Consider the following 56308-nt stretch of genomic DNA (forward strand, 5'->3'; position numbering starts at 1 on the left):
TTCCTGCTGCTCGGGGTGCGGGTCCCCTGGGCACGCCTGCGCAGCGAGCCCCGCCAGCTTGGCCTCATCCTGCTGGCGGGCCCCGTCATGTCCATCAGCTGGTGCATGTTCACCTGGTGCCTGACCACGGGCCAGGTGCTGGCCACCAGCCTCGCCTTCTTCATGACGCCGCTGTTCAACATCGCCTTCGCCGTGCTCTTCCTCAAGGAGCGACTCACCCCCCAGAAACATCTGGCGGTCGCCCTGGCCCTGGCGGGGCTGGCCTACATGCTGTTCTCCTACGGCGAACTGCCCTGGTTCTCCCTCATCATGGGGGCCAACTTCGCCTTCTACGGCCTCATCAAGAAGAAGGTGCGCCACGATGCCGGTGTCAGCCTCTATCTCGAGTCCCTGGCCCAGCTTCCCGTCGCCCTGCTGATCCTCGCCTGGCTGGGCCTGCACGGCATAAGCCAGTTCATGGCCGGTGACTGGGCCGACAAGCTGCTGCTGATGGGCACAGCCCCCGCGACCCTGCTGCCGGTGGGGCTGTTCTGCTACGCAGTGGCACGCACCCGCATGAGCACAGTGGGGCTGCTGCAATACATAGAGCCGAGCCTCGCCTTCCTGCTCGCCATCTTCTGGTTTGGCGAGATCCCGGATCCGGTGAAGTCGGTGGGCTTCGCCTTCGTCTGGGCCGGCCTGCTGGTGAGCCTGTTGCCCCTGCACCTGCTCAAGCGCGGCGGGCTACAGTGGCGCAAGACATGAGCATGACCATCGCGGCCGATACGCCGTCCCCCCGCTGGTTTATCTATCTGGTGCGCACCGGCGCGGGCTCGCTCTATGCGGGGATCAGCACGGATCCCGAGCGGCGCCTGCGCCAGCATCAGAGCGGCAAGGGCGCCCGTGCCCTGCGTGGCAAGGGGCCGCTGACCCTGGTGTGGCGCCAGGAGGTAGCAGACAAGGGCGAGGCACTGCGCCTCGAGTATCGCCTCAAGCAGCAGAGCAAGGCATTCAAGGAGCGCCTGGTACTCGACCCCGAACTCTGGCACGACTGGAGCCAGCCCTGGCTGAGCGCCGCCGCGACCCCCATCAATCCGTCCCCCTGAACCAGCCGCCATAAAAAAGGCCACCCAAAAGGGTGGCCGTAAAGGGTCAGGGAGGTTTAACGGTAGGTGTTCGACTGCTTGCGCCTGTTGCTGAGCAACCAGCACACCGCCAGCACCAGCAGCAACCAGGGCGCCAGCTTGATGATGAGGGCAAACATGCCGGCCAGGGCGCCAAACAGCACGAAGACCCCGCTCACCAGCAGCATGGCCAGCACGGTAAAACCGGTCAGCGCCATGGTCACCAGCACCAGCATCAAGACGATAAATTCCAGCATGTTGTGCTCCTCACAGGCTTGCAATGGCCGGCTGGTCTGATCCGGGGATCAGTCCAGCCAGCGTTTCAATTCACGACGGGGCGGCATCACCAGCACCGCCAGCAGATAGAGGGCCAGGGCCAGGGGCGGCATCAGGATAAGCGCCAGCAAGGCCAGCACCCGCACCGTCACCCTCGAGATCCCAAGCCCGTTGGCCAGACCGGCACAGACTCCGGTCAGCTTGCGATGGGCCAGATCTTTGGGCCAGGGGCTCATGGTTATGCCTCCGCCTTCCGGCTTTTCAGGCGAGCCAGCTCGCGCTCAATCTCGTCGTTCAACTCCAGCTCGCGGAACTGGGCCTCCAGCGAGGGATTCTGCCCCAGAGTAGCCGCCTCCAGCTGGGCTTCCAGCTGATCGACCCGGCCCTGAAAGCCGTCGAAGCGGGCCATCAGCTCATGCATGCGCTGGTTGTCCACCTGGGCGCGGGCACGGATCCGGCTGTGGGCAGTCTGTTCGCGCAGGGTCAGCATCTTCTGCTTCTCGCGGGCCTCGGTCAGCTTGGTCGTCAGCCGCTCGCTGTCGGCGGTGAGCTGGGCCAGCACCTCGGCTACCCGGGCCTTGTCCTGCTCCAGTTGCTCGCACTTCTTGACCTCGGCCAGCTTCTCCGTGAGGGCGGCACGGGCCAGATCCTCACGTCCCTTCTGGATGGCGAGCTCGGCCTTGGCAGACCACTCCTGGATCTGGTGGCGCAGCGCCTGCTGATGGCGCTCCAGCTGTTTCTGTTCGGCGATGACGCGGGCGGCCTGGGTTCTCATCTCGATCTGCACCTGCTCCATCTCTTCGATCATCAGACGCAGCATCTTCTCCGGCTCTTCACTCTTGTCGAGCAGGCTGTGCAGGTTGGCATTGATCACGTCAGTCAGGCGGCTGAATACGCTCATGGTCTGGCTCCTTGTTCATGGGGATGGCTATCTCTTCCCATGGCATTACAAGAGCCGTGCCAAGATAATTTATTGTTGTTTTACAGATAGATGGAGATTCGACGTTGCCATCTCAAGGCAATGAGTTGGTAAAAATGGCCAACATGGTGGTGATTTTAACCAATAAAAAAGGGAGCCGGCGGCTCCCTTCATGCAGTTGGGCTCAGACATCAGGCGGCCGGGCGATGACCCAGCTTGCCATCCAGCTCCGCCAGCTTGGCTTCCATCTTGGCCCGGCAGGTATCCGACAGATCGCGGATGCCGGCGGCGCCGTGCTCCTTGCTGCACAGGGGGGGCAGCATCTCCAGCAGCACCTCGCCGTTGTCCCAGCGGTTCAGGTCAACCTGACCGAAGTAGCTGGAGCAGACGATGGGCACCACGGGCACTTCAGCCTGGACGGCGGTGTGGAAGGCGCCGGCCTTGAACGGCAGCAGACCGCGGCCCTGGGAGCGGGTCCCTTCCGGGAACATCCAGATGGAGGTGCCGTGGTGCTTGATGCGATCCACCACCTGGCCTATGGTGCCGATGGCGCGGGAGCGGTTGGATCTGTCGATCAGCACGTTGCCGGAGAGCCAGAAGATGAGGCCGAAGAAGGGCAGCCACAGCAGGCTCTTCTTGCCCACCGCCACCACGCCGGGGCGCACGGCACCGGTCACGGTGAAGATGTCGAAGTTGCTCTGGTGATTGCAGACATAGACGGCAGGCCCCGCCGACTTGACCTCGTCCGGTATGGTGACCCGGACCTTGAGCCCGATGAGCGGGCAGACGGCATGGTACATGCGGGCGAAAACATAGACGTTGTTGGGGTGGCGCGGACGCACCAGACAGAGCAACAGACCAAACACGAACCAGAAGATGAGCAGCAGGGTAAGCAGCAGCACACGGGCAAGTTTGAGCATCGAACACCTCGGAATTTGACTCGGCGCAGTATACTGGTCCCCCTTTTAGCGAACAAGCGTTCGCCAGACAGAACCGACCACGCCAGATGGAGCATGTGGTCGCATCGAATCCCGCTGGCTTGCTCACGCCACCATTGATCGATAGGATATGCCCCATTCAACAGGGTAGGACGAGCATGATTTTGCGACAACGCGTGGCGACAAGACTCCTGCTGCTGGTCTGCATCCTGGTGCTCAACTGTGCGGCCCAGCCGCTGGCCAGACTGGCACAGCTCGACCAGGCCCTGAGCTGCCAGATGCTCCCCCTCTCCTCGTCCAGCGCCGATGCAAACGAGGGGCAAGCCGCGACGCCCCAGCCCAGCAGTTGCCAGCTCAACGGCAAGTGGCTCAGTGCCGCCAATCTGCTCTGCGCTGAGCAGATCTTCTTTGCCATCGCCTTCGTGATTGCCCTGCTGGCGCCCCTGTCGCGCCGCGCCCCTGCGCTTCCTCCTCCCATCAACATCTCGCCTCCCGAACGGCGACTGCACCTCACCCTCTGCGTCTGGCGGGAATGAGTCTGCGGCGGTTTTCTCCACCCTGACTTTCATTTTCAAGAGACAAACACATGTCAAACATCATCAAGACCGCCCTGTTGCTGAGCGGTCTGCTGTGGCAATCCATGGGATTGGCCAGCGACACCGGCTGGCTCACCAGCCCCCAGAACGATCACGCCAAGGTGCGGCTGCAAGCCGACACCCGGGATCCCGCCGCCCCCCGGGTGCTGCTCAGCCTGCAGCTTGAATCCGGCTGGAAAACCTATTGGCAGAACCCGGGGGAAGGCGGCATAGCCCCCGAGATCCTCTGGGATAAGCCCGAACCGGCGGCGCAGTGGCACTGGCCAGTGCCCAGACGGTTCGACGTCAGCGGCATCTCGACCCAGGGCTACCAGGGGGACGTCAGCCTGCCCATCAGCCTCACCCGCAGCGGCGGCGAGGCACTGACGGGCACCCTGCGCCTCTCGACCTGCAGCAACGTCTGCATCCTGACCGACTACCCCTTCACCCTGGCGCTGGATGGCGCTGCCCCTGAGGGGTTCGACCTTGCCTATGCGAAGGCGATGAGCACCCAGCCACAGGCCATGCCGGACACTGTGACCCTCAAGGCGGGCTACCGGCAGAACCAGTTGCAACTGACCGCAGACAACCCCCAGGGCTGGCAGGATCCCCAGGTGTTCCTCCAGCGCCTGGAGGGGGCCGAATTTGGCGAGCCCAGCCTGGAGGTGCAGGGCAACACCCTGATCGCCCGCATTCCGGTCAGCGATGGCTGGCAGGGGGATGCCCCCGATATCCGTCATCAGCCACTCGGGTTGGTACTGGCGAGCGGCGAGCAGGCCTGGCAGAGCGAGGTCCGCATAGGTGAGCCCCTGACCCTGCCGAGCGGCGGCCGTTCGCTGCTCTGGCTGCTGGGAGCCGCGCTGCTGGGGGGGCTCATCCTCAACCTGATGCCCTGCGTGCTGCCGGTGCTGGCCCTCAAGCTGGGATCCGTGCTGCAACTCGAGAGCCGGGAGCGCCGCCCGGTGCGCCTGCAATTCCTGGCGGCCAGTGCCGGCATCCTGGTCTCCTTCTGGGCGCTGGCGCTGATGAGCACCCTGCTGCGCGCCACCCAGGGGGCCGTCGGCTGGGGCATACAGTTCCAGAGCGTCTGGTTTATCGGCTTCATGGTGGTGGTGACGGCGCTGTTCTGCGCCAACCTGCTGGGGCTGTTCGAGCTGCGGCTGCCGAGCAACCTCAATACCCGCCTGGCCACCAGCGGCGGTCAGGGCCTGGGGGGTCACTTCCTGCAGGGCTGCTTTGCCACCCTGCTGGCCACCCCCTGCTCCGCGCCCTTCCTCGGCACTGCGGTCGCCTTTGCCCTCGGGGCGCCGCTGGGTCAGCTCTGGCTCATCTTTACCGCGCTGGGTGTGGGCATGAGCCTGCCCTGGCTGCTCATCGCCGCCGTCCCTCGTCTCGCGCTCTGGCTGCCGAAACCGGGTCGCTGGATGGGGCGCCTGCGCACCCTGCTCGGCCTGATGATGCTGGGCTCCAGCCTCTGGCTGCTCAGCCTGCTCGGCAACCACATAGGCCCCTTCTGGGTGCTGATCCTGATGGCGCTGATGCTGACGGCCCTGCTGCTGGCCGTGGTGTGGCGCCACGGCATACGGGCACTGACCCTGGGGCTGGCACTGGGCTGCCTGCTGGGCGGGGCCCTGCTGCTCGGCGGCGCCTTCACCCTGGACGGCAAGCCTCAGCAGGACAGGGTCGACTGGCAGCCGCTCTCCGAGCAGGCCATCACGATGGCACTGGCCCAGAACAAGCGAGTCTTCATCGATGTGACCGCCGACTGGTGCATCACCTGCAAAGCCAACAAATTCAACGTACTGCTGCGAGATGACGTGCAGCAGGCCCTGAGCGCCCCCGATGTGGTGGCCCTGCGCGGGGACTGGAGCCACCCCTCCGACAGCATCGCCAGCTTCCTGCGCCAGCGCGGCAGCGTGGCCATTCCCTTCAACCAGATCTACGGGCCCGGCCTGACGGATGGCGAGATCCTCTCCCCCCTGCTGGACCGATCGACCCTGCTTGCCACCCTGGCGCAAGCCGGTATTGCCCCCTCTCAAGGAGAAACCAAATGAAACCGACCCTGCTCGTCCTGACCCTGCTGGGCACACTCTTGACCCCGGCCCTGCACGCCGCCCCCTTCACCCCGGAACAGGAGGCCCGCATCAAGGAGCTCATCCGCGAGACCCTGGTCCAGAATCCGAAGATCCTGGATGAGGCGGCCGAATCCTGGGAGAAACAGAACGCCGCCGATCAGGCGGCCCAGCTCGGCGACTTCATCAAGGGCAACAAAGACGTGCTGTTCAACAGCGCCACCAGCCCGCGCCTGGGGGCCAAGAACCCCAAGCTGACCCTGGTGCTCTTCACCGACTACAACTGCCCCTACTGCAAGCAGTTCGACCCAGCGGTAGCCAAGCTGCTCAAGGCCTATCCGAACGATCTGGGGCTGGTGATCAAGCTGCTGCCGTTCAAGGGACAGACCTCCGCCAAGGCGGCCCAGTACAGCCTCACCCTGTGGCAGCAGGATCCGGCCCGCTTCCTCGCCCTGCACGACAAGCTGATGAGCAAGCAGGGCATGCTGACCGAGGCGGACATCAACAAGGCGCTGGCGGCCACCGGCAATGTGGCGCTCAAGCCTGAGGGCAAGGCCACAGAGGAGCTGCGCAATAGCCTGCGCATCGGCACCTTGCTTGGGGTGCAGGGCACACCGGCGACGCTTATCGGCAACCAGCTGGTGCCGGGCGCGCTTCCCTATGAGCAGCTCGAGCAGCTCGTGAAAACTGAACTGGCGAAACTGGGGTAACCAATGACCGAGACAGTCACCCCCAGACCCCGCTGGCGACGCTGGGGCAAGGAGGCGCTCTGGCTGCTGCTGTTTGCCCTGATCATCTCGACCCTGCTGGATCTGTGGCGCAGCCCGGCGCTGCCGGAGGGGAGCCCGCTGCCTGTGCTGACCCTGCAAGATGGCACCCAGGCCGACCTGCAGGCCATGAGCAGGGACAGGCCCTTGCTGGTCTACTACTGGGCCAGCTGGTGCGCCGTCTGCCGCTTCACTACCCCGACGGTAGAGCAGCTCTGGCAAGACGGCGGTAACCTGCTGACGGTGGCGCTGCGCTCCGGCGACGACGCCAGGTTGCAACAGGGCATGGCCAGGAAGGGGCTGACCTTCCCCACCCACAACGATGAGCAGGGGGCGCTCGCCGCCCGCTGGCAGGTGAGCGTCACCCCCAGCTTCCTCATCATCAAGGAGGGCAAGGTAGTGAGCAGCACCACGGGCTGGAGCAGTCGCTGGGGCTTGCAGCTGCGGCTGCTGTGGGCCAGCTGGCTGGCTTGAGCCCCCTCACAATGAGCAGAGCCCGGTATGACTACCGGGCTCTTTTTTTATCTGAAGGCCGAACTTGCTGATGCGCCCCCTATTGCGCCGGTGACATGGCCCCCTGCCCGATCCGGGCCTTGACGCTGGCCCGTTCGGCCTCGTCGATCACGCCGTCAGCGTTCTTGTCCAGACGGGTGAAGAGGCTCTCATGGCGCTGGATGAACTGCGCCTTGGTCGTATCCTGCATCGGCCTCATGTTGCCCATCTTGCCCGGCATGGCCTTGCCCGATTGCTTCATCGCCTCTTGCATCTTGGCCATGGCGGCCTCTTTCTCGGCGACCGACAGGGTGCCATCACCGTTGCTGTCTTGCCGGGCGAAGCGCTGCTCGGCTCTCTCCATAAACTGGGCCTTGGTGACATCCCCCTTGAGCAGCACCAGCGGCTCATCGAGGCTCTCATCGGCGGCGATGGCGAGGCCGCCCAGCAGTACCAGAGGCAGAAGATAAAGTTTGAACATGGCGGTTAATTCCTTTTGGTGGCCGCGATCTTGTCGAGGCCTGATGAGGATCGCCAGGGCAGGTCCCTTGTCACATGCACGTCCGGCGATTTGGTACCGGCATGGGCGCACTGTCGCCCGTCACGGATACCCTCTGTCAGTGTAGTCCCCATGCAGGGGCCCCATGCCAGACGGGCTGGCAAGCCGCTTAATGACGACCGGGCTCCCCGTTCGCCCCGGGTCGCTGCCATATCGCGTCCTATTCATGGCGGTGGCCGGTGGTTTCCGTTAAAATGACGGGTTTTTACCGTGCCTGGTTCCCCAAGCCCCATCAGGCGCCAGCATTGTGACTCTGATGATGCCAGTGATGCAGGATCTGCCATGAACAACTACTTTCGGGTGCTGGGCGTCAAGTCCAACGCCAGCGAAAACGACATCAAGAAAGCCTATCGACGGCTCTCGAACCAGTACCACCCCGACAAGTTGCACGGGGCGAGCGAAGAAGAGAAAGAGCAGGCAGCCATCAAGCTGCATCAGGTGAAGAAGGCCTACGAGGTGCTTTCCGATCCCAAGGCGAGAGCCGCTTTTATCAAAGATTTCAACAACGTCATCGTGACCGATCCCGCTGCTGCCATGCAGGAGATGTGGGACCAATTCTACCCCTGAGGGCGCTATGCAAAAAAAATGGGACCAGGCTCGACTCAAGGCGCTGCAAAGTGATGCCAGCGAGAACATCGAATCCTACCGGGATCAGGATCAGCCCAAGGCACTCGAGCAGTTCACCGGCAAGATGAAGGCCCTGCTGCTGGCCGACATCAGCATGCTGGAGTTCATGCCCGAATACCTGCCGCTGGCCCTCTATGGCCGGGTGCAGTTCCCGCCCAAGGCGAAGCCGCAGTGGGCCAGGTGGCTCGCCGACGGCGTACAACCCTCATGGGACGAGTTCAAGGTGTCGGTGGCCTTCAACAACGCCGATCTGCCGCTGGTCAAGGTGGTGCGGGCCCAGAGCGAAGATCAGCTGATCGAAGCCTGCGCCGTGCTCTACCTGCTGGACAACCCCCTGCCCCGCGGTGGCCGTCGTGCCGATGACGACTTTGATCTACGCGACGACGAAGATGACGACGGGGAAGATGCCGACGCCGACTATCATGGCGGTGATGGCGAAGAAGACGATCAGGACATGTACGACGAAGTGCGTTTCTAATTTGAGGCAAAGCATGAACAGTCTGATAGAAATTACCGCCATCGAGATCAAAGAGCTGGCCGTGGTCGAGCCCAAGCAGGCCAGCGAAAAGTTCGAGCTGATCGCCAAGACGATGTCCGACGAGCAACTGGCCGAAGTCATTGAAAATATTGATATCGTTACCCTGACCCAGATCAACGGCCAGCACGACATCTCCTTCCCGTCCATCATCTCCGAGCTGATGACTCCGGAGCGGATCCGCGACATCGTCTGCCAGCAACCTCTCTACTGGGAGGAGGCCATCAAGAACAATGCCGAGGAGCTGCAACAGCACACCTTCGACTTCCTCAACTACCTGATCCGCACCCAGGACAGCGAGGCCAAGCAGCGCGAGATCCTGGAGTGCATCGCCGAGGATCCCGCCGGGCTCTTCTACCTCGCCATCCCCTTCATCGAGTTCTACCGTGGCGATCGCTACGAGGATGAAGAGGGCTATAGCGATGGCCTGCACGCCGAAGAGGAAGATCTCGAGGAGTCCCTCGCCTACAGCGAGCGCCAGCAGAGCGAGGATGCCCACGACTACCCGCTGGATGATCCGAGAAGCCTCTTGATGCTGATCCGCGAGCAGGCTCCCGAGGTGGAGAAAGCCATCAAGTCGCTGCTGCGCAGCGAGAACGCCACCTGGGAGGGGATCATCAACAAGTTCGCCAACGAGCTGGTGATGCAGGCCAAGGAGAAGAACCAGGTCAGCGACGAGTACGACGAAGTGGACGACATGTTCAGCTTCCTGGATTGAGGAGAGCCCTATGCAACTAGTCATCCGCGAGGCCAACGAAGGTCCCTTCCTCACCCAGGTGCTGCGCTTTGGCGCCGAGCGTGAACTCCTGAGCGCCCAGCAACTTGCCGCCATCAAGGGCAAGGCGGTGCTGATGAGCCTGAAATTCGCCGACAAGTACTACAACAAGTACAAGATGCACCTGCTGGAGCAGGCCGCCCACGACGTCATCGGCGTGGTGAGCTTGGGATTGCAGGAGCTCTCCGGGCGCGACACGGCCCGGGCGCTGGCCCTGCTGCAGGCGCCGGAAGGCCCCATCAAGCCGTTCCAGAAGGGCTGGTCCATGCTGATCTCCGTCAGCCCCAGGCAGACCGGCAACAGCCTCTATGGGGACGTGGATGCCCGTCTGCTGGACAAGATCTCGAGCCCTCCCGATGTGGAGGAGTGGCAAGGGTGGCAGGAGTACGAGAAGGCGCTGGCCGAGCACAACAAGGTCCGCCTGATGGGGCTCATCGATCAGCACTTCTTCGCCTGCGAGAGCGATCACCCCACCATGGAAGACAAGCTGGCCGAGGCCCTGCTCTACCGCATCCTCTGTGGCAAGGGCAGCGGCGCCGCCCCCCTCAAGGTGAAACAGGATCTCAAGCGCAGGCTGGCGCGGGAGATTGAGCTCGACGAGGCCTGGTACGACACCGCGCATCTAACCACCCAGCTTGCCCTCATGCTCGCCGAGCTGCCCGCCGACATGGCCGATGCCCTCCGCCAGGAGCTGAGCCCGGGCTTCGTGCCCAACCTGCTGCACACCCTGGGGTTTGTCCGCCAGTACCAGCAGCAGCAAAGGGAGAACGCCTCGCCGGAGAAGCTAGACAACTTCGAGATGCGCGCCGGCCTCAGGCACCCCCTGCTCGGCTGGCCCCTCTACCACGACTTCTAGGGCGCTTGTCTGCCTTGAGAACTTGTCCCCCAACGCCCGGCTCGCCGGGCGTTGTCATCTCTGCGCCCCCGCACAAGCGCCGCCAATAAAAAGTGCCCCTATAAGCGCTAGCGTACAGACGCCCCAGCCGGGGTGAGGGAAGATGGCCCCATCACGAACAGGCGCAGGTCGCGCCGACCGATATACGGCCCCCTGGCGCGTCATCCCCTGCGCCCTGGCGTCCCCTGAACCAACCACTATCCGGGCTGATGCGTCGGGGTCCGGGTCGGGATCGGCAACCCCACCGGGATGGTTTGCCGCATACCCCAGGCGCATTGCACAACATCAAGAGGTAACCCCATGAACAAGCTCCATGGTTTGGCACGAGGGACGGTGGCAATGGCCCTGCTGATTGGCCTGGCAGCCTGCTCCGGCATGTCGCAACAGGGCAAGAGTACCGCCGTGGGTGCCGGCATAGGTGCCGTCGGCGGCGCAGTCCTGACCGGAGGCAGCGCGGCCGGCACCATAGGTGGTGCCGTCGTCGGTGGCGTCATCGGCCACGAGATCAAGAAATAGGTCTCCCCCTCCCTTCTCATCCAGCGCCCGATCCGTCGGGCGCTGTTCTGCCTGGACTCATGACCCCCAATGCCGGCCGGGTGGCGCCAACTACCTCCTCAGCGTCATTGGCCCACATTTTGTCGGGGATATAATGGCCCCCTCATACCGACCGCAGGGGAGCGCAGTGAGCAGAAAACCCGACCGCATTACCGCCATGCAGCAGATCATCGACGCCGTGAAGCAAGAATTCCCGCTCTATCAGCCAGATACCTTCAAATGCGGGCCCGACAACAGCTGCATCGGCTGCCCCAAGAAGCTGATGGAGCTGGTGGATACGGATCTCTGCTACTGGCAATATCAGATCCAGCGCGGCATTGCGCCCAGCTTCGACGAGCTAAACCGCTTCGGCAAGATGTGCAAGAACATCCGCCGGGCGCTGGTGCGCAGCGGCCGCATCCCCGCCTGATGCTCTGCATCCATATCTGATAAGGTGTGACCGACAGGCCCGGATCGGGCACAAGCGAGAAGGAGACCAAGATGACCCAGGAGCGGATCCAGACCCGATATCAGCTGGCGGGCCCCTTTGCCACTCAGGCCGAGTTGGAGCAGGCCATAGCCCGGGCAATAGAGCACCACAAGCAGGACTTCTTCCCCCTGCTGGAGCGGCTAGTGGATGTGGGGGACACCAGAGTCAACCTGAGCCAGCAGAACCCGCTGCGGGTGCTGAGCATCGAACTCGATGAAGATGGCAGCAAGGGGCTGGCCCACCTCAACTACGAGTCCAACTTCGCCGAGAGCTGCCTCATCATCAACGAATATGACCAGCACCAGACTAGCGTGCCTTTTCGCCTGGAAGGGGATGAGCTTGTCTTCGACCTTGAGCTACCCATCGCCTGGAATTTCAATAATTAATACTTCGGCGGTGCGATTCACCTTGTTTATTGCGCCCTGCCGGCTCTTGAGCACTGATAAGGACATTAGATGCATATTCACCAGGCAACCTCCGTTGATATCGACGATCTCACCCTCTTGTTTGATGCCTATCGCCAATTTTATGGACAGGCTCCGGCGCCCATGGCCGCAGCCGCCTTCATTGCCGAACGTCTTGCCAAAAGTGAGTCTGTTATCTTTCTGGCTCGCGGTGAGACGGGTGAAGCCATTGGCTTTGCCCAGCTTTATCCCGCCTTCTCATCCGTTGCGATGAAGCGGATGTGGTATCTCAACGATCTGTTTGTCGCAGCATCGGCCCGCCAGCAAGGAGTCGCGAGAGCCTTGCTAAAACAGGTGGCGACCTTTGCCAGGGAGACGGACGCACTGACGGTCAAACTGGCCACAGCCGTATCCAATCTGCCCGCGAAAGCACTCTACGAATCGGAGGGATATCAAAAGGTTGTCGCCTTTGATCACTATACCCAGCGGGTTTAGCGAGCAGGGTTGAGCGACGCAGTCTCCTCGGCCATGGTGCAGCTCTCTTGGCAATAGGGAAAAGATGGGTTGTCCGCAGCATAGTGGCTGCCAGGAAGGCAGGTGCTCCGCAATAACAGCTTGATGGTCGGCCGTTAAATAAAGAGGCTGGCGTGACTACTCAGGTGCCCCACTTGGTGTAGGGTTGTCTCCATGCCAACTGAATGAACTATCGGGGGTCAGCATGGGTGAGCACCAATCAGCAGCAATACCGGAATTGAATGACGGTGATTGCTATGGCTTCGAGCGCAAGAGTGCCGGAGACTTCCCCTTTTATCGCCAATCCCCAAATACCTTGTCTGGCCGCAGCTGGGTGCTGATCTTGCTGGGGGTGGTGCTGGGTTTTGCCGTGCTGACGGCGCACATAGGGTTTTATAAAACCACGGCGGGCGGCTTTGTCCCCGCCATCCTGTTTCCTCTCATCCCCCTGGCCGTGCTCGCCATGGTGGCGGGGAAGGCATGGCGATCGCTGTTTAGAACGCCGACGGGGCGGGATGTCCTCTTGATGCTGGCGATTGCCGGCGCCAACATCCTGGTTTCGGTCGTCGTTGCCTTGGTACTGCAGCACCTGTTCAAGATGAGTGAAAACCCGGTCAGCGCCATGCTGGCAGAGGCCTCCAATACGGCGCGCATCCTCTTTTATGTAAAAACGGCGCCCCAGCTCTTTGGCGAGGAGGTGGTCTCCATACTGCCTTTTCTGGCCATCCTCTGGTTTTGTCACACCAAGCTCAGCCTGAGCCGCAAGCGAGCGCTGCTCACCGCCTGGCTCTGCACCGCCCTTATCTTCGGGGCCATGCACCTGCCCACTTATGACTGGAATTTTCTGCAATGCTTTCTGGTGATCGGCACGGCCCGCATAGTGCTGCTCAGTGGCTACATCATCACCAAAAATATCTGGGTATCGACAGGCGCACACATCATCAATGACTGGCTGCTGTTTACCGTCATGGTGCTGCTGCGTGGTGGCCAGGCTGGCATATAAGAGCAGCGGGGCATGATCACAGGAAAGGAGCCTTGCCGGCTCCTTTTTCCATTAACCAGCCCATAGAAAAGGCGAAGCCCTTGCCTCGCCTTTGCCTGCGTCGGATGGGCATCAGGTGAGATAGTAACGCCACGACCTGCTCGGCTCTGCATAGCCGACCCGGATGCAGAAGGGGGCAAGCTCGTGATTGGCCTGCTCCAGGCTGAGGGTCTGGTGGGCATCCTGCTGACACCACTGCACAAACTCGTCGCTGTTGAAGCTGTAGTGATCCCCGTGAAAGGCCCCGTGGGCCTCGATAAGCCCTATGGCTTTCTCCGTTTCCATGTCTGGCCTCCTGGCACAGTGCTGCTTCCTTCAAGGTTAGCGAGCAGAGGCAACTTGCGGGGCCTAATCGGCCAAATCCTTGACCTGAGGCAATTGGCAAAGGGGAGATAAGAAGGGTTACCAGCAGGACAGCGGCTGCCGATTTTCGCGAACGTCTGATTACGCTTCGCTAATCAAACCTACGGCCCTAATCCGCCACTTCCTTGACCTGTGGCAATTGGCAAAGGGGAGATAAGAAGGGTTACCAGCAGGACAGCGACAGCCGATTCTCGCGAACGTCTGATTACGCTGCGCGAATCAAACCTACAGCTCTCATCAAGCCAAGTGCGACTTTACATCGGTGTAGGAAAGGTTGGTGTCTCGGTTTTTATTTAATTCAGGTAAGATATCAATTAAATGTGTGGGATTTCAGTTTTCTCTTACTGTATTCGACCGCAATATAAAATTCACCATGCCTATTCTGGCTAAATAAAACTGGAGCTTTTTATGAAAGACTCACAAATGACTAAGGATGTGGACACACAACTTAAAAGCATTCATGACGCCTTTGAAAAAGGAAGTTGTGGTTATGATTCGTGGTCTTTGCTTTATAAAGAGTCATTCCTATGGAATAAACTAAGAATTCATTCAACGTATTGGGTACATTATATATATGATAGGTCTGTTAATTTCCCAGAGATACATGCCATCCTAAGAATAATACGCCCTACTTTAGAGCAACCTCTGACAATCTCTGCACCGCCATTAATTCAAGAAAGTTTGTATAATTTATCTAAGCTGGCCTTGCAAATAAAGCTATATGAAAGAAATGAAGATCGTGATAATTACATCAGAATGGCCGCATCGTTAAAATGCTTTCCACCAACTCTCAGATATTATATCGAAGCAATTGATGCCCATGCAAAGTTTGCTGACTACTTGTTATATTCAGGCCAGCCATTAAAAAAACTAAACAAAGTACTTCAGGTGATTACTAACATATCTAACTGTCCTATCGGTGGCGTTAGACATTTAGAGAAATTCCAAAAAATTGATCTTCATTACACCCAGCCAGCGAACAAAATAGCTTTAGAACTTATAAGAAGTGATGAGGGACAAAATGTAGAATTTAAATCTTGCTTTTTGTTATCAAAAGGTGAACGTCATTACGATAAGAAAAAATTAGATGAACAACGACTTATTTCAATTGTCGCATTTTTAAATTCACATGGTGGCAATCTATTTATTGGTGTTGATAACAACATGTCCATACATGGAATTAAAGATGAGATAGAAGAATACAATGATGGTTCAGAAGACAAATTTGTCAGGCAACTTACTTCTCTTATCAGGGATAGAATAAGCATGAGAACTGTCGATGACAACAGTTCACAAGCAATATCAAAACCTCAAGAATTAATATCTATCGCTCTCGTTTCTATTGATGGACACACAGTAGTATGGGTTAAGGCAAAAAGCTCCAGTGATTATCATTTCTTTTATAAAAATAATAGTCGCAATGAAGATTATTACGTTCGGACAGGAAAGAATAAACAAAAAATAAATCAGGATGACATGAAGGGTTATTATTTATTGAGAAAATCAATCCTTTGAAAGCGATTGTCTCACAAGTCAATGCGATATAATTACGATAAAATTGGCATCATCTAGTTAATTAGATATTTCACCAAATAGAAAGGGCGCTTTCGCGCCCTTTCTTATTAATTACCCTTCCTGATTTTCCCCTGCTACCGGCTCGGCACCGGCGGCGGGTTCTATCTCTATCCTGTCCACCCGCTGCAAGCCACGGGGCAGCTTGGCGCCGCGGCGGCCGCGCTCGCCGCGGTAGTAGTCCAGATCCGAGGGTTTGAGAGTCAGCTTGCGCTTGCCGGCGAACAGGGTGACATATTGCCCCTGCGGGATAATGGCGGCCATCACCATAAACTCCTCCCGCGCCTTGACCCGCGCCGACGGAATGCTGATCAGCTTGTTGCCCTTGCCCTTGCCGAGCACCGGCAGAGTGCTGAGCGGGAACAGCAGCATGCGGCCTTCGTTGGAGATGGCCATGCAGAGATCGGTCTCTGGCGAACCAATCTTCTGGGGTGCCATCACCAGGCCCCCTTCCGGCACCGTCAGCAGCGCCTTGCCGTTCTTGTTCTTGCCAATCAGGTCGTCATATTTGCAGACGAAGCCGTAACCGGCGTCACTGGCGATGAGGTAGGGTTCGCCCTCGTTGCCCATCACCAGATGGCGCACCTCTTCCCCCGCCCCCAGGGCGAAGCGACCGGTGAGCGGCTCCCCCTGACTGCGAGCGGAAGGCAGGGTGTGCGCCTCCAGGGAATAGGTGCGGCCCAGGCTGGAGAGGAAGACCGCCTGCTGGTTGCTGCGCCCGCAGGCGTGGGCCAGATAGCCATCCCCCGCCTTGTAGGAGAGGCCTTCCACATCCACGTCATGCCCCTTGGCGGCGCGCACCCAGCCCTTGTCAGACAGAATGACGGTCACCGGCTCACTCGGGGTCAACTCTTTCTCGGTCAGAGCCACTGCGGTGGCGCGCTCCACCAGCGGGGTGCGGCGATCGTCGCCGTACTTCTCGGCATCCGCCAGCAGCTCTTTCTTGAGCAGGGTGTTGAGGCGACGCTCGGAGCCCAGGATCAGCTCCAGCTTGTCGCGCTCCAGCGCCAGCTCTTCTTGCTCGGCGCGCAGCTTGAACTCTTCCAGCTTGGCCAGATGGCGCAGTTTGAGCTCGAGGATCGCCTCGGCCTGGGTTTCGCTGATGTTGAAGCGCTCCACCATCACCTTGCCCGGCTCATCCTCGGTACGGATGATCTCGATCACCTCGTCGATGTTGAGGTAGGCCACCAGCAAGCCTTCGAGGATGTGCAGGCGAGCCAGCACCTTGTCGAGACGATATTGCAGACGGCGACGCACCGTCTCGCGGCGGAAAATGATCCACTCGGAGAGGATCATCTTGAGGGTCTTCACCTGGGGTCTGTTGTCCAGCCCCAGTATGTTGAGGTTGACCCGGTAGTTCTTCTCCAGATCCGTGGTGGCGAACAGGTGGGCCATCAGCCCCTCCACATCCACCCGGTTGGAGCGGGGAATGATCACCAGACGGGTCGGGTTCTCGTGGTCCGATTCATCCCGCAGGTCGGTGACCATGGGCAATTTCTTCGCCACCATCTGGGCGGCGATCTGCTCCATGATCTTGGCGCCCGAGGCCTGATGGGGCAGCGCCGTGATGACGATGTCGCCATCCTCCTCGCTCCACACCGCCCGCTGCTTGATGGAGCCCTTGCCGGTCTCGTAGATTTTGCGGATGTCGTCGCGGGGCGTGATGATCTCAGCGTTGGTCGGATAGTCCGGCCCCTGAATGTGCGTCATCAGCACATCCAGCCCCGCATTGGGGTTGTCCAGCAGCTCGGCACAGGCAAGAGCCACTTCCCGCGCGTTGTGGGGCGGGATGTCGGTCGCCATGCCCACCGCTATGCCGGTCACCCCGTTGAGCAGTATGTGGGGCAGGCGGGCCGGCAGCACCACGGGTTCCTTCATGGTGCCATCGAAGTTCGGCGTCCACTCCACAGTGCCTTGGCCGAGCTCGGAGAGCAGCAGCTCGGAGAAGCGCGACAGCCGCGCCTCGGTGTAACGCATGGCGGCGAAGGATTTGGGATCGTCCGGCGCACCCCAGTTGCCCTGACCGTCCACCAGCGGGTAGCGGTAGGAGAAGGGCTGGGCCATCAGCACCATGGCTTCATAACAGGCGCTGTCGCCGTGGGGGTGGTACTTACCCAGCACGTCACCCACGGTACGGGCGGACTTCTTGTGCTTGGAGAGCGCGGAGAGCCCCAGCTCGCTCATAGCGTAGATGATGCGCCGCTGCACGGGCTTGAGGCCATCGCCGATATGGGGTAGGGCCCGATCCATGATGACGTACATGGAGTAGTTCAAGTAAGCCTGCTCGGTGAAGGCGCGCATGGGCTGGCGCTCGACCCCGTCCAGACTGAGCTCGATAGCATCACTCATAAGGTTGTTCTCTTGCTAGGGTGCGCCACTGGGCGGCGCACCTGAAAGTCGGGTCGGCTGATGACAGAGGCCATTGGCTTAGATGATCGCAAGGTTGCCCTTCTCCTCAAGCCACTCGCGGCGATCCGGGGCACGCTTCTTGGCCAGCAGCATGTCCATCAGCTGCAGGGTCTCGTCCCCCTCCTCCAGCTCGCCCATGGTGAGCTGCACCAGGCGGCGGGTATTGGGATCCATGGTGGTTTCCCGCAGCTGTTTCGGGTTCATCTCACCCAGCCCCTTGAATCGGGTCACCATCACCTTGCCCTTCTTCTTCTCGGCCTCGACCCGTTGCAGCACGCCGTTCTTCTCGTCCTCGTCGAGGGCATAGAAGACCTCCTTGCCGATGTCGATCCGGTAGAGCGGCGGCATGGCCACATAGACGTGGCCCTTGTTGACCAGGGTTCTGAAATGTTTAACAAAGAGGGCGCAGAGCAGGGTGGCGATATGCAGACCATCCGAGTCCGCATCCGCCAGTATGCACACCTTGCCGTAGCGCAGGCCGCTGAGATCCTCGGAGTCGGGATCCAGGCCTATGGCCACCGAGATGTCGTGCACTTCCTGGGAGGCGAGCACCTGACCGGCCTCCACCTCCCAGGTGTTCAGGATCTTGCCGCGCAGGGGCATGATGGCCTGGAATTCACGGTCCCGCGCCTGCTTGGCGCTGCCGCCCGCGGAGTCACCCTCCACCAGGAACAGCTCCCCCTGCATGGGGTCGGCGCAGTTGCAGTCGGTGAGCTTGCCGGGCAGGGCCGGGCCTTGGGTTATCTTCTTGCGCACCACCGTCTTGGCGGCGCGCATCCGGCGCTGGGCGCTGCTGATGCAGATCTCGGCTATCTGCTCCGCCAGCTCGGTGTTGCTGTTTAAGTAAAGGCTGAAGGCATCCTTCACCACCCCGGAGACGAAGGCCGAGCTCTGGCGGGACGACAGCCGCTCCTTGGTCTGACCGGCGAACTGGGGATCCTGCATCTTGACCGAGAGGATGTAGGCGCAGCGATCCCAGATGTCTTCCGGCGTGAGCTTGACCCCGCGCGGCAACAGGTTGCGGAACTCGCAGAACTCGCGCATGGCGTCCAGCAGGCCCTGACGCAGGCCATTGACGTGGGTGCCGCCGAGCGCTGTGGGGATCAGGTTCACATAGGATTCGGCGAGGCATTCACCCCCCTCCGGCAACCAGCACAGGGCCCAGTCCACCGCCGATTGTTCCGTGCTGAAGGCGCCGACGAAGGGCTGCTCCGGCAAGCAGGTAAACTGCTTGACCGCATCTACGAGGTAATCCTTGAGGCCATCTTCGTAGCACCACTCCAGCTTGATGCCGGTGTTCTTGTCGAGGAACTTGATGGTGAGGCCGGGGCAGAGCACGGCCTTGGCCTTGAGCAGATGCTCGAGCTTGCTGACCGAGAAGCGCGGCGAGTCGAAGTAGCGCGCCTCTGGCCAGAAGCGCACCCGGGTGCCGGTGTTGCGGCGCCCGCAGGTGCCTGTGATGGTCAGCTCCTGCACCTTGTCGCCGCGCTCGAAGGCGATGTCATAGACCTGACCGTCCCGGCGCACCGTCACCTCGACCCGATCGGAAAGGGCGTTCACCACAGAGATGCCCACCCCGTGCAGACCGCCGGAGAACTGGTAATTCTTGTTGGAGAACTTGCCCCCCGCGTGCAGCTTGCAGAGGATCAGCTCCACACCGGAAACGCCCTCTTCCGGGTGAATGTCGACCGGCATGCCACGGCCGTCATCGACAACCTCGAGGGACTGATCTTCATACAGGGTCACCTCCAGGGTGCGGGCATGGCCCGCCAGCGCCTCATCGACGCTGTTGTCGATGACCTCCTGGCCGAGGTGATTGGGCCTGGTGGTGTCTGTGTACATGCCGGGGCGGCGACGCACCGGTTCGAGGCCATTGAGGACCTCAATGGCATCCGCATTGTATTGAGTGGACATGGAGGGCCTTGCGAATTGACGTTTGGAGGGAATCTTACTCGCTGGGAGGGTCTTGGACAAATAGGGCGGTGGCAAAGGGTGATCCAGAGAGGCTATGGCCCCGCAGGATCAGGCGGGTGTCAGTGCCATGGGCTGCGCCAGCAACAAGGGCAAGAGGGAGCTGACGGTGCCAGGGCCATGGGCTGCACCTGCAACAAGGACGAGAGGGAGCAGACGGTGCCAGGGCCATGGGCTGCACCTGCAACAAGGACGAGAGGGATCAGGCGGGCGCCAGGGCCGAGGGCTGCGCCTGCAACAGGGGGGAGAGGGAGCAATGGAGTCGCCACACCAGGCCCGCCAGCTCCCGGGCCGAGGGCTCGGGGTGATCGGCCAGGCCGAGGCTGATGCGATCCAGCTCGGCCAGGGTCTGATGGAGGGAGCCATGTTGCACCCCCTGCTCGGTGAGGATCCCCTCAAGACAGCGCACGCAGGCGTCCCGCACCAGATAGAGTGCCTGCTCCCTGCCCCGCCACTGGCGCAGTTGCCAGACGATGTGGCTGCAGTTGAGCAGCACCACGCCCCAGCGCAGCACCCAGAGCCGGGCGCCCTGATCCTGCCCCTGACCGAGCTGGCTGATGCAGTGATAGATGAGGGATTCAAACTGGCTCTCGCTCTGCCGGGGCCTGGCGGTCAGCTGATCGATGAAGTGGCGGCGCAGGGAGCGGATGAGGCGGCGGCTCTTGCGCCTGTCCGAGCTGGGTCTGAGGATCTGGAACGCCAGTCCCGCCACCATGACCCCCAGCACCTTGCCGATGCTGTCGTTGACGAAGGCTTGATAGTCGTAGCTCGGCGGGTTGGTGATGGCGAGGAAGGAGCCGAGCAGCACTATGAGCTGGCCCCAGAGCGCCGCCGACGAGGGGCGCTGCAACTTGATCAGCTGCATGGTGATGAGCGCGGGGAACAGCAGGGCGCAGAACAGCCAGAAGTCGTCGATGCGGATCATCAGGCCGAACTTGACCGCGAAGCAGACCAGGCTCAGCAGCAGGATGGCCTGCAGCATGGTCTGGGTTCCCTTGGTCGGCGCCGGAGTGGCCGAATAGAGCACGCAGCAGATGGAGAGCAGGGTCAGGGCCGAGGCGCCCGACTCCCACTGGGTGTTGATCCAGAAGGCGCAGCCCAGCACCACGCAGAGGAAGGTGCGACCGCCGTTGTAGGCCGCCTCGACGCTGTCGTTGTAACGGGTGAGCGAGCTGTGGTGGGGCGGCGTTGGCCACTCCTGGCCGTCATAGGGCGCCAGCCGGCCGAGCCAGCGCTGGCACTCCAGATAGCTCCAGCAGAAATGGCGCAGGCGCAGCCAGAAGGTGCGGCGGCGAAAATCGCTGCCCGACTCGGCCACGAAGGGGGCCAGCAGGCGGGCGATGCGGTATTTGTCGCAATCGGGCTCGCCCAGCGCGCGGATCACCGAGGTCAGCAGGGGTGTCAGCCCGTCCGGCAGCTGCGGCCAGTGTTGCAGCATGCGGCGCACCCCGGAGATCAGGCTGACCATCCGCAGCTGGCGGTGCAGCAGGAAGTTGAGCAGCCGGTTGTGGCGGCGCAGCCGGTGGTGACTCCACACCGCCTGAATGCGCAGCACGTTCATGGTGAGGATCTGGCCGATGATCCCCTCGTGGGCACCGCGCACATCGGCCCCCGCCTCCCCCAGCCAGAGCAGCTGGGCGTGCTCCCGCAGCCGGGCCTGACTCTTGCCAAGGGACGCCAGCAGTGTCTCTCCATCCGAGAGGCTCGGCAGAATCATCATCATCAGACCGCCGCAGAGGATGCCCACTATCACCTCGCTCACCCTGGCCTGGGCGATGTCGAAGATGTGCTCCGTCTCGGTCACGTTGACGCAGGAGAAGGCGATGATGGCCGCGGTGTAGCCCGCCAGGGCGAAGGCGTAGGAGACGTTGTTCTGATAGTGGTTGGAGATATAGGTACAGAGCCCCAGCCAGAGCGCGATAAGGAAGCTGAACAACCAGGGATCGCTGATGCCAAGGCCGGTGATCATCACGGCCGCCATGGCGCCGATGAGGCTGCCCACCACCCGTCCCAGGCTCTTGCTGATGACGCCGCCGACGGTGGGAAAGCTCACCACGGCGGCCGAGGTCATGGCCCAGTAGGGAGCATCCAGTTGCAGCACAAACGCCAGCCAGAGCGACAGGCACATGGCCAGGCTGTTGCGCAGGGCATAGCGCCACTGGCCCTCATTGGCCTGGCCCCAGGGTGTCTGGTGCCAGCGTCCCCGGCCTGCCACCCTATTCCCCTATGGTGATGGTGCAGGTGGTGCCCGCGATCAGGGCAAGCTCGGGCGGCACATCCAGCAGACGGATCCGCACCGGCACCCGCTGGGCCAGCCGCACCCAGGGCACGTTAGGCTTGACGTCGAGCAGCAGCCCCTGGCTCCCCTCCAGGCTCTGATCGTGAATGGCGCGCCCTATGCTCTCCACCTCCCCCTTGAGCGCCTGCTCCCCGCTGTAGAGCACCATGCGCGCCGGCTTGCCTGGCGCTATGTGCCTGAGCTTGGTCTCTTCGAAATAGCCCTGCACGTAGAAGGAGTGGATATCTACCAGGGCCACCAGGGGCACCCCGGCGCTGGCGTAGTTGCCGACCCTGGCCTGCAGGTTGGTGATGTAACCGTCGCTGGCGGCGTGCACCTCGGTTCGCGCGAGCGACCATCTGGCCTGCTCCAGATTGGCCTGGGCCACCTGATAGGCCGCCTTCATCGCCTGGGCATTGAGCCTGGACTCGTCGACCGCCTCGGCGGAGATGACGGTGCGGGACAGCCCCTGGCGACGCCTGGCCTCGTGCTCCGCCTTGTCGAGATCCGATTTCGCCTTGGCCAGTGCCGCGTTGGCGTTGTCCAGGGCAATCCGGTAGGGCACGGGATCCAGGCTGAACAGGGTCTCCCCCTTCTTCACCAGCTGGTTGTCCTTGATCCAGATGCTGACTATCTTGCCCGACACCTCGGGGGTGATGCTGACCAGCTCGGCCCGCACCTTGCCATCCCGGGTCCAGGGGCCCTGCATGTAGTAGTTCCACAACCACCAGAGCGACACCAGCGCCAGGGCGCACACCAGCAGGGTGGAGAAGTATTTGAGGGTTGCCAGGGGAGATTTAGCCATGTAGCAGTATCCAGAGTGCGCCACTGACGGCGAGGATAAACAGGGAGAGATCCATCAGAAGAGGGTGCCAGACGTCCCCGCCGTAGAGCCAGTCCCGCAGCAGGTGGTGCACCGGCAACCAGCCTAGCAGGCCGAGCAGCACCGCCTTGAACAGGGGGGGAAAGTAGAGCGAGGCCCCCAGGATCAGATCCGGCAGCGCTGAAGCAGTCGTCACGGGCAGGCTCCCGGTTGGCAAGAGGAGGAGAATGGCCCGCCAGAGAGCAGGCTGACCAAGGTTAACACAGCCATTTCGGCGGCTACAGAAGCAGATGGCACCATGCCGTCATTCAGCCCTGTCGGCCGGGTGGTTGATGCCGTCCCGCAGCGGCACCTCGCCGAGCGCGAACGGGTTGACCCCCTCGAGACAGGCCAGGTTGTAGCCATACTCGGCCGGGTTGGAGCGGCGCTGGTGGTGGGTGTAGATGCCGCAGACGCCGCAGAAGTAGTGCTTGGCGGTCCGGGTGTTGAACTGGTAACAGCGCAGCACCTCCTCTCCCAGCAGGATGCGGATGCCGGAGAGCGGCACAGAGGCGACTATGGCCCCCCGCCGCCGGCAGAGGGAGCAGTCGCAGCGGCGGGGATCCACCACACCATCCGGCAGACTGAGCTCCAGCACCACGGCGCCGCAATGACAGCTGGCTCTGTGTTTCGCCTGAATGGGGGTATTGCCGATGCGCTTGATCATCTAGCCTCCTTGCCGCCGGGCTCAGCGTCCCGGGTGTGTCAGTCAAACAGGGTATGACGCCGTCCCTGCCGTACATGGGCATGCAGGCTTTGCAACTGGCTCTCTACCACCCGGTGGCGGGAGAGCGGAGGCAGGGCGTCGATGGGGAAATAGGCCGCGCCTAGGGTCTCGTCAGTCTCGGTGAGCAGCGCTCCCCCCGTCACCTCGCACAGGAAGAAGGCCTTGTGGGCATGGGGCAGTTGCGGGGGATGGGGGTGTTTGAGCTTGTCGAACAGGGCCAGCAATTGCACGGCGCGGCACTCAAGGCCCGTCTCTTCAACCAGCTCGCGCACCACTGCGCCCGCTGGCGAGTCGCCTATGTCGCACCAGCCCCCAGGCAGAGTCCAGAGTCCGTCGCTGCGCTCCTGCACCAGCAGCAGCCGGCCCGCGTCATCCAGGATCAGCGCCCGCACATCCAGCTTGGGGGTGGGATAACCGCTGTCCAGAGCAATCCAGTGGGCGATGGCCTCGGGATCCAGCTCGCTCTGGCTGGCGACAAGCGTGGCAGCCGCGTTTCGCAGCGCCTCGAAGCGGGCGATATCGAAGGGATCTTGGGAGTAGGTGAGCCCGGCCTGGGCCGTGGCCAGCACCTGTTCCAGAAAGGCGGCCAAGGGCGGTTGCACGGCTAGAGCCCGAGGAAGCGCACTATCTGGGCGGGATAGCGCTCGAAGCCGACGAAGGCGTGGTTGCCGCCGCACTCCAGGGAGAGGCGGGCAAACTCGTATTCCCTCAATGCCTTGCGATAGTCGAGCACCTCATCCTCCTGCTGTTGCAGGATCCAGAGTCGCTCGGGGGCGCTCACCGGTACCGCCAGCGCCCGCAGCTCGTCCATGTGGGTCGGCAGCAGCTCGTAGCGCTCGTCGGTATAGGGATTGACCTGGTGGCCCAGGTAGTCGCAGAGCAGTTCATGGGGGCGCACCGCCGGATTGATCAGCGCCGCGCGGCAGCCATGCAGCTCGCTCACCCGGGTCGCCATAAAGCCGCCGAGGGAGCTGCCCACGGCACCTAGCCTGAGGCGGCCATCATGGCGAGCCCTGGCCTCGGCAATGACGCCCTCGATGGCCTCCCAGGCCGCCGCCGGGGTATTGGGCTGGGCCGGGATAAGCACTTCGATGTCGGGCCTGTGCTCGGCCACCCAGGCAGCCATCTGCTGCGCCTTGGCCGAGCCGGGCGATGAGTTGAAACCGTGCAGATAGAGCAGAACCGGGGTCATGGTGGCGGACTCCTCAATACCCGGTGGCGTTGGGGTCGGGCACGAACTGCCCCACCGGCAGCCGCCACACCTGGCTGGCAATGCGGCCATCCGGATGCAGGGTGAGATAACGCCAGCCCGGGCCGGACTCGTCCAGGGCGAAGCCATCGGAGAGCGGCTTGAACTGGATGCAGGTGGAGGGGCTGGCGATCAGCCTCACCCCCTGGTGCACCTCGTCAAACTCCTGATGCACATGGCCGAACAAGATGGTCTTCTGCTGCGGATGGCGGGCCAGCACGGCGAAGAGATCGTCGGCATTCTTGAGATTGTGCTGATCCAGCCAGGCGCAGCCCACCGGCACCGCCTGATGGTGCAGGGCGATGAGGGCGTGGCGCTCGGGATGCTGGCGAAGCGCCTGATCCAGCGCCGCCAGCTGGTGATCCCCGAGCACACCATGGGGTTTGCCGCGCACCTGGGTATCGAGCAGGATCACCTGCCAGTGCTCCCCCACCAGCTGCTTGGCTTCGCTGATCCCGGCGGCATGGAGGTACTCCGTCATCAGGGGGCCGTCATCGTGGTTGCCGGGCAACCAGTAGATGGGGCGCGCCAACGGGGCCATCATGGAGGCGAACCGCTGATAGGATTCCGGGCTGTGATCCTGGGACAGATCCCCGGTGGCGAGGATCAGATCGAACGGATGGGCGTTGGCCTGCACCTGCTCCAGCACGGCGGCCAGGCTCTCTGCGGTTCGCACGGCCAGCAGTCGTCCCTCTGCACTGGCGAAGAGATGGGTATCGGTAATCTGTAACAGGCGCACACTGCCGTCCGGCGCCTGAGGTAGCTCTGTTTCCAAAATCACGCTTCTTTTTTATGGGTTCGACTAGAGGATGTTGATCAGGCTGGTGCCATGTTTGAGACAAAATCTTAGCCAATCGGCCAAGAATAGATTTACCTGCTCTTTTTCATCCCTGTGGTGCATTTTTTTATTGGGATAATCATAACGTGGTTGCAACATTGAAATCTGTTGCGCCGCACACACTTCCGCCATCCGCACATCGTGATACAAACGAATCTCTATACGAGCCTGCAAGTAGCTCGGCAACTCGGGATTGTGCTGGGCCAGGATCACCTGACTGGTGAAGCGGCTCTCTTCGCTGACGGTGAGCTGGAACTGCAGGCCGTTGCCCACCTGATAACGGCGCTCCGCCCCCACGCTGCCGCCGGGGGGCAGCAGCTTCATCAAGGCCATGTAGTTGACCTCGCAGGTGCGCTGCAAGGACATCAGATCAGGCACATAACGCTTCATCGGGCTCTGGACTAATGGCATATCGCAACTCCATCAATCAACACCCGTGAGTAATTGATCCCGCAGGTGCGCTGCAAGGACATCAGATCAGGCACATAGCGCCGGCTCTGTTGCAGGGTCAGCGCCACCTCAGCGCCCCGCCAGCCAGCGGGCCTGCAGCTCGCCATGATTGAGGGCCAGCCATTGCAGGGCGATGACGGTGGCGGCGTTGTCGATGCGCCCCTCTTTGAGCCAGGCGTAGGCCTGCTCGCGGCTCACCACATGAACCCGGATGTCTTCACCCTCTTCCGCCAGACCGTGGATCCCCGCCGCCTGGCTGGCATCCACCTCCCCCACATAGACCTCGATCCGCTCTGTGCTGCCACCCGGGCTCACCAGGTAGCTGATGGCATGCTCGCAGCGACCCACCTCGATGCCCGCCTCTTCCACCGCCTCGCGGCGCACCACGGCTTCGGCTGTCTCCCCTTCATCTATGATGCCGGCCACCAGCTCCAGCAGCCAGGGAGTGGGGCTGGTCTCGATGGCTCCGATGCGGAACTGCTCCACCAGCACTATCTGGTCGCTCACGGGATCATAAGGCAGCAGCGCGGCCGCATGGCCCCGCTCGAACAGCTCGCGGACTATGGGCTCATTCCAGCCACCGGCAAATAACCTGTGTTGCAGGCGATAGACGTTCACTTTGAAAAAGCCGTTGTATCCAGATGATTTATCGATGATTTTCACATCATCACCGGAATAGTGACTGGTTTGAGGCAAGGCTTGCTGTGACATACGAGACTCCTACCAGCTTGACTTGGCTTGGTTTGACCATAATATTCGGGGGCATGAATGAACATTCATTCACTCGCTCTCGCCGACGATGAGGGATGGATTTTAGCAGCCACAGGACATTTGGCTAGGCGCGTGGCCGAGAAAACTCGCCCTGACTCTTGACGTTTCTGTCGCTGGAAAAGAGACAGTTCGCAATGAAATCTGCTTGTAGTAGAGTGGTTAAGCTGAAATCAAGCTTGGTCGGTGACAATCCCCCCCTTCATCCAGCGGACAGCTTTGGGTTGATAAATAAGGTTAAAACTATCATATGAAAAGAACACTCTTGTCAGTCATGGTGATGCTGGGTGTGAGCAGTGCCGCTCATGCCGAAAACCTGCTCGAAATCTACCAGCAAGCCCAGATCAAGGATACCCAGCTGCTGGAATCCAAGGCCAAGCGGGACCAAGCCTTCGAGAAGATCAACGAATCCCGCGCCGCTCTCTTGCCACAGATCAATCTGGGCGCCGGCCTGAACTACCTGCAGAACAAGGACGATACCCAGACCAACAGCGGTGCCAGCGGCAGCGTCACCCTGGATCAGTCCGTCTATCGTCGCAGCAACTGGGTCAACCTGGACCTGACCGAGAAGAGCGCCACCCAGTCCGACGTGGCCTACAACCTCGAGTACCAGAACCTGATGCTGCGTACCGCTCAGGCCTATTTCGACGTGCTCAAGGCGATGGATACCCTGGAGTTCGTCCGCGCCAACAAGACCGCGGTAGAGCGTCAATTGGAACAGACCCAGCAGCGCTTCGAAGTGGGCCTGACCGCCATCACGGACGTGCATGAAGCCGAGGCCGAGCGCGATCAGGCGCTGGCAGACGAGATCAATGCCGAGAACACCCTGGACAACAGCTACGAGAGCCTGCGCGAGCTGACCGGCATCGATCATCGCCAGCTGGACGTGCTCAACACCGAGCGTTTTACCCCGCAGAAGACCCCGTTCAACTCCGACAAGTGGCTGGAGCTGGCCCTGGACAAGAACCTGGAGCTGCACAGCGCCCGCATCGGCAAGGACATCGCCAAGGAGCAGATCGATCTGGCCAAGACGGGCCATGAGCCGACCCTGGATCTGGGCGCCGGTCTCACCGCCGGTTACAACGACTACAAGGACGAGATCCGCAACCCCGAGAGCAACAGCAATCAGGGCAACATCGGTCTGAACTTCAACCTGCCGCTCTACACCGGGGGCGCCACCACCTCCCAGGTCAAGCAGGCCCAGTTCAACTACGTGGCCGCCAGCGAGCAGCTGGAGCGCAGCTTCCGCTCGGTGCAGAGCACAGTGCGTTCTTCCTATAACAACGTGAACGCCAGCATCGGCTCGGTGCGCGCCTACAGCCAGTCCGTCATCTCCGCCGACAGCGCCCTGAAGGCGACCGAGGCCGGTTATGAAGTGGGTACCCGGACCATAGTCGACGTGCTGGACTCCACCCGCAAGCTGTACCAGGCCAAGCAGAAACTCTCCGAGGCCCGTTACAACTACATCCTCAGCATCCTCTCCCTCAAGCAGGCCGCCGGCATACTGGAGCAGAAGGATCTGGAAGACGTGAACCAGGGCCTGATGCCCGCCGCCCAGGTCACCAAGAAGTCCTGAGCCGGATTCACGGCATGAAAAAAGGCGACCTTAGGGTCGCCTTTTTGCTGCTGGCTCAGTAGTCAAACCACTCACTTCCAACCTATTCCAGTAGGCGTCATTGTTGAAGGCAGTTTGAACCAGGACAGCGCACAGAAACCGGAGCGTACTGGAGTACGTGAGGATTTCGAGCACTGCCCAGGTTTAAAATGGCGAATAAAATAGCCTAATGGGACAGGTTTAGCCGCGCTCGCGTATGGTCTTGATGATCTCGCTGGTGGAGCAGCCGTCCTCGAAGTTCAGCACCCGCACCTCGCCACCGTTGGCGGTCACTTCGGCATAGCCGGCGATCTCTTCGGGCTTGTAGTCACCCCCCTTGACCAAGAGGTCTGGCAGGATCTCGGCGATCAGTCGCTGGGGCGTGTCCTCACCGAAGGGCACCACCCAATCCACGGCACCCAGGGCCGCCAGTACCGTCATGCGGCGCTCTGTGGGGTTGACCGGACGGCCCGGCCCCTTGAGGCGGCGCACGGACTCATCAGTGTTGACCGCGACTATCAGGCGATCCCCCAGCTTGCCCGCATTGGCGAGGTAGGAGACGTGGCCCGCATGCAGGATGTCGAAGCAGCCGTTGGTCATCACCACCTTCTCGCCACGCAGGCGGGCGGCCTGCACGGCCACCTTGAGCTGGGCCTCGGACATGACGCCAAAGCCGGTCTCCTGCTCGGTGTAGAGGGCGTTGGCCAGCTCCACCGGGCTCACCGTGGAGGTACCCAGCTTGCCCACCACTATGCCGGCGGCTGTGTTGGCCAGGGCACAGGCCTCGTCCAGACTCATGCCGGCAGCCAGGGAGGTAGCCAGGGTGGAGATGACAGTATCGCCGGCACCGGTGACGTCATAGACCTCGTGAGCCTGGGCCGGCAGGTGCAGCTCGGGCTGCCCTTCGCGGATCAGGGTCATGCCGTTCTCGGAACGGGTCACCAGCAGGGCGTCCAGCTCGAAGCGCTTGACCAGCTCCAGCCCCTTGGCGACCAGCTCCTCTTCGCTCTTCACCTTGCCCACCACGGCCTCGAACTCGGACATGTTGGGGGTCAGCAGGGTAGCGCCGCGATACTTCTCGAAATCCGTCCCCTTGGGATCCACCAGCACAGGGATGCCGGCGGCGCGGGCGCGGGCAATCATGCCAGGCACGTCGTTCAAGGCGCCCTTGCCGTAGTCGGAGAGGATCATCACATCGGCCCCCGGCAGTGCCTGCTCCACCTTGCCCATCAGCAGGCTGGCGTCCACGTCGTGGAAGGCCTCTTCGAAATCGAGGCGCAGCAGTTGCTGGTTGCGGGACAGCACCCGCAGCTTGGTGATGGTCGGGTAGTCGGTCAGACGAACGAAATCACAGGCGACCTTGACCCCTGCCATCTGGCCGGCCAGGGCATCGGCGGCCTCATCCTGACCGGTCAGCCCGAGCAACACGGCCTGGGCACCCAGGGCGGCAGAGTTCAGGGCCACGTTGGCGGCGCCACCCGGGCGCTCCTCGATGTGCTCGACCTTGACCACGGGCACCGGCGCCTCGGGGGAGATGCGGCCGGTGGGGCCATGCCAATAGCGATCCAACATGACATCGCCAACGACCAGAACGCGGGCTTTCTCAAACTCGGGCAGGGTGATTTTCATCTGTATCGGCTCTCAAAACCTGAAAATTTCAGCGGCCGATTTTATCACACTCTTTTCCGGGACGTGAAAAAAGCACTGCTATGCCCGCCACGGCGCCCCCGTCTGACCCCTCTGACCAGGTGATGGCGATTCGCACCCGCCCCCGTTTTTCGGATAGAATCCCCAGATTGCGAGTGACAGCCTGTCCACGGGCACTGATCCCCCCGTGTCGGCTGGGCTCCCTCCTTTGCCTTTGTGAACAAGAGACTCTTCATGGCCCAAGAACATGCTCCCCGCCTCGAACCCCGTCTGTTCCATCCCCGTTACTGGGGCAGCTGGTTCGGTCTGTGCCTGCTTTGGCTGCTGGTACTGCTGCCCTGGCGCAGCCAGATGTGGCTGGGTCGCCAGCTCGGCACCCTGGCCCGCAAGGTATTGAAATCCCGCGTCAAGATTGCCCGTCGCAACCTGGAGCTGGCAATGCCCGAGCTCAGTCGGGATCAGCGGGAAACCCTGCTCAAACAGAACTTCGAGAGCGTGGGCTGCGCCATCTTCGAGGTGGGCATGGCCTGGTTCTGGCCAGACTGGCGGATGCGCCGCCTGATGAAGGTGGAGGGGGAAGAGCATGTCATCGACGCCATCGAAAAGGGTCAGGGCATGCTGCTGCTCTCCTGCCACTTCCTGACGCTGGAGCTCAATGCCCGCTGCTTCGGCCTGGTGCGGCCCGGGGTCGGCGTCTATCGCCCCAACACCAATCCGGTGCTGGAGTACGCCCAGTACCACGGTCGCTGCGCCTCCAACAAGTACCTGGTGGATCGCATGGACGTGAAGGGGATGATCAAGGCGCTGCGCAACGGCGACGCCCTCTGGTATGCGCCTGATCACGACTACGGCAGCCACGCCAGCGTCTTCGTGCCCTACTTCGCGGTGGAGCAGGCGGCCACCATCACGGGCACCGCCACCCTGGCCAGGGTCAAGAACACAGTCACCCTGCCCTGCTACAACATCCGTACCCAGGAGGGCTACACCCTGCACATAGGAGCGCCGCTGGAAGGCTACCCGAGCGGTGACGACCTGGTCGATGCCGCCCGCGCCAACCGCGAGATTGAAGCCGCCGTGCGCAAGGCCCCGGAGCAGTACATGTGGCTGCATCGCCGCTTCAAGACCCGTCCCAACCCGGACGACGCGGGTTTCTACTAAGGCCCCTTCCCAATGAAAAAGCCCTCGCATGCGAGGGCTTTTGCTATCTGAGGTTCACCACCATTACTGGCGGATCAGCCGGTAGATGGCGTAGCCGGGATGCTTGGCGTCGTCCATCGGCAGGGTGGACTTGTACTCAAGATCCGCCCCCGCCAGGGCCTTGGCCTCATCGCTCGGCGAGGAGTAGAGCCGCACGTCAACCCCCACTGGCAGCGCCTTCATGTGCCAGTTGTTATTGGCCGCCGGGCTGAAGCCCGCCGGGTTGGCAGCAGACTGGGACTTGAGGTACTGGGCGATGATCTCCCGCGTCTCGAAGGGATCTTCGTGGACGATATTGCTGCCATCTATGCCCGGGAAGTGACCGCCGCCGCTGGCGCGGTAGTTGTTGGTCACCACGTAGAACTTCTGGGTCGGATCCACCGGCTGGCCGTTGAAGGTGAGGCCGCTGATGCGCTGACCGTCGCTCACCTTGAGCCCTTCCTTGCTGTAACGGGCCGGCTGGGTGATGTCCACCTCGTAGCTCACACCGTCGATCACGTCGAAGTTGTAGGTGGGGAAGCTTTCGTTCACCAGCCACTGCACCTCTGTCTTGCCGGTGTCTATCTGGTTGAACTGGCCGGCGCTCATCTCCAGCCACTCCTTGACGGTGGCCCCGTTCACCTCGACCACCTGCAGGGTGTTCGGATAGATGTAGAGATCGGAGACGTTGCGCAGGGAGATGTTCCCCTGGGCCACATAGGTGAAGTCATTGATGCCGTTGCGCCCGCCGCGGAAGGGGGCCGCCACCGACAGTATGGGGTAAGGCTCCTTGAGCAGGCCGTCTTGTTGCAGCTGCTCGGCGTGCTGACGCTGGGCATCGCTCACCAGTTGCACCGAGGGGTCGTCCTGCACCAGGGCGAAGAAGCTATGGATGGGAGAGGTGATCTTGCCCAGCGGCTCGTCCAGCCACTGGTTGGTGGCGTCGTGATCCGCCTGCACCAGGTCCACCACCCGCTGATCCACGGCACTACCTTCGCTTGAATCTATCTTGCGCAGGCTGGCCTGGCTCTGCTTCACCTGCCACTTGCCATCCACCTGCTCCAGCTTGAGATCTATGATGCCGAGGTGGTTGCCCCAGTAGCCGGGCATCACGGTCGGAATGCCACTCAGGGTGCCGGCCTTGTTGTCCACCTCGGGCAGGTCCGGGAAGTCGCCGGGGAAGTTCTTGTGGGCGTGACCCAGCATCAGGGCATCTATCCCCTTCACCTTGGCCAGGTGCCAGGCGGAGTTTTCCATCATGGCCTCGTAGCTGTTGGCATTGATGCCGGTGTGGGCCACCACCACCACCAGATCGGCCCCCTTGGCACGCAGCTCGGGCACATAGTGGTTGGCGGTCTCGACCATGTCGGCCACCACCACCTTGCCTTCCAGATGGCGCTTGTCCCACTGCAGCACCTGGGGCGGCGTCAGACCCAGGATGCCGACCTTGACGGTCTGTGACTGGCCCTTGTCATCCGTCACCTGGCGCTCCAGCAGCAGATAAGGGGTGAACTTGTTGCCGCTCCAGTCAATCTGTCCCTTGGCGTCGCGCTTGAAGGCACCCGCCTCGAACACGTTGGCGTTCACATAGGGAAACTCGGCCCCCGCCAGCACCTTGCCGAGGTAATCCAGGCCGTAGTTGAACTCGTGGTTGCCCAGGTTGCCCGCGTCATAACCCAGCTCGTTCATCGCCTTGAACACAGGGTGGGCCTGCTTCTCGAGGTAACCGGCACCGGACTGCTCGAAGATGTAGTCCGCCAGCGGCGTGCCCTGGATCAGGTCACCGTTGTCGAGCAGCAGGTTGTTGGGGTTTTCGGCGCGGGCGGCGCGGATCAGCAGGGCGGTACGGGAGAGGCCGAACTTGCGGTCCTCCTTGTTCTGGTAGTAGTCATACCCCAGCACGTTGGAGTGGATGTCGGAGGTCTGGATCAGGCGCAGGGAGACTGTCCCCGGCTGCGCCTTGCTGTCATTTTCATTGCTGCAGGCGGTCAGCAGCACGATGGCGGCGATTGCCCCCAGCTTCATGGAGTTATTCACTGTCTTTTCCCTTTTATTATGAGTAACGCTTTACCAGCGCCGGGAATTTAACAGACGAATATGTCAGCAGATGACACCGGGACTCATTTTTATGAAGCCCGGCACAAAAATAGCCTTATGAGGCCAGCAGAGCCCCGCTTGCCAGCTTGACCGCCAGCACCAGCATTATGATACCGACAACCATATCAATGACTTGCTGCACCCTGCTCCGGGCAAGCCAGGGAGAAAGCGCCGCCGCCCCGAAGGCCAGCCCGTAGAACCACACCAGGGAGGCCAGCATGGCGCCTGCGGCGAAGGCGGGTCTCAGATCCTCGGCAAACTGGCTGCCGAAGGAGCCGAGCAGCATCAGGGTATCCAGATAGACGTGGGGGTTGAGCAGGGTCACCCCCAGGGTCATGGCCAGCACGCTCTTGACCCCCATCAGCTGGGGAGAGTCCGCCAGGGCCGCCCCCTGCCCGCGCCAGGCACTGCGCAGGGAGCGCCCCCCGAACCAGCCGAGAAACAGCACGCCGCCCCAGGTCAGCAGCGCCAGTCCGATGGGGCTGGCCGCCAGCAGGTTGGCACCGCCAAACACCCCTATGCCGATCAGCACGAGATCGCACAGGCAGCAGAGGGTCGCCGTCAGCAGATGGTGGTTGCGGTGAATGCCCCGGCTCAGCACGAAGGCATTCTGGGCACCTATGGGGATGATCATGGCAAGGCCGAGGGTAAAGCCCTGCAGTGTGGTCGCGAACATGGACAAACCTTTGTGTGGGAGATCTGGGGGCACTATAAGGGGAGGCGTGAAATCAGAGAAATTCATTCATTTTCTGATGCATTCAAAAAACTGATAAGGCGGGGCGAAAAACGACATCTGGCAGGCTGTCAATTGCAGGATCTGACAATTGTGGCCCCGGGGGCCCGCCCCGAGAATCGCCAAAGTGACGGGATCGGCTTGGGACACTGGGTGATGGCGACAGAGGAGATGCCGAGCGACAGGGCAGCGTCGCCAGGCCGGCATTCACTGCAACAGTCTGGGGAAGTTGGTGACCACCACCTGCTCCAGATTCGGCAGCAAGATACCGCTGCTGACCCCCTTGGCGATGGCCTGGTAGCGATTCATCGACCCCGTCTTGCGGGTGACCTGGTTGAGGTGGTAGTTCACGGTGCGCTCGGTGATCCCGAGGATGCAGGCGATCTCCCCCGATGTCTTCCCTTCGCTGGCCCAGAACAGGCACTCGGTCTCCCTATCCGTCAGGGCCTCCTGGGGATCCTCCTCCCTCATGCTTTGACGCACTATCCGGATCGCCGCCTCGAAGATGTAGTTGGACATCCAGGAGAGGATGGGCGAGGACTCCAGCAACAGGTCACTGGATGCCCGTTCCCGGGTGATGAACGACAGTATGCCGTTCTCCCCCGTCGCCCCGTGCAGCGGAAACGAGATGCCGTTGCGCAACCCGAACTCCGCCGCCAGCCCCATCACGTCCATGCTCCCCTCTTGCAGGAAGCGCGCCTTCTCGTCCAGCCGGTTCCAGTAGATGGGCAGGGTCTGTGTGCGGGCGAGCTGGATGATGGGGTCGCAGGCCAGCATGTTGTTCACCGTGTAGGCCTGCACCCAGGAGTCCGGGCACTGGTTGAACAACACCACCTTGGGCCTTTGCATCGACATGGGCAGGATGAGCGCAAATCGATAGTAGTCGTAGCCCATTCCCAGGGTGAAGCGGCCGATCAGCTCGGCCAGCCGGTTTCCATCCGTTACCAGCGTGAAATGTTCCAGATACTCAAGCAGTTGGTCGCGTGTCATAGGCTAGCCTCCCCTGGCCAAGGCCTTGGATTATAGCGCCTAACCATGAAATGGAGAGACATGAATGCTTGTTTTCAAAGGAAAATTGAAAGAACACCCCAGATGGGAGGTCGAAAACGAGCTTTATCGCTTTCGCAAGCGCGTCTTCTCCGATCGGCTCGGTTGGGACGTGGAATCCCACCGGGGTCTGGAGCGGGACAGCTTCGACAAGCCCGATACCCACTGGGTGCTGATTGAAGATGAAGAGGGTCTGTGCGGCTGCATCAGGCTGCTCAGCTGCGCACAGGACTACATGCTGCCCAGCATATTTCCCGGTGCCCTCGCCGGCGAGCGTCCCCCGCGCGGCGCCGATGTCTGGGAGCTGACCCGGCTTGCCATCGATGCCGGCCGCGCTCCCGCGCTCGACAACGGCATCAGCGAGCTGACCTGCGTCATCTTCCGCGAGGTTTATGCCTTCGCCAGGGAACAGGGGATCCGGGAGCTGGTCGCCGTGGTCAGCCTGCCGGTGGAGCGCATCTTCCGCCGCCTCGGCCTGCCCATAGAGCGGCTCGGTCACCGTCAGGCGGTGGATCTGGGGGCCGTACGCGGAGTCGGGATCCGCTTCCAGCTGGACGAGCGCTTCGAGCGCGCCGTCAACCGTCCCCTGCGAGGGGAGTACGTCCCGGCCGGAGAGCTGCTCGGGATGAGCTGACCCCATAAAAAAATCCCGGGCTGACACCCGGGACCAAAACTCTCGCTATGGCCCGTTTCCACCCCATGCAAAAACGGACCGAATGAGTATCTTATGAATCTCACCTTATCTCTACTGTCACATCTCACAGTGACAGCCCGGGATGCCCCCACGCAGTGCCCACCGCCGGGCCAGGTTGTTCTCCCGCCCCCGCTCCAGTAGCATCCTTGCTCAATCCCCTTCTCTGATAAGGAATGCTGATGAAGACGCTGGACTACAAGCTGCTGCTGGCACTGGATGCCGTGATGCAGGAGCAGAACTTCGAGCGCGCCGCCCAGCGTCTGCACATCACCCAGTCCGCCATCTCCCAGCGCATCAAGCAGCTGGAGCAGCAGTTTGCCGAGCCGCTGATCATCCGCAGCCAGCCCCTGCAGGCCACGGCCCTCGGGCAGAAGCTGCTGGCCCACTACCGTCAGGTACGCCAGCTGGAGTTGGAGCTGGCGGGCGAACTCTCCCCCAGCGAGCCCCAGGCGCCGATCCGGGTCAGCATAGCCGTCAACGCCGACAGCCTGGCCACCTGGTTCCTGCCCGCCCTGGCCCCCCTGCTGGAACAGCACCCCATAGAGCTGAACCTGCTGGTGGATGACGAGAGCCGCACCCTCGACAAGGTGCGCGAGGGCCAGGCGTTCGGCGCCGTCAGCCTGCAGCCGCAGGCCCTGGCCGGCTGCTGCGTCGACGAGCTCGGCGAGATGCGCTACCTGCTGACCGCCAGCCCCGCCTTCGTCGCCCGCCACTTCCCCCACGGGCTCACCCCGGCGGCGCTGGCCAAGGCACCGGCGGTCGCCTTCGATCAGCGCGACGATATGCACGTCAGCTTCATGGCCCGCCACTTCGCCCTGGCCCCCGGCGGTTACCCCTGCCACACGGTGCGCTCGTCGGAGGCCTTCGTCGCCATGGCCGAGCAGGGGCTGGCCTGCTGTCTCATCCCCGAGTTGCAGATCCGCCAGCAGCTCGCACAGGGGCTGCTACTCGATCTCAGCCCGGATCTCCACCTGGTCGAGCGCCTCTACTGGCACCGCTGGGTGCTGGAGCGGGGGCTGCACAAGCAGATCTCATTGCGCCTGATCGAGCAGGGTCGCCGGGCACTGCAACCCCGCTGAGCGGGCCATTCACCTTGGCTTTGGAGGGGTAAAAACGTATAGTGCTGGGCGATCCTTCATCAGGTCTCCACCCAGGTTTTCCACTTCAGGTTCCTCACTTATGTTCCAAGACAATCCGCTGCTGGCCCAGCTCAAGCAACAAATCCGCGAAAACATCCCCAAGAAAGAGGGTGTGATTCGCGCCTCCGATCGGGGCTTCGGCTTCCTGGAGGTCGATGAGAAGACCAGCTATTTCGTGCCGCCTCCCTACATGAAGAAGGTGATGCACGGTGACCGGGTGAGCGCCCTGATCCGTACCGAGAAAGAGAAGGAAGTGGCCGAGCCGGATGCCCTGCTGGAGCAGGCCGTGGTCCGCTTCGTCGGCCGTGTCAAGATGTTCCGCGACCGCCTCAACGTGGTGCCTGATCACCCCCTCATCAAGGACGCCATCAAGGCCCGCGCCAAGAAGGGTCTGGACGAGAAGTCCTTCAAGGAAGGGGACTGGGTGGTGGCGACCCTCAAGCGTCACGCCCTGGTGGATGGCAACTTCTCCGCCGAGATCACCCAGCTCATCGCCGACAAGGACGATCACAACGTGCCCTGGTGGGTGGTGCTGGCGCGCCACAACCTGGCCCAGATCGAGCCGGCGGACCTGCCCGAGTGGAACGTCATCGAAGAGGAAGAGCTGCCCCGTCGCGATCTGACCCAGGTGCCCTTCTTCACCATAGATGGCGCCAAGACCAAGGACATGGATGACGCCCTCTCCATCCGCAAACTGGACAACGGCTGGGAGCTGCTGGTCGCCATCGCCGATCCGACCGCCTATGTGGCCGAAGGCAGCGAGCTGGACCAGGAAGCCGCCAAGCGCGCCTTCACCGTCTACATGCCGGGCCGCAATGTGCCCATGATACCGCGCACCCTCTCCGACGAGCTCTGCTCCCTGAAAGAAGGCGAGGAGCGCAACACCCTGTGCGCACGTCTGCTGATCGCCGAGGATGGCCTGCTGCTGGAAGAGACCGAATTCTTCGCCGCCCGCATCGTCTCCCACGCTCGTCTGAACTATGACGACGTCTCCGACTGGGCCGAGCACGGCAAGGCGCTGGACATAGACGCCGGCGTCCTGGCCCAGCTGCCGCTGATGAAAGCCATGACGGAGGCGCGGATCAAGTGGCGTACCGAGCACGCCCTGGTGTTCCCGGACCGTCCCGACTACGACTTCGAGCTGGGTGAGAACGGCGCCGTGCTGGCCATCCATGTGGAGCCGCGCCGCATCGCCAACCGGATGATCGAAGAGTCGATGATAGCCGCCAACATCTGCGCCGGTCGCGTGCTGGGCAAGAGCGTCGGCTACGGCATCTTCAACGTCCACACCGGTTTTGACGAGGAGTCCCTCGACGGCGCCATCGACCTGCTCAAGAGTGCCGAGGCCCCGTTCGAGAAGATCGATATCGCCAGCCTGTCCGGTTTCTGCGCCCTGCGCCGCTGGATCGACAGCCTGGACACCCGCTGGCTGGACGGCAAGATCCGCCGCTTCCAGAGCTATGCATTGATGTCCGCCGAGCCGGGTGCCCACTACGGCCTGGGGCTGGATGCTTACGCCACCTGGACTTCCCCGATCCGCAAGTACGGCGACATGGTCAACCATCGTCTGCTCAAGGCCGTCATCGCCGGCAAGACCCCGGGTGAGCGCCCGAGCCAGGAGCTCACCGAGCACCTGACTGAGTGCCGCCGCCTGCACCGCAGGGTGGAGCGCGACATCGGCGACTGGCTCTATGTCCGTTACCTCCAGGCCGCCGCCGGTACCGATCAGGTGTTCAACGCCGAGATCATCGATGTGATGCGGGCCGGCCTCAAGCTGCGTCTGCAGGAGAACGGCGCCGTGGTCTTCATGCCCGCCCGCCATATCCTGGACAACAAGGACAGGCTGGAGTGCAATTGGGACAACGGTCGCGTCTACCTGGACAAGACAGAAGTGGTCTATGAGCTTGGCCAGATCATCGAGGTGAAGCTGAGCGAGGCGGTGGAAGAGACCCGCTCCCTCATCGCCAAACCGGCGGTGGCCCTGGTGCCGGGTCCGGCACCGGAAGCACCGGCAGCCGAGAGCACAGCAAGCGAGAGCAGCGAGGCTGCGGCCGACGCGGCCCCCAAGGCGGAATAAGCCCCGCTCCCCTGCACGCCAAGAGCCCGCAATATTGCGGGCTTTTTTTATGGGCACGGCAACCTGGGCAGCAGCCTCAGAGGGTGTGGATGGGCCGGGTCGGCCTGTGCTTGTGGCTGTGCCGACACTCCCGTTTTTCGCAGCGGGTATTGGCAGGGGTCGCCAGGGAGGCCAATCAGGGCCTGCCAAAGGAGGCGGGACAGCGCTCAAGTGGCCGAAAGCGCGGGGAGCAAAACTGAAAGTGGGTTACAAAACCACTGATTCATTGATTAGTAGTTGATGATGATGCGAAATCCATCGCCGCCACCCTCTGAATTGCCGTCACCAGGCATGCTCCAATTGGCTACAAATTAAAAATTTGTGACAACAATCACATTGACACGAGGTTTGCGCAAATCATAAAGAGTGATATTGGTCACATTAAAAAGCCGTTCACGACGGGAAAGATCGAGATGTAGCCAAACTACAGCGCCTGAATGTGATCGGCATCACCATGAAGGGAGGGGGGAGGTCGGGGTATTTGAGAGCTGGGTCACAAGACACCCCGTTTTCAGCCTAATTTGATCACAAGCTGGTAGATTGAAGTTGCTTAGACGACAGGGATGGGGGTTCGGCAAAACCCGTCATCCCGACTACCACTTTCAATCACACAGGCTTAAAACGGGGTCCCGACATGTTATCACCGGATACCAAAGTCAAGATACAGAATTTTGGACGCTTCCTGTCCAATATGGTCATGCCCAACATAGGCGCCTTCATCGCCTGGGGCTTCATTACCGCCCTCTTCATCCCCACCGGCTGGCTGCCAAACGAAACCTTGGCCAAGCTGGTCGGCCCCATGATCACCTACCTGCTGCCCCTGCTGATTGGCTATACCGGCGGCAAGCTGATCGGGGGTGAGCGGGGTGCCGTGGTCGGTGCCATCACCACCATGGGCGTCATAGTGGGGACCGACATCCCCATGTTCATGGGCGCCATGATGGTCGGCCCCCTGGGTGGCTGGGCCATCAAGCGCTTCGACAAGGCGATGGAAGGTCGGGTCAAGAGCGGCTTCGAGATGCTGGTCAACAACTTCTCCGCCGGCATCATCGGCATGTTGTGCGCCATCCTCGCCTTCTTCGTCATAGGTCCCTTCGTCAAGGTGCTCTCCGGCGCCCTGGCCGGTGGCGTCGACTTCCTGGTCGCCCACGGTCTGCTGCCGCTGACTTCCATCTTCGTCGAACCGGCCAAGATCCTCTTCCTCAACAACGCCATCAACCACGGCATCTTCTCGCCGCTGGGGATCCAGCAGGCCACCGAGCAGGGTCGCTCCATCTTCTTCCTGATCGAAGCGAACCCGGGTCCGGGTCTGGGGGTGCTGCTGGCATACATGGTGTTCGGCCGTGGCGCCGCCAAGCAGTCCGCCGCCGGTGCCTCCATCATTCACTTCTTCGGTGGCATCCACGAGATCTACTTCCCCTACGTGCTGATGAACCCGCGCCTCATCCTGGCGGTGATCGCCGGTGGCATGACAGGGGTCTTCACCCTGACCCTGTTCAACGCCGGTCTGGTCTCCCCGGCCTCCCCGGGCTCCATCTTCGCCGTGCTGCTGATGACGCCGAAAGCCTCCCTCATCGGGGTGCTGCTCTCCATCATCGCCTCCGCCACCGTCTCCTTCCTGGTCGCAGCCGTGTTTGTTCGCGCCCAGCAGCCAGAAGCCGACGAGGCCGATGCCCTGGGTGAAGCCACCCGCAAGATGAAGAGCATGAAGGGTGCCAAACCCGAGACCACAGCGGCCAAGAAGCCGGGTGCCGAGCTGACTGCGGTGCGCAATATAGTGGTCGCCTGCGATGCTGGCATGGGCTCCAGCGCCATGGGCGCCGGCCTGCTGCGCAAGCGGGTGCAGGCCGCCGGGCTCAACATCAGCGTGACCAACCGCGCCATCGATCAGCTCGACGATCAAGTGGACTGGGTCATCACCCACAAGGATCTGACCGAGCGGGCCCGCCGCCATGCGCCTCACGCTCACCATATCTCCCTCTCCAACTTCCTCGACAACGCCCTCTATCAGGAGCTGGTGCAGAACCTCAGCCTGGCCAGGGCCGCCAACGACGACGTGGCCAACCCGCAACTGCTGGTGGCGGCCAACGACGACAGCTACGAGCCGCAGGCCGCCGAGGTCTTCACCCTGAGCCTCCAGGACGTGCACCTGGGCCTCAAGGCTGACAACAAAGAGGCCGCCATCCGGGCTGCCGGCAAGCTGCTGGCGGAGCGGGGCTATGTGGCGCCCGACTACGTCAACGCCATGCTGGAGCGCGAGCAGCTGGTATCCACCTACCTCGGCGAGTCCATCGCCGTCCCCCACGGCACCATAGCTGCCAAGGAGCACGTGAAGCGTACCGGCATCGTCATCTGCCAGTACCCGGCCGGGGTCGCCTTTGGCGAAGCCGCCGACGAGGTGGCGCGCCTGGTGATCGGCATCGCCGCCCGCAATGACGAACACATGCAGGTCATAACCCGCCTGACCAATGCACTGGATGAGCCCGGTCTCATCGACCGGCTGGCCAGCACCCAGGATCCCCAGGAGTTCCTGGATCTGCTGGGGGCCGTACAGGCTGCCTAATCGTCCTTCATCGTCTTTGGTTATAGAGGTTAATATCATGAAAACATTGCATTTTGGTGCCGGCAACATAGGCCGTGGCTTCATCGGAAAACTGCTGGCGGACGCCAGCCATCAGGTCACCTTCGCCGACGTCAACGAGACCCTGATCGATCAGCTCAATCACCGCCAGGAGTACAAGGTGCACGTGGTGGGCACGGATCAGAAGCTGGACGTGGTGCGCAACGTGGCCGCCGTCAGCTCGGCCGGGCACGAGGTAATAGCCCGTATCATCACCGCCGATCTGGTGACCACGGCGGTGGGCCCCAACATACTGGACAAGATAGCCAGCACCCTGGCCAAAGGGCTGCAGGCCCGCTTCGATGCCGGCAACCTGACGCCGCTGAACGTCATCGCCTGCGAGAACATGGTGCGCGGCACCAGCCACCTCAAGCAGGAGGTACTCAAGTACCTGCCGGTCGCGTATCATGCCACCCTCGACAACTGCGTCGGCTTCGTCGACTCGGCGGTGGATCGCATAGTCCCCCCCGCCGCGGCCAACGATGATCCGCTGGAGGTGACGGTAGAGAGCTTCAGCGAGTGGATCGTCGACCAGACCCAGTTCAAGGGGGCGCTGCCCCAGGTGGCGGGCATGGAGCCCACCGACAACCTGATGGCCTTCGTCGAGCGCAAGCTGTTCACCCTCAACACAGGGCACATAGTCACCGCCTACCTCGGCAAGCTGCGGGGCTATCGCACTGTGCGGGAGGCGATCGAGGATCCGCTGATCCGCAGCAAGGTGCGCCGCGCCATGGAAGAGAGCGGGGCCGTGCTGGTGAAACGCTACGGCTTCGATCCGCGCCTGCATGCCGCCTACATAGAGAAGATCCTGTCCCGCTTCGCCAACCCCTATCTGGTGGATGAAATCGACCGGGTCGGCCGTCAGCCACTGCGCAAGCTGGCGGCGGGGGACAGGCTGGTGAAGCCGCTGCTCGGTACCCTGGAGTACGGCCTGCCGAGCGACCACCTGCAGGAGGGCATAGCGGCGGCGCTGCACTACAACAATGCTGACGATCCCCAGGCGGTGGAGCTGCAGGCCCTGCTGGCGGAGCTGGGCCCGGCCAGGACCCTGGCCCGGGTGACCGGGCTGGATGAAGGCAGCGACATAGTGCGCGCCATCGTCTCCCGTTATGACACCTTGAAGTGACCCCATGGGGCGCACTCGCCGGCAGCCCGAGCGCATGGCGAGTGACGCCGCCCCATATGATAAAAACCGGGAGAGAGGCACTCTCTCTCCCAGTCAGCCGGACCTTAAGCACCTATGACCACACACCAGGAAGATGATGTACTGGAGCGACTGAACGAGCAGGATGGCCCTCGCGGCTTCTTTCTCGAGGTCGTGACCATCCTGGAAGAGGCGGTCGACTCCCTGATGCGGCGCGCGTTCCGCCAGGAGGAGTATGCCGTCAAATACGCCATCGAACCCCTGCTCAATCAGAGCGGCCCCCTCGGCCAGCTGGAGGTGCGCCTCAAGCTCATCTTCGCCCTCGGCCTCATCTCCCTCGAGCACTACCAGGATCTCGAGGCCTATCTGAAGATCCGCGATTTTCTGGTGCGCGACCCCAAGGATTATCGCTTCAGCGACAAGCCGATCCGCGACCTGCTAAGCCGCCTGCATGCCATCCATCAGACCAGCATGATGCCGCAGGATCCCCCGGCCAACGAGGAGGACTGGCCCCTCTATCAAATGCAGCTCAACCGGCTCGATCAGATGGTGCGCTCCGCACTGGTGCTGGCGGTGACCGACTGCGTCACCGAACTCCACAAAGAGAGCCCCATCTGATCAGGCCAGCCCGCTGAGGTTACTCCCGGGATACCGGCCTCCCCGAGGCCGCCTCTACCGGGTGTCAATTTGCCCTCCTTCCCCGCTACACTACTCCCAACCCCATCACCCACCCGAGGTTGGCATGATTGCACTCTCTCTCGCCGGGATCGCCCTGATCTCCCTGCTCGCCCAGTGGCTCGCCTGGTCACTGCGGGTCCCCGCCATCCTGTTCCTGCTGTTGAGCGGCCTCTTGCTCGGCCCGGTGACAGGCGTGCTCGACCCAGATCAACTGCTAGGGGAGCTGCTGTTTCCGCTGGTGTCGCTCTCGGTCGCCATCATCTTGTTTGAAGGGGCACTGACCCTGCACCTGACCGAGCTCAAGGGGATAGGCAAGGTGGTGCGCAACCTCTGCTCCACCGGTATGCTGATCAGCTTCGCCGTCATAGGCGCCGCCAGCTACTGGTTGCTGGGGCTGGACTGGCGGGTCGCCATGGTGCTCGGGGCCGTGCTGGTGGTGACAGGGCCGACCGTGGTCGCTCCCATGCTCAGCGTCATTCGGCCGGTGCGGGAGGTGGACAAGATCCTGCGCTGGGAGGGGATAGTCATCGACCCCATCGGTGCCCTGTTTGCGGTACTGGTGTTCGAGGCGGTGCGCCTCGGCAGCCAGGGGGATCTCATCGATCACACCCTGCTGGCCCTGGCCAAGACGGTGGGGGTGGGTTCGCTGATCGGGGTGGCTGCCGGCTGGATCACCACACTGATCATGCGCAAGGACTGGTTGCCGGTCAGCCTGCACAAGTTCGGGGTGCTGGCCCTGGTGCTGGTCACCTTCACCCTCTCGGACTGGCTCAGCCACGAGTCCGGTCTGCTGGCGGTGACGGTGTTCGGCATCTGGCTCGCCAACCAGGAGGGACTGGATCTGGAGGAGGTGCTGGCATTCAAGGAGGATCTGGCGGTCATCCTCATCTCTTCCCTCTTCATACTGCTGGCGGCCCGACTCGATCTGGCGCAGCTCTGGCAGCTCGGCCCCATGGTGCTGGTGCTGCTGTGCGTGGTGCAGTTCGTGGCCCGTCCGCTCTGCATCCTGGTCTCGACCCTGGGATCGGATCTCCCCTGGCGCGCCCGGGCCCTGCTCGCCTGGATAGCCCCCCGCGGCATAGTTGCGGCGGCGGTCAGCGCCTCCTTCGCCATCAGCATGCACGAGGCTGGCATTGAAGATGCCGACAAGCTGGTGCCCCTGGTGTTTGCCGTCATCATCTTCACAGTGGTGTTGCAGAGCCTGACGGCGACCCCATTGGCCAGGCTGCTCGGCATGCGCCAGCCAGCACCCGATACCTGGCTGCTGATCGGCGCCAACTCGGTGGCCCGCGCCATAGGCCGGGCGCTGGCGGATCAGGGCATACCCGTCCATCTCTCCGATCCGGCCTGGGAACATTGCAAGCTGGCCCGCATGAGCGGCCTGCCCTGCTATTTTGGCAATCCGCAATCGGAACACGCCGAGCTGCACCTGCCCCTCACCAGCATCCATACGGTGCTGGCGCTTTCCCCCAACCGTCACAACAACGCCCTCGGGGTGCTGCACTTTGCCCACCTGTACGGGGAGGAAAAAGTCCACTCCCTGCGCTCCAGCGAGCAGCACGGCAAGGCGAACCGGGAGAGCGCCACCTTCCGTGCACGCCAGGATCTGTTCGGGCCCGAGATGAATTTCGCCCGCCTGAGCGGCCTGCTGAGCCGGGGCGGCCAGATCAAGGCGACCCGCCTGAGCGAGGCCTTCGACTGGACCCAGTATCAGGACGCCAATCCCGGCGCCATTCCCCTGTTCATCGTCGATACCAGGGGAAAACCCCGGGTCGTCACAGGCCCGGTGGCGCCAGTGGCCGGGGAACTGCTGATCGCCCTGCAGCCACCACGGGAGCCCCAGGCGGCCTGATGCGCCGCCATCCGGTGATCCGGGCCTGCGACCGCCGCGGGCGACTAGACTTGAGGGTGGCGCCATGAGTCACAGGAGGATGTCATGACAGTCAGCGAATTGCGTGCGCTTCACCAGCAGCACAGATTCAGGGAGGCGGAGATCATGCATGACATCATCTCCCCCGGCTGGGTAGTGGAGTTTCGGGGTCAGGACGGCCATCTCTACATGATGACGGACACCCTGGGTTGCCCGATGAGTTTCTCCTCGACCGAAGAGGCTCGCGACCATATCCACCTGGTAGCCGATTGCCCCATCCAGGTCGAGCACCTCTATCGCTTCTTCGAGCGTTGAGGCAGACACCAGCAAAAAAGGCTCCACAAAGAGCCTTTTCTCATTCCGGCTGCAGTGGCTCGGCTTCCTTGCCCTCCAGCCGCCTGACCGGCTTTTGCAGGATCAGGTTGGCCGGGTAGGTCACCAGATCGCCGTTGTCATCCCGTACCCGCAGGTAGAACAGGCCTATCTCGGTGATGACGCCGGTGACTGAGTCATCCTTGTCGAGGATGCGGATCCGGTCGCCGATCTTGTAGGGGAAGGCGAAGAAGATGGTGATGCTGGCGGTGATGTTGGAGAGGATCGACCACTGCGCCACCATGGCGACGCCGAGCACGGCAAAGAAGGAGGAGGCGAGCACCACCAGCCGGGAGAAGTCGAGCCCCCACACCCCCGCCAGGATCAGCAGGGTGGCGCAGCCGAGCAGGAAGTGGAACACATGCTCCACATAGAGCACCCGGTTTTCGCTCACCTGTCGGCTCTGTCCTAGCGCCATCAGGCTCTTGTGAATGAGGCCGCGGATCAGGGTGTGTCCCAGCAACAGCAGCAGGGTCACACCAAAGGATTCCCATGTCGTCATGCGTGCTCCTTACCACCAGCGTCGATATTTGAGCCAGACCGCCAGCCCGGTCGCCAGCCCCACCAGAGATCCGCAGAAGATCCAGAAGGCGGTCGGGCTCTCGGCCCCGGGGATGCCACCCAGGTTGATGCCAAACAGGCCGGTCAGGAAGCTGGCGGGCAGGAACATCAGCGCCATCACCGACATCTGGTAGGCACGGCGGTTGGTGGCCTCCGCCGTCAGGTTGTTGATCTCGTCCGCCAGCACGGCGGAGCGAGCCACCCCGGCGTCCAGATCGTCCAGCCAGCGGCGCAGCCGATCGGCGATGTCGAGCAGGCGCCGACGGTCATCCTCATCCAGCCAGGTGAGCTTCTCGTTGGCGAGGCGCGCCACCAGATCCCGCTGGGGAGAGAGGTAACGGCGGATCATGATGAGCTGCTTGCGGATCCGCGCCAGTCGGCCGGTGGCGGGCAGCTCACGCATCAGCACTATCTCTTCCAGCTCCAGGATCTGATCGTGCAGCTCCTCGACAAACTCCCCCGCCCTGTCGGTCAGGGCATCGCAGATCTCCACCAGCCAGTCGGCGGTAGAGATGGCGCCGCCCCCCAGCGCCAACTGCTGGAAGACATCTTTTTCCGACAGCAGGGAGCGACGGCGACTGCTGAGGATGAAATCCGGGGTGATGTAGATGCGCAGCGCCACCATCTCCTCGGGCCTGTGATCCTTGTTGTGATTGATGCCACGCAGGATTAGCAACACAGTCTCCCCCATCCTCACCAGCTTGGGCCTGTTGCTCTGGCCGAGCAGGGATTCGCGCGCGGCGTCATTGAGCAAGGGGGTCTGCAACAGCCAGCGGGCCGCCTCCGGATTGCCGTAATCCAGATGCACCCAGCTGGGCTGGGCTGCCGGGATCTCGCTGCCTGTGGCAAGCGGGGTCATGCCCCCCTTGCCATCCAGGGTCAGACCATAAATTACGTCACTGGGCACCCGATCCATCTCGTCTCCTTCTCATTCATGCTCAGGCCCCAGCTTACACGAAAGCGGGGGCCGACTCAGCCCCACACCGGGAAGGGGCGTCTGTGCTACCATGCCCGCTCTCGTTTTATGCCCGTTTCAACTACAGGAAACCATGCCATGCCCATCTGGGTCGATGCCGATGCCTGCCCCATTCCGGTCAAGGAGATCCTCTACCGCGCCGCCCACCGCGCCCAGGTCGTCACCACGCTGGTGGCCAATCAGGGGCTGCGGGTCCCCCCCTCCCCCTTCATCAAGACCCAGCAGGTGGAGAAGGGATTCGATGTGGCGGATCATGTCATTGCCCAGCAGGTTCAGCCCGGCGATCTGGTGATCACCGGCGACATCCCCCTCGCCTCCTGGGTGATCGATGCTGGCGGCGAGGCGCTCAATCCCCGTGGCGAGATCTACACCCGCGAGACCATCCAGGCCCGGCTCGGCATGCGCAACTTCATGGAGGAGCTGCGCTCGGCCGGGGTACAGACCGGCGGCCCGGCCCCCTTCAACGCCGCCGACAAGCAGCGCTTCGCCAATGCCCTCGACAAATGGCTGCTCAAAGGCAAGCTGACCTGAGTCATCACAACGGGGGCAAGGCTCATGACCTGGCTGATGATGAGCCCCCTGCCCCCAGATGGCTGATAGCTCACCGCTTGCCGGCCCATCTTTCCCCATCACCTGGCGCCATTCTTGACCCGCAGACGGCGTCCACCCACTCCCCGTGCCAGCCCCGCTCATAAGATCCATTCCGGATATAACTTTTTGTGTCGATTTCGTCAAAAAACCATATTTTTAATTCTATCACTATCGATTGAATTATCAGCGCCGCTATCCTAGACATATTAAAACATCACAAATAATATTTTTGTCATTATGAATGATGCCAATTAATCCATGTCTAAAAGGATGCTTTAAATAACTACCAAATATTGAATATGCCTGATCGATAAAAATAAAACCCAATCATAACAACACCTTTTGTGATTTCATTATCCATTAAACATTGAGGCGGCCATAGCTGCAGGATTCGCTGTTCCTATACAGAAGTACCGGGATGATCTTCACTTCATATTAAGCACAGGGATTGAAGGGGAATATCAATGAGCAAGCCAATGAATGTATTTCTTTCACTGTTTTTCACTCTTTTCTTATTTAGTTGCGGTGGGGGAGGTGGCGGAGGAGAGGATAACCCAACCAATCCGGCGCCCGTCACCAAGTCACTGACCCGAATCGACATATCAGCCGACACCGCGGGTAACAAGGCGCGGGCCGAAGCCAACCCCAGCACCCCGCTCGGGATCAGCACCCAATACCTGGCCATCGCGACCTACAGCGACAACAGTACGGTCGACATCACGGAGCAGGCAAGCTGGAGCAGCTCGGACACCAGTGTCGCGACCGTAGATGAGAAGGGCCTGGTCACCCCCCTCAAGATGAGCGCCACGAAGATAACGGCAAGCTATCAGGGGATCACCAGCAACAGGTCTGAATTGACCATTACAGACGCCATCGCGACCAAGGTCACCATTATTCCCCCCACCGCCAGACTGGCCAAGGGGCTGTCACTGCAACTGCAAGCCATCGCCACCTTATCCGATGATACGACCAGGGATGTCTCGACCCAGGCTACCTGGCAGAGCAACAAACCGACCGTGCTGAAGGTCGATGCCAAAGGCAAATTGAGCGCCCTCGCTCTGGGCGATGCCATCGTCAGTGCGACTGTCCAGGGCGTCACCGGCCAGACCCGCATCTTTGCGGTCAACCTGACAGTCAGCAAAATCCAGATCACCCCGGCCAACCTGCAACTGGCCATAGGCACCAAAGCCCGATTGACTGCCATCGCCACCTTCAATGACAAGAGCGTGCAGGATGTGTCTACTCAAGTGGCCTGGCTGAGCAGCAACACCGCCGTCGCTACCGTCGATGGGAGCGGTCTGGTCAGCGGCATCGCCGCAGGGTCCACCACACTCTCAGCCAGCGTGCTAGGAGTCACGGGCAGCACCAGCATCCAGATCACCAATACCACTCTCAAGACCCTGCAAGTGATCCCTGCCGCAAGCACCATAGCCCTTGGCACCCGTACCCAGTTGCAGGCCATCGCCACCTTCACGAACAACTCAACCCAGAATGTCTCTGGCCTGGTGCAATGGAAGAGTAGCGACGCCACTGTCGCGAGCGTCAACAGTCAGGGGCTGGTGACTGGCAATCGCATAGGCCAGGTCACCATCAGTGCGACCTACGGCGCCATCAGCCGCAGTGCCACCCTGACCGTCACCAATGCCATGGCGACTGCCATCCAGATCACCCCCGCAGCCAGCTCGCTGCCCAAAGGGACCCGGCAGCAATTCCAGGCCACCGCCACCTTCAGTGACAGCTCATCACAGGATGTTACCGACCAGGTCGACTGGGACAGCTCGAATATCAGCATCGCCACCGTAGATCTGGAGGGCGAGGTGACGGCCGTCACCGAAGGGAATACCATCATCTCTGCCCGCTTCCAGAATGTTGTCAGCAACCCAGTCGTGCTGGAGGTCACCGATGCCACCCTGGAAACGGGAGGGCTCACCATCACGGTACCGCCCATGACCCTGGCTGCCGGCCTGACAGGGCAGCTTGCCGCCAGCGGCACCTACAGCGACGGCACCATCCGGAATGTCACCCACGACGCTCACTGGAGCAGCAGTGATCCCGGCATCGCCACCGTCAGCCTGACCGGCCTGGTCACTGCCGTTACCCCAGGCACGGCCACCCTCACCGGTACCCTGGATGGCCAAAGCGCCACGCTTCTGGTCACAGTCACCAACGCCACTCTCAAACCGAATGGGCTCACCATCACAGTACCTCCCCTGACCCTGGCTGCGGGACTGAGCAGTCAGCTGACAGCCAGCGGAGCCTACAGCGATGGTACCAGTACGGACGTCACGGCCAGTGTCCAGTGGAGCAGCAGTGATCCCGCCATCGCCACCGTCAGCCTGACCGGTCTGGTCACCGCTGTCGCCCCCGGCAGCGCCACCATCAACGGCATCCTGGACGGCCAGAGTGCAACCATCCAGGTCACCGTCACCAACGCCACCCTCAATGCCGGTGGACTCACCATCACGGTACCGCCCATGACACTGGCTGCCGGCCTCACCGGCCAGCTTGCCGCCAACGGGGCCTTCAGCGACGGCACGACAATCGATGTCACCGCCAGCGTCCAATGGAGCAGCGATAACCCTGCCGTTGCGAATGTCAGCCAGAGCGGGCTGGTTACCGCCGTCGCCCCGGGCATAGCCATCATCACGGGCACCCTGGATGGTCAGAGTGCAACCCTGCAGGTCACAGTTACCGATGCCACGCTCAACACCGGCAGCCTGACCATCACTGTGCCGCCATTGATTCTGGCTGCGGGCCTGACGGGTCAGTTGACCGCCAGCGGGACCTACAGCGACGGCACCACCCGGAACGTCACTGCCGATGTCAGCTGGGTGAGCGATGCCCCTTCTGTTGCCACCGTGGGTCTGCACACCGGCCTGCTCACCGCCGTCATCCCGGGCACAGCCACCATCACCGGCACCCTGGACGGCCAGAGTGCGACCATCCTGGTCACCGTCACCCAGGCAGTGCTGAACCCGAATGGACTCACCATCACGGTGCCGCCCATGACCCTGGCCGCCGGCCTGACGGGGCAACTGGCCGCCAGTGGCAGCTACAGCGATGGCAGCACCACTGATGTCACCACTGATGTCAGTTGGTCAAGCAGCAATAGCGCCGTTGCCACCGTGGGTCTGCATACTGGTCTGGTCACCGCCGTTGCTCCGGGTACCGCCATCCTCACCGGTACCCTCGACGGTCAAAGTGCCACCTTGCAGGTCACTGTCACCAGCGCCACGCTGAATCTGGGTGGGCTCAGCATCACAGTACCGCCCATGACCCTGGCCGCCGGCCTGACAGGACAGCTAGGTGCCAGCGGCAGCTACAGCGATGGCAGCACCCTCGACGTCACCACAGATGTCAGCTGGTCCAGCAGTGACACCGCCATTGCTACCGTGGGTCTGCATACGGGTCTGGTCACCGCCGTTGCCCCAGGCACAGCCATCCTCACCGGCACCCTGGACGGCCAAAGTGCCACCCTGCAGGTCATCGTCACCCAAGCCGTGCTCAACCCGAATGGCCTCACCATTACGGTGCCACCGCTGACCCTGGCCGCTGGTCTGACCGGCCAGCTCGCCGCCACTGGCAGTTACAGTGATGGCACTAGCGTGGATGTCACGACAGATGTCACTTGGACCAGCAACAATCCGATTGTCGCCGCCGTTGGCCTCAACACTGGCTTGGTGAACGCAGTACTGCCGGGGATGGCCGTCATCACGGCGACCCTGGATGGCCAAAGCACCACGCTGGTCGTGACTGTGTCCAATGCTGTTGTCACCAGCGTGGTGATTGAACCCATTAGCTCGCTGGCCGCTGGCACGACGGCACAATTCAAGGCCACGGCGACACTCAGCAACCTGGCGACGCTGGATGTGACGGCTCAAGCCAACTGGCAGAGCAGCGACCCTGGGATCATCACCGTCACGTCGGCTGGCATGGCTACCGGGGTCGCACCAGGGAGTGCCACCGTCAGCATCAACGTCCAGGGCTTTGTCGCCAGCCAGTCAGTGACCGTCAGCAATGCGGTGTTGACCAGCCTGGTGGTCAGCTCCACCAGCGACCTTAATGTGCTGAACCTGGCAAGAACCATCACCTTCACGGCCACGGGGCACTATTCGGATGGCAGCACCCAGGATGTGACCAGCAGCGTGATATGGCGCATGAACGGCAGTCTGCTGACGCTGGGACTGGGCAACACCTACGTGCTGGTTGCGCTCATCGGCGACACCAACTTCCAGGCGGAATTGAATGGCGTCTCCAGCAACATCCTGACTTATCCCGGCCTGTTGTGACGAAACTGAATCTCCGGCAAACAAAAAGGGTCCCTCGGGACCCTTTTTTACTGCCGTATGGGTAATGACTAGATCATCACACCGGCGATCACGGCGGAGAGCAGGCTCACCAGGGTGGAGCCGTACACCAGTTTCAGGCCGAAGCGAGATACCATGTTGCCCTTCTCTTCGTTCAGCGCCTTCACCGCACCGGCGATGATGCCGATGGAGCTGAAGTTGGCGAACGACACCATGAAGATGGAGAGGATGCCGACGGTGCGGGGCGAGAGATCGGCGGCAATCTTGCCCAGATCCATCATGGCCACGAACTCGTTGGTCACCAGCTTGGTCGCCATAATGGAGCCGGCTTGCAGCGCCTCACCACCCGGGATGCCGAGGATCCAGGCGATGGGGTAGAAGAGGTAGCCCATGACGTACTGGAAGTTGACGCCAAACGCCATCTCGAACAGGTAGTTGATCAGGGCGATCAGGGCGATGAAGCCCACCAGCATGGCGGCCACTATCACGGCAACGGAGAAACCGGCCATGATGTACTCCCCCAGCATCTCGAAGAAGTTCTCTTTCTTCGGGGTGTGGTGCTCGTCACCCTCGGCGATGGCCTTCAGGTCGGTGACCGAGTTGTCCGGCTCGTACGGGTTGATGAGCGACAGCACTATGAAGGTGCTGAACATGTTGAGCACCAGCGCGGCCACCACGTAACGCGGTTCGATCAGCTGCATGTAGGCACCGACGATGGACATGGAGACGGTGGACATGGCCGTCGCCGCCAGGGTGTACATCTGCTTCTCGTTCAGGTGCGGCAAGGTGTTCTTGAGCGCGATGAAGTTCTCGGACTGGCCGACGATCATGGAGCTGATGGCGTTGAAGGACTCCAGCTTGCCCATGCCGTTGATCTTGGCCAGCACTGTGCCTATGCCACGAATGACGATGGGCAGCAGGCGGATGTACTGCAGTATGCCGATCAGCACAGAGATGAAGACGATGGGCATCAGCACCATCAGGAAGAAGGAGAAGGCTCCTTCGTTGACCAGGCCACCGAACACGAAGTCGGTCCCCTGCTTGGCAAACTCCATCAGCTTGGTGAAGCCGGCGGCGAAGCCACCCACGACTGCCAGGCCCACTTCGGAGTTCAGCATGAACCAGGCCAGCGCCAGTTCCACCACCAACAGCTGCCCGATATAGCGCAGCTTGATCTGTTTCCAGTTGCGGCGGTTTGCCAGCAACGCCAACGCGAGGACCATCACGAGTCCAAGCACAAAGTGAACGTATTCCATACCTGTAGCACCTGAATGAATTGTTATTTTTGACCGGCGCCATCATAAAGAATCGTATATTTAAAAATCAGATAGCCATCACAATCTGACTCAATAATATGTATGCGAGATAATACAAACGTTTTTAAATTAATTAACCATTAACGGTATATTAATCGCGCGACATCAAGTTAAAAACACCTTATAAAACATGTCGATAGGAATATTCTGATTGCGCTGACAGCGCCAATGGATATTCCAGTATCATTTTCGCAACACTCCTTCTCATGCACGGCACCTATTTCATCCAGGAAATTTAATCAACCAAGATAGAAAACGTTTACCCCTGATAAATAATTAGCGAACCACTGCAAACATTCACCAGGTGCCACCCCGGTTACACCTCTCTGTCGCCATGGGGACAGATGAACCCGCCCTGAGATTGCACCGGCTTAAGCGTTCAAAAATCCGCCACATCCGGTGCCACATTCTGGTATGATGCGCGGCCTTAGCGCTCGCGCATCCCCGTTTTCTCCGAAATAGAGTCCTTTTGTGAACAACAGCGAATTTAGCAGCCTCAATCTCTCCCCCGCCCTGCAAGAGAACCTCACCAGCCTGGGTTACCTGCAGATGACCCCGATCCAGGCCCAGAGCCTGCCCCTGGTACTCGAAGGCAAAGACCTGATCGCCAAGGCAAAAACCGGCAGCGGCAAGACAGCCGCCTTCGCCTTGGGCCTGCTCTCCCGCCTCAACGTCAACCGTGTCGACGTACAGGCCCTGGTGCTCTGTCCGACCCGCGAGCTGGCGGATCAGGTGGCTCAGGAGATCCGTCGTCTGGCCCGCGCCCTGCCGAACGTCAAGCTGGTGACCCTGTGTGGCGGCACCCCGACCGCACCTCAGTCCGCCACCCTGAGCTTCGGCGCCCACATCGCCGTCGGCACCCCGGGTCGCATTCTCAAGCACCTGGAGCAGGGTACCCTGGAGCTCTCCAGCCTGGAGACACTGGTACTGGACGAGGCAGATCGCATGCTGGACATGGGCTTTGGCGAAGACATCAACAAGGTCATCAGCTATGCCCCCGAGCGCCGTCAGACCCTGCTGTTCTCCGCCACTTATCCGGAGGGGATAGCCCAGATGAGCCGCGGCGTGCAGCGCAACCCGGTCGAGGTGAGTGTGGAGTCCCTGCACGAGGGCAGCGCCATCGAACAGAAGCTGTATGAAGTGCCGGCCGGTCAGCGCCTCGACGCCCTCACCTGGCTGCTCAGCCACTATCAACCCAGCTCCTGCGTGGTGTTCTGCAACACCAAGCGCGCCTGCAACGACGTGGCCGATCACCTGGCCGCCAAGGGCTTCTCGGCCCTGGCGCTGAACGGCGATCTCGAGCAGCGGGAGCGGGATCAGGTACTGGTACGCTTTGCCAACGGCAGCGCCACCATACTGGTCGCGACCGACGTAGCGGCCCGGGGCCTCGACATCAAGGAGCTGGGCGCCGTCATCAACTACGAGCTGACCTATGACCCTGAAGTGCATGTGCACCGCATCGGCCGTACCGGTCGTGCCGGCCAGCAAGGCCTGGCCCTGAGCCTCTATCAGCCGAACGAAGCCCAGCGCGTCAACCTGATCGAGGAGTACCAGCAGGCGCCGATGCCGCTGGGGGATCTTGACAGCATAGGTCGCGACATCAAGCCGATAGCACCGCAGATGGTGACCCTCTCCATCGATGCGGGTCGCAAGACCAAGGTGCGGGCCGGTGACATCCTGGGCGCCCTGACCGGCGAAGGTGGCATTGCTGGCGCCGATGTGGGCAAGATCCAGATCTCCGAGCAGTACTCCTACGTGGCTGTCAAGCGTCAGGTGGCGAGCGCCGCCCTCAAGCGGCTGCAGGAAGGCAAGATCAAGGGGCGCACCTACCGCGCCCGCAAACTGGGCTAAGGTTCTTCACAAGCCCTTAGCCAGACCACAGGCGCCTGACAGGCGCCTGTTTCATATATTTCGATGCCGCCATGCGGCAAGACAGGCACCATGACCCAAGCAATCCAAACCGACGTGAGCTGCCAGAACTGCGAAGCCTGCTGCTGCCGCCTCGAAGTGATGCTCTTTACCGATACCGGCGTGCCGGATCGCTATGTGCTCGACAGGGAAGGTGAGATCCCCGTGATGCGCCGGCTGGAAGATGGCTGGTGCGCGGCCCTGGACCGCAACACCATGATGTGCCGCATCTATGAGGTGCGGCCGCTGATCTGCCGCGAGTTCGAGATGGGCGAGCCCGACTGCGTCGACGAGCGGGATAAGTGGTTTATCAAGCTGAGTTGACCAAGGGGTAGCAAGCCGCGCTGAGCCACCCAATCAACGATGTGCAGCTTCTATGAAGTGCGGCCGCTGATCTGCCGCGAGTTCGAGATGGGCGAGCCCGACTGTGTCGACGAGCGGGATAAATGGTTTATCAAGCTGGAATGAGACGGGCAGACAAGATGGCCCCGGGCTGCCGGGTCAGCTCACCGGTGTGACGTCGCCGCCGAGCTGCTCCCCCAGCCAGCGGATGGCCGCCGCCTCCTGCTCGAAGTAACCCACAGCCCTGAACGGCAGATCGCTGAAGACCTGATCCGCCAGATAGCGTTTGAACCCGCCCACCACCACGACCGCGAGAAAGGCACAGCCATTGGCGGCGCACCAGCCAAACTGCCGACGAAAACGCGCCAGCACCTCGG

The 56308-nt window shown here is 61.7% G+C and carries 55 protein-coding genes (2 of these 55 only partly in view); 30 read left to right on the plus strand and 25 right to left on the minus strand.

The annotated features are described in order from the left end of the window. Together rarD and ACFWHB_RS18920 are read left to right on the plus strand one after the other, a co-directional pair. On the plus strand, positions 1–744 hold the 3' portion of the coding sequence (gene rarD / locus ACFWHB_RS18915) for an EamA family transporter RarD (protein ID WP_395949038.1). 150 nt of this gene lie to the left of the window's left edge; the window shows 744 of its 894 coding nt (coding positions 151–894); the start codon falls outside the window, past its left edge; it ends in the stop codon at positions 742–744. Beyond that, on the plus strand, positions 741–1085 hold the full coding sequence (locus ACFWHB_RS18920; RefSeq protein ID WP_393937364.1) for a GIY-YIG nuclease family protein: 345 nt from the start codon (positions 741–743) through the stop codon (positions 1083–1085). Before rarD ends, ACFWHB_RS18920 begins: the two co-directional genes overlap by 4 nt. Before the next feature lie 56 nt (positions 1086–1141). Here the strand turns inward: ACFWHB_RS18920 and pspG are convergent, their stop codons facing one another. The 4 genes from pspG to ACFWHB_RS18940 form a co-directional block, all read right to left on the minus strand. Beyond that, the gene (pspG, locus tag ACFWHB_RS18925; RefSeq protein WP_005331057.1) at positions 1142–1360 is read right to left on the minus strand and encodes an envelope stress response protein PspG; all 219 of its coding nucleotides are present in this window, start codon (positions 1358–1360) and stop codon (positions 1142–1144) included. Positions 1361–1408: 48 nt separating this feature from the next. Beyond that, entirely contained in the window at positions 1409–1615 is a 207-nt protein-coding gene (locus tag ACFWHB_RS18930) for a PspC domain-containing protein (protein ID WP_005331055.1), read from the minus strand. Positions 1616–1617: 2 nt separating this feature from the next. Beyond that, entirely contained in the window at positions 1618–2280 is a 663-nt protein-coding gene (gene pspA / locus ACFWHB_RS18935; protein WP_393937363.1) for a phage shock protein PspA, read from the minus strand. 209 nt (positions 2281–2489) lie between these two features. After that, positions 2490–3218 (minus strand): 1-acylglycerol-3-phosphate O-acyltransferase, encoded by a 729-nt coding sequence (locus ACFWHB_RS18940; RefSeq protein ID WP_106885064.1) that lies wholly within the window; start codon positions 3216–3218, stop codon positions 2490–2492. Between the two features lie 176 nt (positions 3219–3394). Between ACFWHB_RS18940 and ACFWHB_RS18945 the strand changes: the two genes are divergently transcribed. The 4 genes from ACFWHB_RS18945 to ACFWHB_RS18960 are packed head-to-tail and all read left to right on the plus strand — an operon-like array spanning position 3395 to position 7124. Then, a complete protein-coding gene (locus tag ACFWHB_RS18945; RefSeq protein WP_005331045.1) occupies positions 3395–3772 on the plus strand; it encodes a hypothetical protein in 378 nt (125 codons plus the stop codon). Positions 3773–3822: 50 nt separating this feature from the next. Beyond that, on the plus strand, positions 3823–5865 hold the full coding sequence (locus ACFWHB_RS18950) for a protein-disulfide reductase DsbD family protein (protein ID WP_395949039.1): 2043 nt from the start codon (positions 3823–3825) through the stop codon (positions 5863–5865). Further along, positions 5862–6593 carry a DsbA family protein gene (locus ACFWHB_RS18955; RefSeq protein ID WP_395949040.1) on the plus strand — a complete coding sequence of 244 codons (732 nt, stop codon included), beginning with the start codon at positions 5862–5864 and terminating at the stop codon, positions 6591–6593. Before ACFWHB_RS18950 ends, ACFWHB_RS18955 begins: the two co-directional genes overlap by 4 nt. A gap of 3 nt (positions 6594–6596) precedes the next feature. Next, positions 6597–7124, plus strand: a complete 528-nt coding sequence (locus ACFWHB_RS18960; protein WP_171275363.1) for a protein disulfide oxidoreductase — start codon at positions 6597–6599, stop codon at positions 7122–7124. A 79-nt stretch (positions 7125–7203) separates the two neighbouring features. Here the strand turns inward: ACFWHB_RS18960 and ACFWHB_RS18965 are convergent, their stop codons facing one another. Beyond that, positions 7204–7623: an EF-hand domain-containing protein gene (locus ACFWHB_RS18965; protein ID WP_111913413.1), complete on the minus strand. Its 420-nt coding sequence runs from the start codon at positions 7621–7623 to the stop codon at positions 7204–7206. 360 nt (positions 7624–7983) lie between these two features. Between ACFWHB_RS18965 and ACFWHB_RS18970 the strand changes: the two genes are divergently transcribed. From ACFWHB_RS18970 to ACFWHB_RS19010, 9 genes are all read left to right on the plus strand, one after another. After that, complete coding sequence (locus ACFWHB_RS18970) at positions 7984–8268, plus strand: cold adaptation protein ActJcold adaptation protein ActJ (RefSeq protein WP_025325592.1); 285 nt, start codon at positions 7984–7986, stop codon at positions 8266–8268. A 7-nt stretch (positions 8269–8275) separates the two neighbouring features. Then, positions 8276–8806 carry a cold adaptation protein AtcA gene (locus tag ACFWHB_RS18975; RefSeq protein ID WP_234691314.1) on the plus strand — a complete coding sequence of 177 codons (531 nt, stop codon included), beginning with the start codon at positions 8276–8278 and terminating at the stop codon, positions 8804–8806. A 13-nt stretch (positions 8807–8819) separates the two neighbouring features. Continuing rightward, positions 8820–9581 carry a cold adaptation protein AtcB gene (locus ACFWHB_RS18980; RefSeq protein ID WP_106885072.1) on the plus strand — a complete coding sequence of 254 codons (762 nt, stop codon included), beginning with the start codon at positions 8820–8822 and terminating at the stop codon, positions 9579–9581. 10 nt (positions 9582–9591) lie between these two features. After that, positions 9592–10494, plus strand: a complete 903-nt coding sequence (locus tag ACFWHB_RS18985; protein WP_234691315.1) for a cold adaptation protein AtcC — start codon at positions 9592–9594, stop codon at positions 10492–10494. Between the two features lie 339 nt (positions 10495–10833). Next, positions 10834–11049, plus strand: a complete 216-nt coding sequence (locus ACFWHB_RS18990; RefSeq protein WP_168236345.1) for a glycine zipper 2TM domain-containing protein — start codon at positions 10834–10836, stop codon at positions 11047–11049. A gap of 196 nt (positions 11050–11245) precedes the next feature. Further along, positions 11246–11497 carry a hypothetical protein gene (locus ACFWHB_RS18995; protein WP_162520044.1) on the plus strand — a complete coding sequence of 84 codons (252 nt, stop codon included), beginning with the start codon at positions 11246–11248 and terminating at the stop codon, positions 11495–11497. A 71-nt stretch (positions 11498–11568) separates the two neighbouring features. Beyond that, positions 11569–11943: a hypothetical protein gene (locus ACFWHB_RS19000; protein WP_234691316.1), complete on the plus strand. Its 375-nt coding sequence runs from the start codon at positions 11569–11571 to the stop codon at positions 11941–11943. Positions 11944–12012: 69 nt separating this feature from the next. Next, a complete protein-coding gene (locus ACFWHB_RS19005; RefSeq protein WP_106885077.1) occupies positions 12013–12456 on the plus strand; it encodes a GNAT family N-acetyltransferase in 444 nt (147 codons plus the stop codon). Between the two features lie 223 nt (positions 12457–12679). Beyond that, positions 12680–13477, plus strand: a complete 798-nt coding sequence (locus ACFWHB_RS19010) for a CPBP family intramembrane glutamic endopeptidase (RefSeq protein ID WP_234691317.1) — start codon at positions 12680–12682, stop codon at positions 13475–13477. Between the two features lie 111 nt (positions 13478–13588). Here ACFWHB_RS19010 and ACFWHB_RS19015 read toward each other — a convergent pair whose 3' ends face one another. Further along, positions 13589–13801, minus strand: coding sequence for a hypothetical protein (locus ACFWHB_RS19015; RefSeq protein WP_111913395.1), 213 nt, complete (start codon positions 13799–13801; stop codon positions 13589–13591). A gap of 486 nt (positions 13802–14287) precedes the next feature. Here ACFWHB_RS19015 and ACFWHB_RS19020 point away from each other — a divergent pair, with 486 nt between their 5' ends. Then, on the plus strand, positions 14288–15394 hold the full coding sequence (locus ACFWHB_RS19020) for an AlbA family DNA-binding domain-containing protein (protein ID WP_395949041.1): 1107 nt from the start codon (positions 14288–14290) through the stop codon (positions 15392–15394). Between the two features lie 111 nt (positions 15395–15505). Here the strand turns inward: ACFWHB_RS19020 and parC are convergent, their stop codons facing one another. From parC to nudF, 11 genes are all read right to left on the minus strand, one after another. Continuing rightward, positions 15506–17800 (minus strand): DNA topoisomerase IV subunit A, encoded by a 2295-nt coding sequence (gene parC / locus ACFWHB_RS19025; RefSeq protein WP_234691319.1) that lies wholly within the window; start codon positions 17798–17800, stop codon positions 15506–15508. Positions 17801–17878: 78 nt separating this feature from the next. Beyond that, the gene (gene parE, locus ACFWHB_RS19030) at positions 17879–19774 is read right to left on the minus strand and encodes a DNA topoisomerase IV subunit B (protein WP_234691320.1); all 1896 of its coding nucleotides are present in this window, start codon (positions 19772–19774) and stop codon (positions 17879–17881) included. 259 nt (positions 19775–20033) lie between these two features. Next, positions 20034–22046: an FUSC family protein gene (locus ACFWHB_RS19035; RefSeq protein ID WP_395949042.1), complete on the minus strand. Its 2013-nt coding sequence runs from the start codon at positions 22044–22046 to the stop codon at positions 20034–20036. A 1-nt stretch (position 22047) separates the two neighbouring features. Next, on the minus strand, positions 22048–22914 hold the full coding sequence (locus ACFWHB_RS19040; RefSeq protein WP_163135731.1) for an efflux RND transporter periplasmic adaptor subunit: 867 nt from the start codon (positions 22912–22914) through the stop codon (positions 22048–22050). Further along, a complete protein-coding gene (locus ACFWHB_RS19045; RefSeq protein ID WP_106885084.1) occupies positions 22907–23149 on the minus strand; it encodes a DUF1656 domain-containing protein in 243 nt (80 codons plus the stop codon). Before ACFWHB_RS19045 ends, ACFWHB_RS19040 begins: the two co-directional genes overlap by 8 nt. A gap of 87 nt (positions 23150–23236) precedes the next feature. After that, positions 23237–23638, minus strand: a complete 402-nt coding sequence (locus tag ACFWHB_RS19050; protein WP_395949043.1) for a GFA family protein — start codon at positions 23636–23638, stop codon at positions 23237–23239. A gap of 38 nt (positions 23639–23676) precedes the next feature. Beyond that, positions 23677–24300: an NUDIX hydrolase gene (locus ACFWHB_RS19055; protein WP_395949044.1), complete on the minus strand. Its 624-nt coding sequence runs from the start codon at positions 24298–24300 to the stop codon at positions 23677–23679. A gap of 2 nt (positions 24301–24302) precedes the next feature. Then, positions 24303–24890: a YqiA/YcfP family alpha/beta fold hydrolase gene (locus tag ACFWHB_RS19060; RefSeq protein WP_163135739.1), complete on the minus strand. Its 588-nt coding sequence runs from the start codon at positions 24888–24890 to the stop codon at positions 24303–24305. Between the two features lie 13 nt (positions 24891–24903). Next, positions 24904–25722 (minus strand): 3',5'-cyclic-AMP phosphodiesterase, encoded by an 819-nt coding sequence (gene cpdA, locus ACFWHB_RS19065; RefSeq protein ID WP_395949045.1) that lies wholly within the window; start codon positions 25720–25722, stop codon positions 24904–24906. Positions 25723–25749: 27 nt separating this feature from the next. Next, positions 25750–26196 (minus strand): DUF1249 domain-containing protein, encoded by a 447-nt coding sequence (locus ACFWHB_RS19070; RefSeq protein WP_025325573.1) that lies wholly within the window; start codon positions 26194–26196, stop codon positions 25750–25752. Between the two features lie 108 nt (positions 26197–26304). Next, a complete protein-coding gene (gene nudF, locus ACFWHB_RS19075) occupies positions 26305–26946 on the minus strand; it encodes an ADP-ribose diphosphatase (RefSeq protein WP_395949046.1) in 642 nt (213 codons plus the stop codon). A gap of 307 nt (positions 26947–27253) precedes the next feature. On the opposite strand from nudF, the gene tolC reads away from it, so the two are divergent. After that, positions 27254–28579 (plus strand): outer membrane channel protein TolC, encoded by a 1326-nt coding sequence (gene tolC, locus ACFWHB_RS19080; protein WP_395949047.1) that lies wholly within the window; start codon positions 27254–27256, stop codon positions 28577–28579. 219 nt (positions 28580–28798) lie between these two features. Here tolC and hldE read toward each other — a convergent pair whose 3' ends face one another. Beyond that, a complete protein-coding gene (gene hldE / locus ACFWHB_RS19085) occupies positions 28799–30226 on the minus strand; it encodes a bifunctional D-glycero-beta-D-manno-heptose-7-phosphate kinase/D-glycero-beta-D-manno-heptose 1-phosphate adenylyltransferase HldE (protein ID WP_106885090.1) in 1428 nt (475 codons plus the stop codon). Between the two features lie 252 nt (positions 30227–30478). Between hldE and lpxL the strand changes: the two genes are divergently transcribed. Then, positions 30479–31402 (plus strand): LpxL/LpxP family Kdo(2)-lipid IV(A) lauroyl/palmitoleoyl acyltransferase, encoded by a 924-nt coding sequence (lpxL, locus tag ACFWHB_RS19090; RefSeq protein WP_106885091.1) that lies wholly within the window; start codon positions 30479–30481, stop codon positions 31400–31402. Positions 31403–31465: 63 nt separating this feature from the next. On the opposite strand, the gene ACFWHB_RS19095 is transcribed toward lpxL, so the two are convergent. The 3 genes from ACFWHB_RS19095 to ACFWHB_RS19105 all read right to left on the minus strand — a co-directional run bounded on the left by ACFWHB_RS19095 (position 31466) and on the right by ACFWHB_RS19105 (position 35240). Continuing rightward, positions 31466–33445: a bifunctional 2',3'-cyclic-nucleotide 2'-phosphodiesterase/3'-nucleotidase gene (locus ACFWHB_RS19095; RefSeq protein WP_395950224.1), complete on the minus strand. Its 1980-nt coding sequence runs from the start codon at positions 33443–33445 to the stop codon at positions 31466–31468. Between the two features lie 127 nt (positions 33446–33572). After that, complete coding sequence (gene lysE / locus ACFWHB_RS19100) at positions 33573–34193, minus strand: L-lysine exporter (protein ID WP_163135743.1); 621 nt, start codon at positions 34191–34193, stop codon at positions 33573–33575. A 264-nt stretch (positions 34194–34457) separates the two neighbouring features. Then, positions 34458–35240, minus strand: a complete 783-nt coding sequence (locus ACFWHB_RS19105; protein ID WP_106885094.1) for a LuxR family transcriptional regulator — start codon at positions 35238–35240, stop codon at positions 34458–34460. A gap of 64 nt (positions 35241–35304) precedes the next feature. On the opposite strand from ACFWHB_RS19105, the gene ACFWHB_RS19110 reads away from it, so the two are divergent. From ACFWHB_RS19110 to ACFWHB_RS19145, 8 genes are all read left to right on the plus strand, one after another. Beyond that, positions 35305–35931, plus strand: a complete 627-nt coding sequence (locus tag ACFWHB_RS19110; protein ID WP_290029443.1) for an acyl-homoserine-lactone synthase — start codon at positions 35305–35307, stop codon at positions 35929–35931. A 239-nt stretch (positions 35932–36170) separates the two neighbouring features. Beyond that, positions 36171–37070 carry a LysR family transcriptional regulator ArgP gene (locus ACFWHB_RS19115; protein ID WP_111913447.1) on the plus strand — a complete coding sequence of 300 codons (900 nt, stop codon included), beginning with the start codon at positions 36171–36173 and terminating at the stop codon, positions 37068–37070. A 100-nt stretch (positions 37071–37170) separates the two neighbouring features. Further along, on the plus strand, positions 37171–39207 hold the full coding sequence (locus ACFWHB_RS19120; RefSeq protein ID WP_395949048.1) for an exoribonuclease II: 2037 nt from the start codon (positions 37171–37173) through the stop codon (positions 39205–39207). Positions 39208–39880: 673 nt separating this feature from the next. Further along, a complete protein-coding gene (locus ACFWHB_RS19125; RefSeq protein ID WP_163148015.1) occupies positions 39881–41809 on the plus strand; it encodes a PTS mannitol transporter subunit IICBA in 1929 nt (642 codons plus the stop codon). A gap of 37 nt (positions 41810–41846) precedes the next feature. Beyond that, complete coding sequence (locus ACFWHB_RS19130; protein WP_395949049.1) at positions 41847–42992, plus strand: mannitol-1-phosphate 5-dehydrogenase; 1146 nt, start codon at positions 41847–41849, stop codon at positions 42990–42992. A 114-nt stretch (positions 42993–43106) separates the two neighbouring features. Next, a complete protein-coding gene (locus tag ACFWHB_RS19135) occupies positions 43107–43628 on the plus strand; it encodes an MltR family transcriptional regulator (protein ID WP_025325560.1) in 522 nt (173 codons plus the stop codon). Positions 43629–43752: 124 nt separating this feature from the next. After that, positions 43753–45540, plus strand: a complete 1788-nt coding sequence (locus ACFWHB_RS19140) for a cation:proton antiporter (protein WP_395949050.1) — start codon at positions 43753–43755, stop codon at positions 45538–45540. Positions 45541–45624: 84 nt separating this feature from the next. Continuing rightward, positions 45625–45873: a hypothetical protein gene (locus ACFWHB_RS19145; protein WP_025325558.1), complete on the plus strand. Its 249-nt coding sequence runs from the start codon at positions 45625–45627 to the stop codon at positions 45871–45873. A gap of 40 nt (positions 45874–45913) precedes the next feature. Here ACFWHB_RS19145 and ACFWHB_RS19150 read toward each other — a convergent pair whose 3' ends face one another. After that, on the minus strand, positions 45914–46432 hold the full coding sequence (locus tag ACFWHB_RS19150) for a mechanosensitive ion channel domain-containing protein (RefSeq protein ID WP_139744098.1): 519 nt from the start codon (positions 46430–46432) through the stop codon (positions 45914–45916). A 9-nt stretch (positions 46433–46441) separates the two neighbouring features. Next, the gene (gene zntB / locus ACFWHB_RS19155) at positions 46442–47407 is read right to left on the minus strand and encodes a zinc transporter ZntB (RefSeq protein WP_111910684.1); all 966 of its coding nucleotides are present in this window, start codon (positions 47405–47407) and stop codon (positions 46442–46444) included. 138 nt (positions 47408–47545) lie between these two features. Here zntB and ACFWHB_RS19160 point away from each other — a divergent pair, with 138 nt between their 5' ends. Beyond that, on the plus strand, positions 47546–47998 hold the full coding sequence (locus ACFWHB_RS19160; protein ID WP_139744100.1) for a YaiI/YqxD family protein: 453 nt from the start codon (positions 47546–47548) through the stop codon (positions 47996–47998). 536 nt (positions 47999–48534) lie between these two features. Continuing rightward, a complete protein-coding gene (locus ACFWHB_RS19165; protein WP_395949051.1) occupies positions 48535–52347 on the plus strand; it encodes an Ig-like domain-containing protein in 3813 nt (1270 codons plus the stop codon). A 68-nt stretch (positions 52348–52415) separates the two neighbouring features. On the opposite strand, the gene ACFWHB_RS19170 is transcribed toward ACFWHB_RS19165, so the two are convergent. Further along, positions 52416–53621, minus strand: a complete 1206-nt coding sequence (locus ACFWHB_RS19170; RefSeq protein ID WP_111910686.1) for a NupC/NupG family nucleoside CNT transporter — start codon at positions 53619–53621, stop codon at positions 52416–52418. A gap of 531 nt (positions 53622–54152) precedes the next feature. Here ACFWHB_RS19170 and dbpA point away from each other — a divergent pair. Then, the gene (gene dbpA, locus ACFWHB_RS19175; RefSeq protein WP_395949052.1) at positions 54153–55532 is read left to right on the plus strand and encodes an ATP-dependent RNA helicase DbpA; all 1380 of its coding nucleotides are present in this window, start codon (positions 54153–54155) and stop codon (positions 55530–55532) included. Positions 55533–55622: 90 nt separating this feature from the next. Next, positions 55623–55913, plus strand: coding sequence for a YkgJ family cysteine cluster protein (locus ACFWHB_RS19180; protein WP_139744102.1), 291 nt, complete (start codon positions 55623–55625; stop codon positions 55911–55913). 177 nt (positions 55914–56090) lie between these two features. On the opposite strand, the gene ACFWHB_RS19185 is transcribed toward ACFWHB_RS19180, so the two are convergent. Further along, a protein-coding gene (locus ACFWHB_RS19185) for a hypothetical protein (protein WP_395949053.1) crosses the window boundary here: on the minus strand, positions 56091–56308 show its 3' portion. It continues 190 nt past the right edge of the window; only the last 218 of its 408 coding nucleotides appear in the window; its start codon lies off the right edge, out of view — the gene reads right to left on this strand; it ends in the stop codon at positions 56091–56093.

This window comes from Aeromonas mytilicola subsp. aquatica (assembly GCF_044336385.1).
Taxonomy (GTDB): Bacteria; Pseudomonadota; Gammaproteobacteria; order Enterobacterales; family Aeromonadaceae; genus Aeromonas; species Aeromonas rivipollensis.

Excerpts from the sequence above, each read along its gene's own strand:
- parC (WP_234691319.1), bottom strand. The coding sequence starts at position 17,800 with ATGAGTGATGCTATCGAGCTCAGTCTGGACGGGGTCGAGCGCCAGCCC.
- zntB (WP_111910684.1), bottom strand. The coding sequence starts at position 47,407 with ATGGATCGGGTGCCCAGTGACGTAATTTATGGTCTGACCCTGGATGGC.
- ACFWHB_RS19040 (WP_163135731.1), bottom strand. The coding sequence starts at position 22,914 with ATGGCTAAATCTCCCCTGGCAACCCTCAAATACTTCTCCACCCTGCTG.
- ACFWHB_RS19110 (WP_290029443.1), top strand. The coding sequence starts at position 35,305 with ATGCTTGTTTTCAAAGGAAAATTGAAAGAACACCCCAGATGGGAGGTC.
- ACFWHB_RS19115 (WP_111913447.1), top strand. The coding sequence starts at position 36,171 with ATGAAGACGCTGGACTACAAGCTGCTGCTGGCACTGGATGCCGTGATG.
- ACFWHB_RS19130 (WP_395949049.1), top strand. The coding sequence starts at position 41,847 with ATGAAAACATTGCATTTTGGTGCCGGCAACATAGGCCGTGGCTTCATC.
- ACFWHB_RS19135 (WP_025325560.1), top strand. The coding sequence starts at position 43,107 with ATGACCACACACCAGGAAGATGATGTACTGGAGCGACTGAACGAGCAG.
- ACFWHB_RS19060 (WP_163135739.1), bottom strand. The coding sequence starts at position 24,890 with ATGACCCCGGTTCTGCTCTATCTGCACGGTTTCAACTCATCGCCCGGC.
- ACFWHB_RS18930 (WP_005331055.1), bottom strand. The coding sequence starts at position 1,615 with ATGAGCCCCTGGCCCAAAGATCTGGCCCATCGCAAGCTGACCGGAGTC.
- pspA (WP_393937363.1), bottom strand. The coding sequence starts at position 2,280 with ATGAGCGTATTCAGCCGCCTGACTGACGTGATCAATGCCAACCTGCAC.
- lpxL (WP_106885091.1), top strand. The coding sequence starts at position 30,479 with ATGGCCCAAGAACATGCTCCCCGCCTCGAACCCCGTCTGTTCCATCCC.
- hldE (WP_106885090.1), bottom strand. The coding sequence starts at position 30,226 with ATGAAAATCACCCTGCCCGAGTTTGAGAAAGCCCGCGTTCTGGTCGTT.
- pspG (WP_005331057.1), bottom strand. The coding sequence starts at position 1,360 with ATGCTGGAATTTATCGTCTTGATGCTGGTGCTGGTGACCATGGCGCTG.
- ACFWHB_RS18945 (WP_005331045.1), top strand. The coding sequence starts at position 3,395 with ATGATTTTGCGACAACGCGTGGCGACAAGACTCCTGCTGCTGGTCTGC.
- ACFWHB_RS18920 (WP_393937364.1), top strand. The coding sequence starts at position 741 with ATGAGCATGACCATCGCGGCCGATACGCCGTCCCCCCGCTGGTTTATC.
- ACFWHB_RS18960 (WP_171275363.1), top strand. The coding sequence starts at position 6,597 with ATGACCGAGACAGTCACCCCCAGACCCCGCTGGCGACGCTGGGGCAAG.
- ACFWHB_RS18940 (WP_106885064.1), bottom strand. The coding sequence starts at position 3,218 with ATGCTCAAACTTGCCCGTGTGCTGCTGCTTACCCTGCTGCTCATCTTC.
- ACFWHB_RS19005 (WP_106885077.1), top strand. The coding sequence starts at position 12,013 with ATGCATATTCACCAGGCAACCTCCGTTGATATCGACGATCTCACCCTC.
- ACFWHB_RS19020 (WP_395949041.1), top strand. The coding sequence starts at position 14,288 with ATGAAAGACTCACAAATGACTAAGGATGTGGACACACAACTTAAAAGC.
- ACFWHB_RS19105 (WP_106885094.1), bottom strand. The coding sequence starts at position 35,240 with ATGACACGCGACCAACTGCTTGAGTATCTGGAACATTTCACGCTGGTA.
- tolC (WP_395949047.1), top strand. The coding sequence starts at position 27,254 with ATGAAAAGAACACTCTTGTCAGTCATGGTGATGCTGGGTGTGAGCAGT.
- ACFWHB_RS19070 (WP_025325573.1), bottom strand. The coding sequence starts at position 26,196 with ATGCCATTAGTCCAGAGCCCGATGAAGCGTTATGTGCCTGATCTGATG.
- ACFWHB_RS18965 (WP_111913413.1), bottom strand. The coding sequence starts at position 7,623 with ATGTTCAAACTTTATCTTCTGCCTCTGGTACTGCTGGGCGGCCTCGCC.
- ACFWHB_RS19150 (WP_139744098.1), bottom strand. The coding sequence starts at position 46,432 with ATGACGACATGGGAATCCTTTGGTGTGACCCTGCTGCTGTTGCTGGGA.
- ACFWHB_RS19050 (WP_395949043.1), bottom strand. The coding sequence starts at position 23,638 with ATGATCAAGCGCATCGGCAATACCCCCATTCAGGCGAAACACAGAGCC.
- ACFWHB_RS19125 (WP_163148015.1), top strand. The coding sequence starts at position 39,881 with ATGTTATCACCGGATACCAAAGTCAAGATACAGAATTTTGGACGCTTC.
- ACFWHB_RS19120 (WP_395949048.1), top strand. The coding sequence starts at position 37,171 with ATGTTCCAAGACAATCCGCTGCTGGCCCAGCTCAAGCAACAAATCCGC.
- ACFWHB_RS19145 (WP_025325558.1), top strand. The coding sequence starts at position 45,625 with ATGACAGTCAGCGAATTGCGTGCGCTTCACCAGCAGCACAGATTCAGG.
- parE (WP_234691320.1), bottom strand. The coding sequence starts at position 19,774 with ATGTCCACTCAATACAATGCGGATGCCATTGAGGTCCTCAATGGCCTC.
- ACFWHB_RS19010 (WP_234691317.1), top strand. The coding sequence starts at position 12,680 with ATGGGTGAGCACCAATCAGCAGCAATACCGGAATTGAATGACGGTGAT.
- ACFWHB_RS18985 (WP_234691315.1), top strand. The coding sequence starts at position 9,592 with ATGCAACTAGTCATCCGCGAGGCCAACGAAGGTCCCTTCCTCACCCAG.
- ACFWHB_RS19015 (WP_111913395.1), bottom strand. The coding sequence starts at position 13,801 with ATGGAAACGGAGAAAGCCATAGGGCTTATCGAGGCCCACGGGGCCTTT.
- nudF (WP_395949046.1), bottom strand. The coding sequence starts at position 26,946 with ATGTCACAGCAAGCCTTGCCTCAAACCAGTCACTATTCCGGTGATGAT.
- ACFWHB_RS18980 (WP_106885072.1), top strand. The coding sequence starts at position 8,820 with ATGAACAGTCTGATAGAAATTACCGCCATCGAGATCAAAGAGCTGGCC.
- lysE (WP_163135743.1), bottom strand. The coding sequence starts at position 34,193 with ATGTTCGCGACCACACTGCAGGGCTTTACCCTCGGCCTTGCCATGATC.
- ACFWHB_RS19000 (WP_234691316.1), top strand. The coding sequence starts at position 11,569 with ATGACCCAGGAGCGGATCCAGACCCGATATCAGCTGGCGGGCCCCTTT.
- ACFWHB_RS18955 (WP_395949040.1), top strand. The coding sequence starts at position 5,862 with ATGAAACCGACCCTGCTCGTCCTGACCCTGCTGGGCACACTCTTGACC.
- ACFWHB_RS19160 (WP_139744100.1), top strand. The coding sequence starts at position 47,546 with ATGCCCATCTGGGTCGATGCCGATGCCTGCCCCATTCCGGTCAAGGAG.
- ACFWHB_RS18995 (WP_162520044.1), top strand. The coding sequence starts at position 11,246 with ATGCAGCAGATCATCGACGCCGTGAAGCAAGAATTCCCGCTCTATCAG.
- ACFWHB_RS18990 (WP_168236345.1), top strand. The coding sequence starts at position 10,834 with ATGAACAAGCTCCATGGTTTGGCACGAGGGACGGTGGCAATGGCCCTG.
- ACFWHB_RS18950 (WP_395949039.1), top strand. The coding sequence starts at position 3,823 with ATGTCAAACATCATCAAGACCGCCCTGTTGCTGAGCGGTCTGCTGTGG.
- ACFWHB_RS19180 (WP_139744102.1), top strand. The coding sequence starts at position 55,623 with ATGACCCAAGCAATCCAAACCGACGTGAGCTGCCAGAACTGCGAAGCC.
- ACFWHB_RS18975 (WP_234691314.1), top strand. The coding sequence starts at position 8,276 with ATGCAAAAAAAATGGGACCAGGCTCGACTCAAGGCGCTGCAAAGTGAT.
- ACFWHB_RS19140 (WP_395949050.1), top strand. The coding sequence starts at position 43,753 with ATGATTGCACTCTCTCTCGCCGGGATCGCCCTGATCTCCCTGCTCGCC.
- ACFWHB_RS19170 (WP_111910686.1), bottom strand. The coding sequence starts at position 53,621 with ATGGAATACGTTCACTTTGTGCTTGGACTCGTGATGGTCCTCGCGTTG.
- ACFWHB_RS19095 (WP_395950224.1), bottom strand. The coding sequence starts at position 33,445 with ATGAAGCTGGGGGCAATCGCCGCCATCGTGCTGCTGACCGCCTGCAGC.
- ACFWHB_RS19165 (WP_395949051.1), top strand. The coding sequence starts at position 48,535 with ATGAATGTATTTCTTTCACTGTTTTTCACTCTTTTCTTATTTAGTTGC.
- ACFWHB_RS18970 (WP_025325592.1), top strand. The coding sequence starts at position 7,984 with ATGAACAACTACTTTCGGGTGCTGGGCGTCAAGTCCAACGCCAGCGAA.